Origin of the sequence: Mycobacterium sp. 1482292.6 (genome assembly GCF_001672995.1) — a bacterium.
GTDB lineage: Bacteria > Actinomycetota > Actinomycetes > Mycobacteriales > Mycobacteriaceae > Mycobacterium > Mycobacterium europaeum_A.
This window is the reverse complement of the sequence record NZ_LZKV01000215.1, coordinates 1-57,270: the sequence shown is the minus strand read 5'-3', so window position 1 is coordinate 57,270 and position 57,270 is coordinate 1. Positions and strand designations below refer to the sequence as shown.

At 67.9% G+C, this 57,270-nt stretch carries 54 protein-coding genes and 2 pseudogenes (1 of these 56 only partly in view); 17 read left to right on the top strand and 39 right to left on the bottom strand.

Annotated elements, in window-relative coordinates:
* The 4 genes in view from A5624_RS21905 to A5624_RS21890 are tightly spaced (at most 51 nt apart) and all read right to left on the bottom strand, a layout consistent with a single transcriptional unit that may run on beyond the window.
* A protein-coding gene (locus A5624_RS21905) for an endonuclease/exonuclease/phosphatase family protein (RefSeq protein WP_066870959.1) crosses the window boundary here: on the bottom strand, positions 1-401 show its 5' portion. 364 nt of this gene lie to the left of the window's left edge; 401 of the gene's 765 nt are visible here — the first part of the coding sequence; it begins with the start codon at positions 399-401; the stop codon falls past the left edge of the window.
* 51 nt (positions 402-452) lie between these two features.
* Complete coding sequence (locus A5624_RS21900; RefSeq protein ID WP_066870957.1) at positions 453-1,226, bottom strand: PIG-L deacetylase family protein; 774 nt, start codon at positions 1,224-1,226, stop codon at positions 453-455.
* Positions 1,223-2,176, bottom strand: coding sequence for an acyl-CoA dehydrogenase (locus A5624_RS21895; protein ID WP_066870947.1), 954 nt, complete (start codon positions 2,174-2,176; stop codon positions 1,223-1,225). The genes A5624_RS21900 and A5624_RS21895 overlap by 4 nt, the downstream gene beginning before the upstream one ends.
* Positions 2,173-2,799 (bottom strand): glycosyltransferase family 2 protein, encoded by a 627-nt coding sequence (locus A5624_RS21890; protein ID WP_156749120.1) that lies wholly within the window; start codon positions 2,797-2,799, stop codon positions 2,173-2,175. The genes A5624_RS21895 and A5624_RS21890 overlap by 4 nt, the downstream gene beginning before the upstream one ends.
* A 134-nt stretch (positions 2,800-2,933) precedes the next feature.
* On the opposite strand from A5624_RS21890, the gene A5624_RS21885 reads away from it, so the two are divergent.
* The gene (locus tag A5624_RS21885) at positions 2,934-3,512 is read left to right on the top strand and encodes a nucleotidyltransferase (protein WP_066870941.1); all 579 of its coding nucleotides are present in this window, start codon (positions 2,934-2,936) and stop codon (positions 3,510-3,512) included.
* Here A5624_RS21885 and A5624_RS21880 read toward each other — a convergent pair.
* A complete protein-coding gene (locus tag A5624_RS21880) occupies positions 3,506-3,763 on the bottom strand; it encodes a Rho termination factor (RefSeq protein WP_066870937.1) in 258 nt (85 codons plus the stop codon). The genes A5624_RS21885 and A5624_RS21880 overlap by 7 nt on opposite strands.
* Positions 3,764-3,978: 215 nt before the next feature.
* On the opposite strand from A5624_RS21880, the gene A5624_RS21875 reads away from it, so the two are divergent.
* Genes A5624_RS21875 through A5624_RS21865 form a run of 3 tightly spaced genes read left to right on the top strand, consistent with a single transcriptional unit; the run spans position 3,979 to position 7,639 of the window.
* Positions 3,979-4,992, top strand: a complete 1,014-nt coding sequence (locus A5624_RS21875; RefSeq protein ID WP_066870934.1) for a chemotaxis protein CheB — start codon at positions 3,979-3,981, stop codon at positions 4,990-4,992.
* Complete coding sequence (locus A5624_RS21870; RefSeq protein WP_066870930.1) at positions 4,989-5,747, top strand: STAS domain-containing protein; 759 nt, start codon at positions 4,989-4,991, stop codon at positions 5,745-5,747. Before A5624_RS21875 ends, A5624_RS21870 begins: the two co-directional genes overlap by 4 nt.
* Positions 5,748-5,797: 50 nt before the next feature.
* A complete protein-coding gene (locus tag A5624_RS21865) occupies positions 5,798-7,639 on the top strand; it encodes a CheR family methyltransferase (RefSeq protein WP_066870927.1) in 1,842 nt (613 codons plus the stop codon).
* Here the strand turns inward: A5624_RS21865 and A5624_RS21860 are convergent.
* Positions 7,636-8,547 (bottom strand): chemotaxis protein CheB, encoded by a 912-nt coding sequence (locus A5624_RS21860; RefSeq protein WP_066870925.1) that lies wholly within the window; start codon positions 8,545-8,547, stop codon positions 7,636-7,638. The genes A5624_RS21865 and A5624_RS21860 overlap by 4 nt on opposite strands.
* Before the next feature lie 187 nt (positions 8,548-8,734).
* Here A5624_RS21860 and A5624_RS21855 point away from each other — a divergent pair, with 187 nt between their 5' ends.
* Both A5624_RS21855 and A5624_RS21850 read left to right on the top strand, forming a co-directional pair.
* A complete protein-coding gene (locus tag A5624_RS21855; RefSeq protein WP_066870922.1) occupies positions 8,735-9,901 on the top strand; it encodes a glycosyltransferase in 1,167 nt (388 codons plus the stop codon).
* 42 nt (positions 9,902-9,943) lie between these two features.
* Positions 9,944-11,038 (top strand): helix-turn-helix domain-containing protein, encoded by a 1,095-nt coding sequence (locus A5624_RS21850; RefSeq protein ID WP_066870919.1) that lies wholly within the window; start codon positions 9,944-9,946, stop codon positions 11,036-11,038.
* Between the two features lie 17 nt (positions 11,039-11,055).
* On the opposite strand, the gene A5624_RS21845 is transcribed toward A5624_RS21850, so the two are convergent.
* Positions 11,056-12,441, bottom strand: a complete 1,386-nt coding sequence (locus tag A5624_RS21845; RefSeq protein WP_066870917.1) for an NAD(P)/FAD-dependent oxidoreductase — start codon at positions 12,439-12,441, stop codon at positions 11,056-11,058.
* 119 nt (positions 12,442-12,560) lie between these two features.
* Here A5624_RS21845 and A5624_RS21840 point away from each other — a divergent pair, with 119 nt between their 5' ends.
* Entirely contained in the window at positions 12,561-13,526 is a 966-nt protein-coding gene (locus tag A5624_RS21840) for an alpha/beta fold hydrolase (protein WP_066870914.1), read from the top strand.
* Here A5624_RS21840 and A5624_RS21835 read toward each other — a convergent pair.
* A complete protein-coding gene (locus tag A5624_RS21835; protein WP_066870911.1) occupies positions 13,521-14,867 on the bottom strand; it encodes a flavin monoamine oxidase family protein in 1,347 nt (448 codons plus the stop codon). The two genes, A5624_RS21840 and A5624_RS21835, sit on opposite strands and share 6 nt — an antisense overlap.
* Positions 14,868-15,093: 226 nt before the next feature.
* Here A5624_RS21835 and A5624_RS21830 point away from each other — a divergent pair, with 226 nt between their 5' ends.
* Positions 15,094-16,329, top strand: coding sequence for an MFS transporter (locus tag A5624_RS21830; protein ID WP_197505296.1), 1,236 nt, complete (start codon positions 15,094-15,096; stop codon positions 16,327-16,329).
* Positions 16,326-17,693: an LLM class flavin-dependent oxidoreductase gene (locus A5624_RS21825; RefSeq protein ID WP_066870907.1), complete on the top strand. Its 1,368-nt coding sequence runs from the start codon at positions 16,326-16,328 to the stop codon at positions 17,691-17,693. Before A5624_RS21830 ends, A5624_RS21825 begins: the two co-directional genes overlap by 4 nt.
* 15 nt (positions 17,694-17,708) lie before the next feature.
* Here A5624_RS21825 and A5624_RS21820 read toward each other — a convergent pair whose 3' ends face one another.
* Together A5624_RS21820 and A5624_RS21815 are read right to left on the bottom strand one after the other, a co-directional pair.
* Entirely contained in the window at positions 17,709-18,824 is a 1,116-nt protein-coding gene (locus A5624_RS21820; RefSeq protein ID WP_066870899.1) for a hypothetical protein, read from the bottom strand.
* On the bottom strand, positions 18,824-19,990 hold the full coding sequence (locus A5624_RS21815) for a phosphotransferase family protein (protein ID WP_066870896.1): 1,167 nt from the start codon (positions 19,988-19,990) through the stop codon (positions 18,824-18,826). The genes A5624_RS21820 and A5624_RS21815 overlap by 1 nt, the downstream gene beginning before the upstream one ends.
* Positions 19,991-20,036: 46 nt before the next feature.
* Between A5624_RS21815 and A5624_RS21810 the strand changes: the two genes are divergently transcribed.
* Together A5624_RS21810 and A5624_RS21805 are read left to right on the top strand one after the other, a co-directional pair.
* Positions 20,037-20,639 (top strand): TetR/AcrR family transcriptional regulator, encoded by a 603-nt coding sequence (locus A5624_RS21810; protein ID WP_066870894.1) that lies wholly within the window; start codon positions 20,037-20,039, stop codon positions 20,637-20,639.
* Entirely contained in the window at positions 20,636-21,523 is an 888-nt protein-coding gene (locus A5624_RS21805) for an SDR family NAD(P)-dependent oxidoreductase (RefSeq protein WP_066870891.1), read from the top strand. The genes A5624_RS21810 and A5624_RS21805 overlap by 4 nt, the downstream gene beginning before the upstream one ends.
* On the opposite strand, the gene A5624_RS21800 is transcribed toward A5624_RS21805, so the two are convergent.
* The gene (locus tag A5624_RS21800) at positions 21,520-22,905 is read right to left on the bottom strand and encodes an HNH endonuclease signature motif containing protein (protein WP_066871183.1); all 1,386 of its coding nucleotides are present in this window, start codon (positions 22,903-22,905) and stop codon (positions 21,520-21,522) included. The two genes, A5624_RS21805 and A5624_RS21800, sit on opposite strands and share 4 nt — an antisense overlap.
* A gap of 177 nt (positions 22,906-23,082) precedes the next feature.
* Here A5624_RS21800 and A5624_RS21795 point away from each other — a divergent pair, with 177 nt between their 5' ends.
* From A5624_RS21795 to A5624_RS21775, 5 genes are all read left to right on the top strand, one after another.
* Entirely contained in the window at positions 23,083-24,036 is a 954-nt protein-coding gene (locus A5624_RS21795) for a DUF4129 domain-containing protein (RefSeq protein ID WP_066870887.1), read from the top strand.
* A complete protein-coding gene (locus tag A5624_RS21790) occupies positions 24,033-24,515 on the top strand; it encodes a hypothetical protein (RefSeq protein WP_066870879.1) in 483 nt (160 codons plus the stop codon). The genes A5624_RS21795 and A5624_RS21790 overlap by 4 nt, the downstream gene beginning before the upstream one ends.
* A gap of 19 nt (positions 24,516-24,534) precedes the next feature.
* Entirely contained in the window at positions 24,535-25,512 is a 978-nt protein-coding gene (locus tag A5624_RS21785; protein ID WP_066870876.1) for a MoxR family ATPase, read from the top strand.
* Positions 25,513-25,519: 7 nt separating this feature from the next.
* Positions 25,520-26,776: a DUF58 domain-containing protein gene (locus tag A5624_RS21780; protein WP_066870874.1), complete on the top strand. Its 1,257-nt coding sequence runs from the start codon at positions 25,520-25,522 to the stop codon at positions 26,774-26,776.
* Between the two features lie 64 nt (positions 26,777-26,840).
* Positions 26,841-27,233, top strand: a complete 393-nt coding sequence (locus A5624_RS21775; RefSeq protein WP_232002306.1) for a hypothetical protein — start codon at positions 26,841-26,843, stop codon at positions 27,231-27,233.
* A gap of 10 nt (positions 27,234-27,243) precedes the next feature.
* Here the strand turns inward: A5624_RS21775 and nuoN are convergent, their stop codons facing one another.
* The 28 genes and pseudogenes from nuoN to A5624_RS21635 all read right to left on the bottom strand — a co-directional run.
* Positions 27,244-28,833, bottom strand: coding sequence for an NADH-quinone oxidoreductase subunit NuoN (nuoN, locus tag A5624_RS21770; protein ID WP_066870866.1), 1,590 nt, complete (start codon positions 28,831-28,833; stop codon positions 27,244-27,246).
* Positions 28,830-30,416 carry an NADH-quinone oxidoreductase subunit M gene (locus A5624_RS21765; RefSeq protein WP_197519007.1) on the bottom strand — a complete coding sequence of 529 codons (1,587 nt, stop codon included), beginning with the start codon at positions 30,414-30,416 and terminating at the stop codon, positions 28,830-28,832. The genes nuoN and A5624_RS21765 overlap by 4 nt, the downstream gene beginning before the upstream one ends.
* Before the next feature lie 72 nt (positions 30,417-30,488).
* Entirely contained in the window at positions 30,489-32,375 is a 1,887-nt protein-coding gene (nuoL, locus tag A5624_RS21760; RefSeq protein ID WP_066870860.1) for an NADH-quinone oxidoreductase subunit L, read from the bottom strand.
* 10 nt (positions 32,376-32,385) lie between these two features.
* Positions 32,386-32,685 carry an NADH-quinone oxidoreductase subunit NuoK gene (nuoK, locus tag A5624_RS21755; RefSeq protein WP_007772892.1) on the bottom strand — a complete coding sequence of 100 codons (300 nt, stop codon included), beginning with the start codon at positions 32,683-32,685 and terminating at the stop codon, positions 32,386-32,388.
* A complete protein-coding gene (locus tag A5624_RS21750; protein WP_197507976.1) occupies positions 32,682-33,470 on the bottom strand; it encodes an NADH-quinone oxidoreductase subunit J in 789 nt (262 codons plus the stop codon). Before A5624_RS21750 ends, nuoK begins: the two co-directional genes overlap by 4 nt.
* 26 nt (positions 33,471-33,496) lie before the next feature.
* Positions 33,497-34,042 carry an NADH-quinone oxidoreductase subunit NuoI gene (gene nuoI, locus A5624_RS21745; protein ID WP_066870854.1) on the bottom strand — a complete coding sequence of 182 codons (546 nt, stop codon included), beginning with the start codon at positions 34,040-34,042 and terminating at the stop codon, positions 33,497-33,499.
* Positions 34,035-35,306 (bottom strand): NADH-quinone oxidoreductase subunit NuoH, encoded by a 1,272-nt coding sequence (gene nuoH, locus A5624_RS21740; RefSeq protein ID WP_066871180.1) that lies wholly within the window; start codon positions 35,304-35,306, stop codon positions 34,035-34,037. The genes nuoI and nuoH overlap by 8 nt, the downstream gene beginning before the upstream one ends.
* A gap of 5 nt (positions 35,307-35,311) precedes the next feature.
* Entirely contained in the window at positions 35,312-37,726 is a 2,415-nt protein-coding gene (locus A5624_RS21735; RefSeq protein ID WP_066870851.1) for an NADH-quinone oxidoreductase subunit G, read from the bottom strand.
* A gap of 166 nt (positions 37,727-37,892) precedes the next feature.
* A complete protein-coding gene (gene nuoF / locus A5624_RS21730) occupies positions 37,893-39,233 on the bottom strand; it encodes an NADH-quinone oxidoreductase subunit NuoF (RefSeq protein WP_066870848.1) in 1,341 nt (446 codons plus the stop codon).
* Positions 39,230-39,988, bottom strand: coding sequence for an NADH-quinone oxidoreductase subunit NuoE (gene nuoE / locus A5624_RS21725; RefSeq protein WP_066870845.1), 759 nt, complete (start codon positions 39,986-39,988; stop codon positions 39,230-39,232). The genes nuoF and nuoE overlap by 4 nt, the downstream gene beginning before the upstream one ends.
* Positions 39,985-41,310 (bottom strand): NADH dehydrogenase (quinone) subunit D, encoded by a 1,326-nt coding sequence (nuoD, locus tag A5624_RS21720; protein ID WP_066870839.1) that lies wholly within the window; start codon positions 41,308-41,310, stop codon positions 39,985-39,987. Before nuoD ends, nuoE begins: the two co-directional genes overlap by 4 nt.
* The gene (locus A5624_RS21715) at positions 41,310-42,017 is read right to left on the bottom strand and encodes an NADH-quinone oxidoreductase subunit C (protein ID WP_066870836.1); all 708 of its coding nucleotides are present in this window, start codon (positions 42,015-42,017) and stop codon (positions 41,310-41,312) included. The genes nuoD and A5624_RS21715 overlap by 1 nt, the downstream gene beginning before the upstream one ends.
* Complete coding sequence (locus tag A5624_RS21710; protein ID WP_007772881.1) at positions 42,014-42,568, bottom strand: NADH-quinone oxidoreductase subunit B family protein; 555 nt, start codon at positions 42,566-42,568, stop codon at positions 42,014-42,016. Before A5624_RS21710 ends, A5624_RS21715 begins: the two co-directional genes overlap by 4 nt.
* Positions 42,569-42,576: 8 nt before the next feature.
* Positions 42,577-42,954, bottom strand: coding sequence for an NADH-quinone oxidoreductase subunit A (locus A5624_RS21705; protein WP_007772880.1), 378 nt, complete (start codon positions 42,952-42,954; stop codon positions 42,577-42,579).
* A 375-nt stretch (positions 42,955-43,329) separates the two neighbouring features.
* Positions 43,330-43,743: a response regulator gene (locus A5624_RS21700; RefSeq protein WP_066870833.1), complete on the bottom strand. Its 414-nt coding sequence runs from the start codon at positions 43,741-43,743 to the stop codon at positions 43,330-43,332.
* Between the two features lie 56 nt (positions 43,744-43,799).
* Positions 43,800-44,336, bottom strand: a complete 537-nt coding sequence (locus A5624_RS21695; protein ID WP_066871177.1) for a YceI family protein — start codon at positions 44,334-44,336, stop codon at positions 43,800-43,802.
* Positions 44,337-44,383: 47 nt separating this feature from the next.
* Positions 44,384-44,806 carry a nuclear transport factor 2 family protein gene (locus A5624_RS21690; protein WP_066870828.1) on the bottom strand — a complete coding sequence of 141 codons (423 nt, stop codon included), beginning with the start codon at positions 44,804-44,806 and terminating at the stop codon, positions 44,384-44,386.
* Positions 44,807-44,832: 26 nt separating this feature from the next.
* Positions 44,833-46,218, bottom strand: a complete 1,386-nt coding sequence (locus A5624_RS21685; protein WP_066870825.1) for a phosphotransferase family protein — start codon at positions 46,216-46,218, stop codon at positions 44,833-44,835.
* Positions 46,218-47,456, bottom strand: coding sequence for an acyl-CoA dehydrogenase family protein (locus A5624_RS21680; RefSeq protein WP_066870822.1), 1,239 nt, complete (start codon positions 47,454-47,456; stop codon positions 46,218-46,220). The genes A5624_RS21685 and A5624_RS21680 overlap by 1 nt, the downstream gene beginning before the upstream one ends.
* A gap of 24 nt (positions 47,457-47,480) precedes the next feature.
* Positions 47,481-48,104 carry a TetR/AcrR family transcriptional regulator gene (locus A5624_RS21675; RefSeq protein ID WP_066870820.1) on the bottom strand — a complete coding sequence of 208 codons (624 nt, stop codon included), beginning with the start codon at positions 48,102-48,104 and terminating at the stop codon, positions 47,481-47,483.
* A gap of 15 nt (positions 48,105-48,119) precedes the next feature.
* Positions 48,120-49,013: a hydroxymethylglutaryl-CoA lyase gene (locus tag A5624_RS21670; RefSeq protein ID WP_066870817.1), complete on the bottom strand. Its 894-nt coding sequence runs from the start codon at positions 49,011-49,013 to the stop codon at positions 48,120-48,122.
* A 52-nt stretch (positions 49,014-49,065) separates the two neighbouring features.
* On the bottom strand, positions 49,066-50,271 hold the full coding sequence (locus tag A5624_RS21665) for a CaiB/BaiF CoA-transferase family protein (RefSeq protein ID WP_066870815.1): 1,206 nt from the start codon (positions 50,269-50,271) through the stop codon (positions 49,066-49,068).
* Positions 50,268-51,455 (bottom strand): S9 family peptidase, encoded by a 1,188-nt coding sequence (locus A5624_RS21660; RefSeq protein ID WP_066870812.1) that lies wholly within the window; start codon positions 51,453-51,455, stop codon positions 50,268-50,270. The genes A5624_RS21665 and A5624_RS21660 overlap by 4 nt, the downstream gene beginning before the upstream one ends.
* A 51-nt stretch (positions 51,456-51,506) precedes the next feature.
* Positions 51,507-52,601, bottom strand: a complete 1,095-nt coding sequence (locus A5624_RS21655; protein ID WP_066870806.1) for a homogentisate 1,2-dioxygenase — start codon at positions 52,599-52,601, stop codon at positions 51,507-51,509.
* A gap of 171 nt (positions 52,602-52,772) precedes the next feature.
* On the bottom strand, positions 52,773-53,744 hold the full coding sequence (locus tag A5624_RS21650) for an NADPH:quinone oxidoreductase family protein (RefSeq protein WP_066870804.1): 972 nt from the start codon (positions 53,742-53,744) through the stop codon (positions 52,773-52,775).
* Positions 53,745-53,766: 22 nt separating this feature from the next.
* On the bottom strand, positions 53,767-54,765 hold the full coding sequence (locus A5624_RS21645; RefSeq protein ID WP_066870801.1) for an acryloyl-CoA reductase: 999 nt from the start codon (positions 54,763-54,765) through the stop codon (positions 53,767-53,769).
* A gap of 66 nt (positions 54,766-54,831) precedes the next feature.
* Positions 54,832-56,037, bottom strand: a complete 1,206-nt coding sequence (locus tag A5624_RS21640; RefSeq protein WP_066870799.1) for an acyl-CoA dehydrogenase family protein — start codon at positions 56,035-56,037, stop codon at positions 54,832-54,834.
* A 31-nt stretch (positions 56,038-56,068) separates the two neighbouring features.
* Positions 56,069-57,100: pseudogene (locus A5624_RS21635) on the bottom strand (acyl-CoA dehydrogenase family protein); the annotation flags it as partial.
* Between A5624_RS21635 and A5624_RS27695 the strand changes: the two are divergent.
* A pseudogene (locus A5624_RS27695) lies at positions 57,083-57,270 on the top strand (acyl-CoA dehydrogenase family protein); the annotation flags it as partial. The pseudogenes A5624_RS21635 and A5624_RS27695 sit on opposite strands and share 18 nt — an antisense overlap.

Below are 57,270 nucleotides of genomic sequence, written 5' to 3'. Positions count from 1 at the left end.
TCCTCGTCCACGACCATCACCCGGTTGGGACCGGGCAGGTACATGGGGAACCGCATGGGAATCCGCGGTAACCGCAGCACCTGCCAACTGGCCACCGGGTAGCGAGACAACAGCGCGATCCCATAGGCCGCGGTACCCGGCTGTTCGCGGCCGGTGGCGGCCATCCAGGTCGCCCCCGGTGTGCCGGAAATGGCCGCCACGAACCGGTGTTCGACCGCTCCCATGGCTTCGGCCGCCGCGGCGGTCAGGTCGGCGCGCTCGGACCGCGGCTGATCACAGTCGACCTCTTGCAGGCTCAGCACGTCGGGATCGAGGCGGCGCACGCACTCACGCAGCCGGTCAACCACCACGCGATCACCGACGGTGCGACCGTGCAGGATGTTGAAAGTCGCCACGCGCATAGGCCTTCAACTACCCACTTTCGCGGTCATGCAGTCACCGGGGCGACGCGGTCACCGGAATACGACTTCGCCCACCGTGAGCAGTCGCGAAAGCACGAAGCCCGGCAGTATGGGCGCTGATTCGCCTGCGCTGAAAGCGAATTGGCTGCGATAGCATTGCGCGGCGCGACGTTTGCGCTCCATCGCCCAGCCGGGCGTGCGCACCGAGTGGGCCCGGTCCCAGGGCACCGCCGTGTCGGCCGGAATCGCCCAGTGCCACATCCAGATCGGATATTCCAGCAGCGTGGCTCCGGTGCGCTCACACGCGGTCGCGGCCGCGCGCCCCACGGCTTCGTGATCGGGATGGCCGTCACCGCGCCAGGTGGCCGCACACCAGGTCGCGGGGCCGGCCGCTTGGAGGACCTCGGTCAGCGTCTCGGTGAGCTTGTCCTCGTGGTCTGTCAGCTCGCCGTCGGGCAAACCCAGCAACATCGGGGGAGGGACGTTCAAAAGGTTTGTTGCCCTGCGTGATTCGTATCGAAGGATGGTTTCCATGCGAAGACGCTCCGAGGCCGACGCTCCAGGGCGTGCGGCGCCGCCGTCGCTGGCGCAGACCACGTGAATTCGCGCCCCCGCCGCGGCCAGCTGGGTGATCATGGCACCCAAGCCCAGGGTTTCGTCATCGGGGTGCGGGGCCACCACGACCAGGTTCTTGCACTCCGTCAGATCCAGCGCCGGCAGGGGCCGCTCCTGAAACTCGGCCAGCCACAACGGCGCTGGAGTGCCGCTGTGCGTCAGCGGCTTGGCCGCAAACCTGGCGCAGTTGCCCGCCGGCAGGGTTTTCATGGGTCCCTCGTCGCCTGCTGGCCCGCCAGATGCCCGAGCTCGGCGAGGTCTCGCTCCGCGTGGCTTTGGCGGATGTAGATGCTCAGATCGGCGACCCGCTGCGCGTGCCGCCCATCCTGACACAGGGGGCCCGGGCCCAGCGCCCGCCCGGTGCGGGTGATGGCTTCGTCGACCGCGTGTTCCACCACCGTGCGCACCCTGCGGGCCAACAGCTGCGCGGTGCCGGCCCGGTCGAACGGGTCGTCGTCGATCTGGCTCGCCGCTGCGGTCAGAATCGCGTCACCGGCGGCGAGCGCGGCGTCCACGGCGCCCAGATGCGCCAGCGAATAAGCGTCGGCGGATTGGCTTGCGGCGCAACGGTACAGCGGGTCGGCGACCCGGCGCGCGCCGCCCAGCCAACAGGCGGCGACACCGATGGCGCCATGCCAGAAGCCGGGGCGGTCCAGGTAGGCCCCGGGGTCGCCCACGGCGACGGCCTGGGCATTGGTGAACTGAACCGGCCTGGTGTCACTGCCCGCCATACCGGCGTTCCACCACGTGCTCGGCAACGCTTTGACGGTCGGGTCGGTGGCGGTGACCGCGAACAGGCCGCGGGTGCCATCCGCCAGTCGCGCAGTCACCAGTGCGTGGGTGCAGAACCCCGCACCCGCGCACCACACCTTGGTGCCACTCAGGGTGAAGGCGCCGTCGACGTCGGTGGCCGTCAGCACGGCGTCGGGGGCTTCGGCCGCCCACACGCCCCACAGCTGACCCGGTTCGGGTGGCTTGCCGCCCAGCTCGTGAAGTATCGCCACCGCGTCGACGTGGGCTTCGGCGATCCTGGCCGCCACGATGTTCTCCTCGGCGAGGCGCGCCAGGCGTTGCCAGCGTTCGGCGGTGCGACCGGAGGCGGGAAGGGGTAACTCGAGTCGTCCGGACTCCAGCCAGTGCTCAACCAACCCCGCCGTCACGCGCAATCACCCGCCGCCGATCTCCCCAACGGCCTGAGGTGGGCGAATCCGTGCAGGGCCCGAGCCTCGGTCCGCGCCGGTGTGATCACAGACAGTTCGGTGTGTCGATGAATGCGGTGGCCCGCGGCTTCGAACCGCTCGACCAAGTCGGTCTTCTCACCGGTCGGCAGGGTACGAAAGCCACCGACATGCCAATACGCCCGCGCGTCGAAGCCCATGTCGCCGCCGACCAACTCGTGGTGGCTTTCCCGGTGTCCGGCGCCGGCCTCGTAGTACCGCACGACGCCCACGACCATCTCCGCGCCGGACTTCAGCTGATGGGTCAGCCAGCGCGGGTCGACTCGACCGTCGGCGTCGGTGGTGGCAAACCAGCAGTTGGCATCGTCGCTGAACAGGGAGCGCGCATAACCGAACCCGACGGCTCGGGCCGTGCCGGGATTGTGCACGTCTACCTTGAGGAAATGCACATCGGGGCCGTAGTCGCCGGCCAGTTCGTCGCTGCCGTCATCACAACCGTCGAGCACCACCACGATCTGCACCGGGATCGGCGCACACAGGGCGGCAGTCAGTACCGCGCGCAGACACGCAGGCAGCTTTGCTCGTTCGTTGTGGACGGGGATCACGACGGCTGCACCGTCATATGCGCATGGCACGGCGGTTGACATAACCCCAAGATTTCCCGATTAGCCGCAAGTTAAACGGCTTCAGCGACCGCCCCAGGTTGCCTCGCCCGTTCGCCGGGTATGACCTAAACACCATGGCCGCCACCGACACCCACACCGACGGATCCGCCTGCGCCACGCCGTTGCGAGATGCGCTGCGGGGCGCCGCCTCGGCGCTCAAGGAGAAGGGGCCACCCTTCGCCTTGGCCGGCAGTTATGCGCTATGGGCTTACGGCGCACCGGAACCCAGTCACGACGTGGACCTGGTGGTGAGCGAGACCGACGTGGACGCCGCCGTCACCGCTTTGGCCGACGCCGGATTCGCCATCGAACGCCCGCCGGAGGACTGGTTGTTCAAGGCCCGCACCGCTGGCGTACTCGTGGATATCCTGCATCGCATCAATGGCGTGCCCGTGGACGCCGACACGCTGAACAGGGCCGAACAACGCGACGTGCTGGCGATCCGCATGCCGGTGTTGCCTCCCACCATGGTGCTGGTCCAACAGCTGCGCTCGCTGGGCGAGCACCACTGCGACTTCGCCAAATTGCTGCCCGCGGTCCGCGCGGTGCGCGAACGTCTGGACTGGGAAGCCATTCGGGCGCAGACCGTCGACAACGACTACGCGGTCGCGTTTCTGGTACTGGTCGACCGACTCGGCCTGACGGGTCAGTGATTCCGCAGCTTGGCGACCAGTTTGTCCTTGCTCAGGCTCGAATAGCCGGACATGCCAAGCTCTTTGGCGCGCTTCTTGAGCTCCGGCACGGTCCAGTCCTGGTAAGACCCCGACTTGCCGCCCTTGCGGGAGACCTTCGACTTGCCCTGGCCGGCGGCGGCGTTCGAGATGCGCGCGGCCTTCTCCTTGGAGTCGCCCTTCTTGCGCAAGTCCTGATACATCTTTTCGTTCTTGATCGAGGAACGCGGCATGATTCATCCTCCTGTCCACAGACATCTTCGTCAGTAGTGCCCGCCTCGGCCGGTTCAAAAACCTGCGCAGGCCGGCACCGGGTCCGTGCGCCGTTCCCAGCAGCGGTGCCGCGCCAGGGCGGCGGCGAAGTCCTCGACGAACCGGTCGGGCAGCTCGTCGGCGGCCGCTATTCAGCGGCCGGCCGATTACCTACCATCGATAGGGGTAGTCGAAAGTGGTGGTTCAGACGGCTGAGGTCGGCGCCCTGCAAGGCGTGGTGGCGATCGGCGCATCGGCCGGCGGCGTGGAAGCGCTGTCCAACCTCGCCGCCGGCCTCTCGCCGGACGTGCCGTACGCGTATCTGATGGTGCTTCATGTGCCCGCGGGTGCGCCCAGCATCCTCGCCCGCATCATCGACCGCAGCGGTCCGCTGCCGGCGGTAGCTGCCCAAGACGGCGCAGCGCTGGAGCCCGGCCGCATCTACGTCGGTGTGCCGGACCGCCATCTGCTGGTCGCCGATCATCGCGTGCTGCTGACCCAGGGGCCGACCGAGAACGGCCACCGCCCGGCGATCAATGCCTTGTTTCGCTCGGTGGCATTGAACTTCGGGCCCCGCGCGATCGGCGTGTTGCTCTCCGGCGTGCTCGACGACGGCGTGCTGGGACTGGGCGCCATCCGTTCGCGCGGCGGAACCACCATCGGCCAGTCACCCGAGGACGCGTTGTTCCCGGCGATGCCGACCAACGCCGTTGATGCCGGCGTGGTGGATCGGCAGTCGCCGGCGGCCGGCATCGGCGCGGTCCTCAAAGAGCTGTCGCACCGAGAGATAGAGGATTCCGACATGGAGCGCGACTCCGCGATGGAGCTCGAGAACCGCATCGCCATGATGTCGCGGTTCGCGACCGATTTGGATACCGAGAAACTGGGATCACCGTCGGGCTACACCTGCCCCGACTGCAATGGCTCGCTGGTTTCCGTCAGCGAGGGCAATTTCCGCTGCCAGGTGGGCCACGCGTGGACGGCCGAGGCCCTGCTGGGCGCGCGGGACACCGAACTCGAGGGGGCGATGTGGATCGCGGTGCGCAGCCTGCAGGAAAAGGCCAGGCTGGCCCGGGGCATGGCCGCCAAAGCTGGAACCGAGCTGCTCGTGCGGCGCTACACGGCGATTGCGGAGGAGACCGAGCGCGCGCTGACCCTGCTCAGCGACCGGCTCTCGACCACCGCCCAGCAAGAGGGTGAAGCTGGATGACCGGCGACCGACCGACTGTCCGGATCGAGCGGGAGACGTCTCAAGACCTGCCGATCCTGACCGTGGCGGGGGTACTCGACAGCTCGACCTATCGGACCATCCGTGACGCGGTCATCAAGGCCGCGATCGACGAACCCCGCGCGGTGATTGTCGACATCAACGGCCTGCATGCGCCATCGGCCTCCGCGTGGACGGTGTTCACCAGCGCTCGCTGGCACGTCAGCGTCTGGCCCGATGTGCCGATCCTGCTGGTTGCTTCCGCCCCGCAGGTGCGGCGCGCGATGAGCTCGGCCGGGGTGACCCGGTATGTGCCGATACATGCCACCCGCGAGATCGCCCTGGACGCCGTGGCGAGTCAGTCCCTGCGGGTGCGACGCCGGGCCCGCGCCAGCCTGGCACGAAACATCAGCAGCCTCGAGGTTGCGCGCAGTGTGATCGGCGAATGGCTCACCCAGTGGGACATCGGCGAGGTGATCCCGGTCGCTGCCACGCTGGCCACCGTCTTCGTCGAAAACGTTCTCGACCACACGCGGAGTGCACCGGTGTTGATCGTCGAGAGCTACCAAGACACCGTCACGGTCGCCGTGGAGGACAACAGTTCTCGCCTGCCCGGGCGGCACGAAGACGCCGCCCTCGGCGCCGACATCGTCTCTGGGCTGGCCATCGTCGCCGCGTTGTGCCGGGCGTGGGGCGCGACCCCGACGTCGTCGGGCAAAACCGTGTGGGCTTTGATCGGTCAGGAAAACCAGTTCTGACCGCGAGTAGTGTTCATGTCCTTCGGTAAATCGTTATCGACGGGACGTGCATGGAATCCACGACTGACGAGGCTTTCGAAGCCCTGTTGCGGTATATGCGGGATTCGCGCGGATTCGACTTCACCGGCTACAAGCGCACCTCACTGATGCGGCGCGTCCGGCACCGGATGGACCAGGCGGGCTACGCCGCGTTCGACGACTACCTCGATTTCCTGCAGGCCAGTTCCGATGAATTCACCGCGCTGTTCAACACCATCCTGATCAACGTCACTTCGTTCTTCCGTGACCCCGATGCGTGGGAGTTCATCAGCGCCGAGGTCATACCGCGGTTGCTGGCCGAGCGCGGCCCCGCCGATCCGATTCGGGTGTGGAGTGCCGGCTGCGCCTCGGGGCAGGAGGCCTATACGCTGGCCATGCTCTTCGCCGAGGCATTAGGACCGGACGGGTTCCGGGAACGGGTCAAGATCTACGCCACCGATGTCGACGAGGACGCGCTCAGCGAGGCGCGGGCCGCCTCCTACGACGCCAAGGCGGTCGAATCCGTACCGCCGGATCTGTTGGGGCGCTATTTCGAACAGCTCAACGGCCGCTACGCTTTTCACAAGGACCTGCGGCGCGCGGTGATCTTCGGCCGCAACGACTTGGTCAAGGACGCGCCGATCTCGCGCGTGGATCTGCTGGTGTGCCGCAACAGCCTGATGTATCTCAACGCGGAGACGCAACGAAACGTGTTGGGCCGTCTGCATTTCGCCCTCTCCCCGCAGGGCACGCTGTTTCTCGGGCACGCCGAGATGTTGCTCAGCCACGGAGAAAGATTCACTCCGGTGAACCTCAAACACCGGATCTTTCGCAAGGTGGCCGGAACTCACGGCGGAGTGGATCGCTACGATCCCAATGCGGCGTTCTACGAGCGCAACGTGGACCTGCCGGGGTTGACGACGGTGCGCGACTTGGCATTTCGCGCCAGTCCGGTGGCCCAGATCGTGGTCACCGGCGAGGACACCGTCGCCATGATCAACCAGCAGGCCGAGACCATCTTCGGGCTCTCGGCCCGCGACATCGGCCGGCTGCTGCGCGATCTCGAGGTGTCCTACCGTCCGGTGGAGCTTCGTGCATATCTGGAGCAGGCCAAGGTGGAGCGGCGCTCGGCGCGGATCCAGGACGTCAAGTGGCAGCGGCCGGGTGCCGAAACGGTGTGGTTCGAGATCCACGTCAACCCCCTCGTCGACGCCGAGAACGGCTTGCTCGGGGTGTCGATCGTGTTCTTCGACGTCACCGCGACGCGCGCGCTGCTGGACAAGGTCGTCCAAACCAATCGGCAACTCGAGGCGGCTTACGAAGAGCTGCAATCCACTAACGAGGAACTCGAGACCACCAACGAGGAATTGCAATCCACGGTCGAGGAACTCGAGACCACCAACGAGGAACTGCAGTCGACCAACGAAGAACTCGAGACCATGAACGAGGAGCTGCAGTCCACCAACGACGAACTGCACACCATCAACGAGATGTTGCGCGAGCGCAGCCTGGAATTGGACGAAGCCAAGCATTTCCAGGATTCGCTGATCGACTCGGTTCGGATGGGCATGGTGGTGGTCGACCGGGAAATGAAGGTGATCCTGTGGAACCGCGGCTGTGAGGAGCTCTGGGGGCTGCGGGCCGACGAAGCGACGGGGTCAAGGCTGACCAACCTGGACATCGGCCTGCCGCTTGATGCCGTGCGGCCCTTGATCGGCAACGCTTTTGTCGACCCGGAGAGCCCCGGTCACGTGGTGGTGGACGCCGTCAACCGGCGTGGCCGTCCGGCCACGGTGCGCATCACGTGCACGTCGTTCCGCTCCAGCGAGGGGACGGTTGGCGGGGCGCTGCTGCTGATGGAGGTTGTCGGTTAGTTACCCGTGATCTGGTGGTGCGACAACCGATTCGGCCACCGGACGGATGCTTCCTCGGCGGCCTGATGAGCTAGTTGCGCGCGGGACCGTGATTCCTGGGCCCTGCGTCGAGCCAAGGCAACCGTCTCCTGCGTGGCGCCCAATCCCACCGTTAGCTCCCGCCGCCTGCGTTGCAGTTCTGCCGCCCGCCGTCGGGCGAGCTCGCCCCGGGCCGCCGCAGTGTTGCTGCCAAACTTCGGGGGTAAGCCGTCGAGAACGCCGTAGGTGGTGGCAATGGCCGCGCCGACGTCCATAGCCTGGGGTGCCGGTGATTTCCGCTGTTGGGGTAGCGGTGCCCCACCGACGATGCCGACCAAGACCTGCCCGATTTCGTCGATGTCCAACACCAGGTCGGCGCCGGCGCGCGCGGCGGCTAGCGGCATCGACGGGTACTGCGCCGTCGCCGGACTTTCGGCGATGACGATGGCACCGGCATCCTTCATCGCGACGGTGCCCGCCGCCCCGTCGTGTCCCGACCCCGACAGCACCACGGCAACGCTCCTCGGTCCGTACGAACTGGCCATGGACGTCAGCAGCACGTCCGACCCCTGGGTCCCGTGGTTGACCCCGCTGTGCAGCCGGAAGTGGGCATCGACGGTGACTTCCAACAGCATTCCCGGCGGGCAGACCGCCACCTGTCCCGGTGTGAGGGCCTGTCCCTGGCGCGCCCAGCCGACCGGACAATCCGTCAGTCGGCCCAGGATGGTGGGCAGGACGCTGGTGTGGCCCCCCAGGTGTTGTTGCACGACGACGGCGGCCGGAAAGTCCGGGGGCAGATCGCGCAAGACCGTCGACAGGGCTTCCAGGCCACCCGCCGACGCCAGCAGCGCCACCAGCTCAACGGCGGTGCCGTGCCCGTGAGTCTGCATCCCTCAAGTCTCCACCTTGCCGACCCACGCCGCAGTCCCGGGCGATCCCGGTTTAGCGCTTACCTCTAGTCCACGTGGCGAACCTCGGGCCTGCAGGCGAAGAGGCCGTCGCAGCCGTTTCGCGATTTCCGCGCAGGGTATGCCATCTGGTGTTGGCAGAAGGACGGTGGCGCGGAGGGAATAGCAGTTGAGGGTGGCAATTGTCAGTGGCGACGACGTCGTCGGGGAGGACCCGGAGCAGCTATGCGCCGCGCTGGCGGCCCAGGGCCACAACGCCACTATCTGCCTGCGACGAGCCAGCCGGCGTTCCGCGCAAGTGGCCGCCGAGGCCAATTACCACCGCATCTCGGTTCCCGTCGGTCCCCGCAAGGCGGCATCACCGGTTGACGTGCTGCCCGATGTGGGGGAGTGGGCGGCCACTTTGGACCGAATCTGGTCGACCGAGCCTCCAGACGTCGTGCACGCCTACGGCTGGCTGGGCGGCTTGGCCGCCCAGCTGGCCGCGCGCCGTCGACACATCCCGACCGTGCAGACCTTTTTGGGGTTGGCCGCGACATCGCGTGGCCACGCCGGGGCGGAACGGAACGAACGGGAGCGCGTGGAACCGCTCCTGGCGCGCAGCGCTACCTGGGTGACGGGTGAGAGCAGCGTCGACGCCGATGCGCTGACCCGACTGCGTCACCGCCGGGCCAGGGTGTCCACTTTGACGTGCGGTGTTGACGCCGAGCGCTACAGTCCGACTGGTCCGGCAGTATCGCGTAACGGGCTGCAACGTATCCTGCTGGTGGCGCCAAATCCGTTGTGGTGCAATGGTCTCGATATCGCAATCCGTGCGCTGCCCAAGGTGCGCGGCGCCGAATTGCTGATCGTCGAAAATGACGCCAATAGCAGCGGCCACGACGATGCACGTGCGCAGCTGCAACGTCTCGCGTCGGAGCTGGGTGTGGACGACCGGGTGCGCTTCGCCGGCCGGGTCGCCGATGCCGAACTGCCCAAGTTCATCCGGTCCGCCGACATGGTGGCATGCACGCCCCGTCAACCGCCCCGGGCCACCGCCGTGTTGCAGGCCATGTCCAGCGGGGTGGCGGTGGTCGCGGCCAGCGTGGGTGTGCTGGCCGACGTCGTGCTCGACGACATCACCGGTCTGGTGGTGCCGCCGGAGAATCCCGTCGCGTTGGCCGCGGCGGCGAGAAGGCTTCTCGGCCAGCGCTTTCAGTCTAAGAGCATGGGTTCGTCGGGCCGTAGCCGCGCCGTATCGCGGTTCGCGTGGCCGCGAATTGCGCTCGACACACTGAATATTTACGAAACCGTCGGGCCGCAGGACCGGATCGCTGCACCATCGACGGCGCGATGAGGCAATGATGCGAGGCCCGAACGCAAAGCATCCAGGCCGGCCATGACCACCGTGACGAGTGAGGCCGGCCGCAAACCCGCGAAGCCGGCAGTGGGGCTCGTCGGGGAATCGGACGAGGGGCCCGGGTCCGGTTATTGTCCCGCACGTCCGGTGCTCGGCCGTGAGTCCGAACCGGCGTTCCGCCCAGCCGCTGTGCAATACAAGCAGTTTCGCACTGTCGACGCACAGGCCGCGCGGCGGTTCTTCGCCGGCGCGTATCAACCGGGCTGGCGCATCTCCGGGCTCACCACTCACGCCGCGATGTCACATCGGCGCAGTGATGCCGGTCTGTTGACGGTCGATGAGGTGATGATCCAGGGTCGTTCGACCCTCGAGATCCCGGCATCCGACACCATCGTGGTGGTCCAGCCGCGTGCGGGATCGTTGAGCGTCGCGGGCGGTCCGCTGGCGACCACGGACTTCCCCATTCTCGTCGCGCATGGCATGTCGTGCGTATTGCACTGCAATAGCGCGCGTTTCGACGTGATCAAGGTCGAGGCGGAAGCGTTGCAGAGAGTCGCCGCGGACTGGCATTCGTCGCTGGGGCAGCAGACCCGGTTCTTGAATTGGCGCCCGCGCTCCCGTGCGGCCGTGCGGGCATGGCACCGAGCCCTGGACTATGTGGTGGCGACGTTGACTTCCGCCGACACCGCCGCGCAGCCGCGGATCGCGGCGGGTATGGCCAACCTGGTGGCCGGTGCGCTGCTCGAGTGCTACCCGTCCAACCTCACCGAACACGACCCGGCCAGCGATCTCGCCCTGCCCGAAACCCTCAAGGAGGCAGTGTCTTTCATCCACCGCCACACCGCCGAAGACATCGGCATCAACGAGGTCGCGGCGGCGGTGCACCTGACCCCCAGGGCGGTGCAGTACCTCTTTCGGCGACAGCTCGACACGACTCCGACCGAATACATGCGCCGCGTCCGGCTCAGCCGCGCCCATCAAGAGCTGATGACAGCGACGACCCCCGCCTCGACCGTTACCGAGATCGCCCAGCGGTGGGGCTTCGCGCACACCGGTCGATTCGCGGTGCTCTATCGGCAGACCTATGGCCAAAGCCCGCACACCACGCTGAGGCAGCAGGCCGCATCCTCCTGACGGCCAAGCCGGCCGGGTCAACCGTTCAGTCGATGCAGGAGCTGATCGGCGGCATAGCGCCCGCTGGCTTGGGCGCCCGCGGCGGTGGCCGGATTGTCGACGCCCACCGCCTCACCCGCCAGGTAAAGCCGGTCACCGATCGGTTGCTGTAGCCGGCGCCGGTCGTCGAGGCCGGAGCCGGGCGGGTGAAACGAATAGGCGCCGAGGGCGTACGGGTCGACGGTCCAGTTCGAGGTCCGGACCTCGGTCAGCGAGATGTTGTCGCCGAAGAGCCGGCGGGCCACGGGCAGCGCGCTGGCCAGCACGTCCCCGGGCGCGCGCGACTCCACGAATCGCCCGCGCTCGCCGCCGTTGAGCGCCAACACGATTGGGCCCGCATCACCGGGCAGGGTGAACCACTGTGACCACAGCCCGCCTTCGGGCCCGAGGTACTGGTAAAAAGCGTTGTCTACCTTCCACGTTCGCTGGTCCACGCGAAAGAAGCTCTTGGACAATGCGCCGAAGCCCAGGGCGGTCACGGCCCGGGCGTGCGCGTCGGGCAGCGGCGGATCGAAGGCGATCGCACCGGATTTCAGCACGCCGAGGGGAACGGTGACGATCGCGGCCGGACCCCGAAACGACTTGTCTTTGGCCCGCACGATGACTGCGTCATCGCGTTGCACGATCGCGGTGACCGGCGTGTTGAGTTCGATGGTCAGCCCCTCGGCAAGCGAATTGGGCAGGGCGTCATAGCCGTTGATGATGACGTCCTGGTCGCCGCCGGCGTAATCACCCTTGTCGAAGGTGGCGGCCGAAAGCTGATTCGCGTCGGCGGCGTATTCGTCCTCGATCTCGGTGGTCAGATAGAAGGCCAGCTGGGCGCGGTCGGATGCGGACAGCCGTGCGCCGTCGGCGGCGGCTTGCACCGCGGCGCCCAGGCTTGTCGCGTCGCGCAGACCGCGCGCCCGTTCGACAAACGATCGCCAGGTTGCGCTCTGGTAATCCAGCGGCTGTAGCGCGGGATCGACCGCGAGCCTGACCCACCCGTAATAGTCGGTGCTTACCAGTTGCGATCGCGCCCGGCGGGCCAGCTCGGTCAGCGGGTTGTCCGTCGTGCCGTGGATCCACGAGGCGCCCAGCTCCAGGGGCGTGCCCCAGCCGCGGTCGGTGCAGACCCGGCCACCGATGCGGTCGCGGGCTTCGATGACGCGAACCGGGCGCCCGGCGTCGGCAAGGCTGCGGGCGGCCGACAAACCCGCCATCCCGGCGCCGACGACGAGGATCGAGGTGGTGTCCGGCGCCGGCCGAGCGGACGGGCGGCCCGTGGCGGGTGTCGGTTGGTTCGGTGCGCACCCGGCGGCCAGCGCGCCACCGGCCACGCCGGTCGCGGCCGCGAAGAATGCCCGGCGCGACAACCCCGACACGAGTCTAAGCGTCTCATAAGAATCGTTTGCCGGATTTACCAAAAGCGAACCGAACTTAGGGATAAAATCGTCCCATCCTTAGCTGCGGCAACGGCGCCGCGTTGGAGGGGGGAGCGGTGATGAGTGCTCGACGATCGGCCCGCCCGGTTGACCCGTTCCCCGACCGGCTGCCGCCCAGTGAGACCGTCACGGTCCGGGCGGCCGACGGCACCCGGTTGCACGCGGAGGTGTTCGGGCCGCCCGACGGTTATCCGATCGTCTTGACGCACGGCATCACCTGCGCCATCCGGGCGTGGGCGTATCAGATCGCCGACCTGTCCCACGACTACCGGGTGATCGCCTTCGATCATCGAGGCCACGGCCGCAGTGGCGTGCCGCGAGCCAACAATTACAGCATCAAACACCTTGCCTCCGACCTGGATTCGGTGCTGGATGCGACCTTGGCGCCGCACGAACGCGCCGTGGTGGCCGGCCACTCGATGGGCGGCATCACCATCGCGGCGTGGTCGGAGCGCTACCGCCACAAGGTTCCCCGGCGCGCGGACGCGGTCGCGCTGATCAACACCACCACCGGCGATCTGATCCGCAAGGTGCAGCTGTTGCCGGTGCCCTACGGGTTGTCGCCGGCCCGGGTTCTGGCCGGCCGCACCCTGATCAATGCGTTCGGTGGATTCGCGGTGCCCGGTCCCGCCCGCATCCCGAGCCGCTATGTGGTGGCGATGCTGGCCACCGGACGAGACGCCGATCCGGGCATCGCCAGGCTCGTCTACGAGCTCTTCGAGAACACCTCACCGGCCGGACGGGCGGGGTGCGCGAGGGCGCTGGTCGCGTCTCTCGGGTCGCGCTATCTCGACCTGGACGGATTGACCGTCCCGACGTTGGTCATCGGCAGCGAACGCGACCGGCTCACCCCGATCAGCCAGTCCCGCAGGATCGCGCGCAGCGTGCCCAACCTGATCGACCTGGTCGAACTGCCCGGCGGGCACTGCTCGATGCTCGAACACCCCCGCGAGGTGAACCGCCAGCTGCGCGCGCTCGCCGAAACGGCGATGCGCAACGCGGCCACCCGCCGGATCAGCTCATAGCAGCGCGGTGATCTCCGCGGCCGCGCGCTGCCCGGAGCGAATCGCCCCGTCGAGGAAACCGGTCCACTCGTCGGCGGTTTCGGTGCCGGCCCAGTGGATCGGCCCGACCGGTTCGCGCAGCCACGGCCCGAACCGGGTCCACGATCCCGGCGGCACCGCGGCGGTGGGGCCGCCCGGCGCGAATTCCTCTGCGCCCCAACGGTGATCGACGTAGTCCAGGGGCTTGAGCGCGTCGTCTCCGAAAAGCGTTGCAAAGCAGCGCAACGCGTCGCGGCGACGCTGATCGCTGGGTAGCGAGTCGAACGAGCGGGCGTCGACGAAACCCATCAGGATGCCCGGTCCGTCCGGGTGCGGACTGACGTCGAACGTGATGAAGACCGGGCCCTCGTCGGACAGCGCCTGCCCGGAAAACCCGTTGGTCCGCCAAAACGGCGTGGAGTAGGCGGCGTAGGCCTTGCTGAGCCGGCCCTGCGGCCAGTGCCGGGCGAGTTGCTCGTACTCGGCGGGCAGCGGGGGAGTGAACTCGATGGAGGCGCGGTGAGCCGGCGGGATGGCGACGATGACGAACCCGGCCTCGGTCTCGCCGAGGTCGGTGGTGACGGTGACGCCCGCGCCGTGCCGCTCGATCCGCCGCACCGGGGCGTTGAGCACCACCCGGGTGCCCAGTTCGGCGGCCGCCGCCTCGGCGATCTGTTGCGTGCCACCGGGGAAGCGGTCCTGTTGGGCGCCGTCCTCGACGTCGAGCAGCCGGTCCAGCCCGCCGGCCGCGTGCGCGTAGCGGGCGGCGTGCAGCATCGACACGTCGTCGGGTTCGCATCCCCAGGTCACCCGCGCCACGATCGCCAGCAGGTCGTGCGAGGAAGCCGTCGCACGCACCGAGCGCAACCAGCCGCCGAGCGACAGGCCGTCGAGTTCACGCGCGCGGCGGGCGTCCCACGGCGCCGCCAGCGGGACGCTGCGCGCGATCCTGTCGAATTGCCAGCGCAGCCGGCCGATATCCAGCAGGCCGGTCAGCGAAAGCTTGGGGATGGTGCCGTGATACGCGTGCGTCCACCCGCGCCAATGGATCAGGTTCTTGCCGTCGTGATGCGTCGGGGTGGTCGGGACGTCGAGTTCGGCGGCCATCGCCAGTACGGCGTCCTGGGTCGGCCCGACGAACGTGCCGCCTAGATCGGCCGGCAATCCGGCGACGCTGCCGGTCAGGGACCGTCCGCCGACGCGGTCGCGGCCCTCGAAAACCGCCACATCGTGGCCTTGCCGTGCCAGCTCGCGCGCCGCGGCGAGTCCGGCGAAGCCCGCACCGACGACGACAACGTCGACAATGCGCGGCGGATTCGACACGCGGTCTAGTGAACCGCATTTCTGCGCATTTCATGGCAATTTCTTGCAAGCTGGTCGCCGGCGTTTGGCTCACGGCGATGGCAAACATATGCCTAGCTCGCTATGTTAATTACGCTGCCACCACGTGCTTTCCGAAAGCCCCGTCACCAGTTCTGCCGCCAGTCCTGCCAGTTCAGCCGTGGTCGCCGGCACCGCGCCGAACCTGCGCACCGTGGCCCTGGGCAGCATGATCGGCACCACCATCGAGTGGTATGACTTCTACCTGTACGCGACCGCGTCGGCGTTGGTCTTCAAACCGCTTTTCTTCCCGAATATCTCATCGACCGCGGGGACACTGGCCTCGTTCGCGACCTACGCCGCCGGATTCGGGGCCCGGCCCCTCGGTGCGGTGCTGTCGGGGCACTTCGGCGACCGGTTGGGCCGCAAGGCGGTTCTGGTGGGCGCGTTGGTGGTGATGGGTCTGGTCACCACCGCGATCGGAGCGCTGCCGACCTATGCCGCGGCCGGGCTGCTGGCGCCGGCGCTGCTGGCGACCCTGCGGGTGGTGCAGGGCCTGGCCGTGGGGGCCGAATGGGGTGGCGCCGCCGTGCTCTCGGTGGAGCACGCACCGCCCGATCGTCGCGGATTGTTCGGCAGCTTCACCCAGTTGGGCTCGCCGGCCGGCATGCTGTTGGCGACCTCGGTGTTCTTCCTCGCGCGCAAGGTCACCGGGCCGGCCTTCCTCACCTACGGGTGGCGAATCCCGTTCCTGCTCAGCGTTTTTCTGGTCGGCATCGGCCTGTTCGTCCGGCTAAAGCTGACCGATGCGGAAATCTTCGAGCGGCTCAAGCGGCGCGACGAGCTGGCCCGGCTGCCGATAGTGGAGGTGCTGCGCACGGACTCGCGCAACGTGGTCATCACCACGGGACTGCGGCTGTCGCAGATCGGGCTTTTCGTCTTGTTGACGACGTATTCGCTCAGCTATCTTCAGGATTCATTCGGCAAGGGCAGCGCGGTGGGTCTGATCGCGGTGCTGGTCTCCTCGGCGCTCGGGTTGCTCAGCACGCCGGGCTGGGCGCTGCTATCGGACCGGGTGGGGCGGCGGCCACCGTATCTGTTCGGCGCGCTGGCCGGGGTCGTGGCCCTGGCGTTGTTCTTCCTGGCCGCCGGCAGCGGGTCGGCGCTATGGGTCGTGCTGGCAATCGTGTTCGGCGTCAACGTTGTTCATGACGCGATGTATGGTCCGCAGGCGGCCTGGTTCGCCGAACTCTTCGGCACCCGGGTCCGCTATAGCGGCGCGTCGCTGGGTTATCAGATCGGTGCCGTACTGTCGGGAGGGTTCGCGCCGTTGATCGCCGCGTCGTTGTTGGTGGTCGGCGGTGGCCGGCCGTGGCTGATCGTGGCGTACTTCGCGGTGCTGGCGGCGATCACGATTGCCGCCGCGTACGCGGCGCGCGAGACGCGTGAGGATGACATCGGGTGAGTGCGCCGCGCAGGATCTTTCTCAACGCCTTCGACATGGCTTGTGTCGGGCATCAGTCCGCGGGGTTGTGGCGGCATCCCGACGATCAGGGCTACCGGTACCGGGAGCTGGGCTATTGGACCGAGCTGGCCCGCATCCTGGAGACCGGCGGATTCGACGCGTTGTTTCTCGCCGACGTGCTCGGGGTCTACGACGTGTACGGCGGCTCGCGCGACGCTGCGGTCGTCGACGCCGCCCAGTTTCCGGTCAACGACCCCACGGCCGCGGTCTCGGCGATGGCGGCGGTGACCGAGGGCCTCGGCTTCGGGATCACCCTGTCGCTGACCTACGAGCAGCCCTACGCGCTGGCCCGCCGGCTCTCGACGCTGGACCACCTGACCGGCGGCCGGGTGGCGTGGAACATCGTCACGTCCTATTTGGACAGCGCCGCAAGGAATTTGGGCCTGGACGCCCAGATCCCGCACGACCAGCGTTACGAGATCGCCGACGAGTACCTCGAGGTCTGCTACAAGCTGTGGGAGGGGTCGTGGGAGGCCGACGCCGTGGTGCGCGACCCGCAGCGAGGCGTCTTCACCGACCCGGCCAAGGTGCACGACATCGAGCACAAGGGCCGTTACTTCTCGGTGCCCGGTCCGTTCCTGTGCGAGCCGTCGCCACAACGCACCCCGGTGCTGTTTCAGGCGGGCGCGTCGGCGCGGGGCGTGCGGTTCGCGGCGGCCCACGCCGAGGCGGTCTTCGTCTCGGGCCCGACGCCGCAGATCGTTCGCGGTCCGGTGCGCGCGTTGCGGACCGCCGCCGCCGAGCTGGGCCGCGACCCACGCTCGATCAAGGTGTTCACCATGGTGACCCCGGTGGTCGCCGAGACCCACGACGAGGCCGTCGCCAAGCTGGCTGAATACCGGCGGTACGTCAGCCCCGCCGCAGCGCTGGCGTTGTTCGGCGGCTGGACCGGGGTCGACCTGGCCGAACTCGACCCCGGCGAACCGCTGAAATACGTAGAGACCGACGCCAACCGCTCGGCGCTGGCCTCGTTCACCACCGCCGCGCCGGAACGCGCCTGGACGGTGGGCGAGCTGGCCGACGAGATCGGGATCGGCGGCCGCGGCCCGGTGCTGGTGGGTTCGCCGACCGAGGTGGCCGACGAACTCGAGCGGTGGGTCACCGAGGCCGACGTCGACGGGTTCAACCTGGCTTACGTGACGACCCCGGGCACCTTCGTCGATTTCGCGAAGTTCGTTGTCCCCGAGCTGCGTCGGCGGGGACGCGTCCCCGAGCGGCCGCCGCGTTCCACGCTGCGCCAGCGGCTCGGCGCCGGGGGGCCGCTGCTGCCCGACGACCACCCGGGCGCGGCCTACCGCCGCTGAATCACCGCCGCTGACCTAGGGCGCGACCGTCAGCCAATCCTTGAACCCGGACGGGTCGTGGCGGCCCAGCGCGCCGTGCTCGTAGAGGCCCCAACCCTCGACCGGCTCGCCGTCGCCGTCGCGGCAGACCGCGCGGCCGACGTGGTCGATCACGCCGAACCCCGCGCGGCCGACGATGGCCGGGTCGGTCATGTCGTACGTCAGCCGCTCGGCGAACTTTTCGCCCTTCCAGGTGCCGTGGATCCAGTCGGAGTCGCCGCCGTAGCCGCCGCCGACGTGAATGGGCACCGGCAGCTTGGACTCGACGTCGAAGTGGACCGGGGTCCCGTCCCGGGTGGTGGCGTCGATCGTCGCTCCGGTCGGGATGCGGGTCCCGGAGCGGTAGTGGATCTTGACTCGGGGCCAGCCCAGCTGCTCGACGCGCCCGTCGCGCCAAATGCGGGTGCAGTCGTTGAGCGAGCGGAACCCGTTGGGCTCTTCCTGGATGATGAGCACGATGGCGAAATCGTCGAATGCCATGGGTACGTAGAGCCACCACATCCCCTCGAAGGGCGGGTCGGCGGGCCGGCCCGCGGGCTCGGCCTCGCCGATCGGTCGGATGCCCCAGGACCGGTCGCGACTGCCCAGCCAGGTGTCGGGGTCGACGGTGATCTGCTCGCCGTCGATGACGATGTGCCCGCTCCAGCTGCCCAGCTGCGCGAAGCGCTGCGCGTCCAGGGTGACCCGGTTGCCCGAGCGCAGGATGTGCGGTTGTTCCTGCACGACGTCGAACAGGCCATTCCACGTGAGATCGGCTGCGATGCCTTCGGTTTCGTCGAGCACGAGGCGCAGCTTGCGCAGCGGTTCGATGACCTCGACGCGGTAGCCGTTGACGTGCTGGTTGAGCCGGTCTTGATCGATGGCGTCCGAAACATGAACGGCGGTCTGGGTATCCCCGCGCCGGATGAGCAGGAACGCGTCCTTGACCCCGAGGTTGGGGTAGTAGCCGATGCCGCTGATCACGAAGATGTTGCCGGTGCGGTCGTGGGCGTTGAAGTAGGAGCGGTCGTAGAAGTTGCGGTCCGAGGAGCCCGGCCAGGCGATCGGCTGGGGGATCTGATGTACCGGGAACTCGTCGAGCGGTCCGAGCATTATTGGTCCTCTCCGATTGGGCCCTCGCCGATCAACCCCTCACCGATTAGCCTGCGCATCAATCCGGCGTGATAGAACAGTGATTCGACGTCGTCGGGCTTTTCGGTCTCGCCGAAGTGCACCCGCCGGGCGCCGGTGCGCATGAACACGCACGCCCACATCACGCCGGAGTACACGTAGAACCAGTGCAGGTCGCCGACTTCGACTCCGGCCAGCCGCGCGTAGGTGGCGCGCACGTCCTCCTCGCGCATCACCCCGGGTAGCCCGGGCAGGGTGGCTAGGCCGGCCAGCTCCTGAAAGACCATGTGCGCGAAGATCATCCACGCCACGTCCAGCTCGCGCGGACCCAACGTCACCATCTCCCAGTCCAGCACCGCCACCGGCCGGAAATCGTGGTACAGCACGTTGCCGACCCGGGCGTCACCCCACAGCAGCACCGGCTCGGCGGCGGCCGCCGCGGCCGGCCAGTTGGCCTCCAGCCAGTCGAAGGTCCGCTCCAGTAGCGGTGATCGCCCGATGTCGGGTACCGCGAAGTCATACCAGGACCGCACCCAGTTGAAGTGCTTGCGCAGCGCGGTGTCGCCGGATTGCCCCTCGGTGAGGAAGCCAAATGTGCTCTGCGCGTTCGGGATCGAGTGCAACGTGGCCAGGACGCCGACGGTGGCGTCCTGCAGTTCGCGCTGCCGCTCGGCGGGCGCGTCGGCAAACCAGTTGCCGCCGAAGGTGTACGGCATGACGTCGGGCGGCACCTCGCCCTCGACGTAGTCCATCACGAAAAACGGTGTGCCCAGGACGTCGCCGGTGTTCTCCAGCCAGCGCACCCGGGGCACGGGCACGTCGGTGAGCTCACCCACTTTGCGGATGACGTCGAATTGGTGGTCGAGCCGGTAGGTCGGGAAGACCTGCACATCCTCGGCGGTGGGGGCCACCCGCGCCACCAGCTTCTGTTCGGTCGGCCGGCCGTCCTGTTGCCAGCGGGTGGTCAGGATGATCGTTTCCGACGACATGCCCGTCGAATCCACGCCGCTTTCCACGGTCACCTCGGGATTTGCGGCGTCCGGCAGTACGGTGGAGAGCCAGCGTGACATGACCGTCGGCAATGTGCTGACGTCGCGGCTGGAGCGTTGCAGCCGGTCGACGTTGTCGACCGCCGGTTCTGTTGCCATAAGGTGCCTCCTTCGTTGAGGCAATTACGATACGGTAGGTAGCGTTATGAAAGCAGACCCGTCCGGCCTTGACAAGGCCTCCGGCGCCGGCCGCCCGCGCGATCCGCGTATCGACTCCGCGATCCTTTCGGCGACCGCGGAACTGCTTGTCCAAACGGGCTATTCCAACATCAGCCTGGCCGCGGTCGCCGAGCGCGCCGGCACCACGAAATCCGCGCTGTACCGCCGGTGGTCGAGCAAGGCCGAGCTGGTGCACGAGGCCGCGTTCCCGACGGCCCCGACCGCCCTGGAGTCGCCGGCCGGGGACATCGCCGCCGACATGCGGATGATGATCGAGGCCACCCGCGACGTGTTCACCACCCCGGTGGTGCGTGCCGCGTTGCCCGGTCTGGTTGCCGACATGACGGCCGACCCGGCGCTCAACGCGCGGGTGATGTCGCGGTTCGTGGATTTGTTCACCGCGGTGCGGGTGCGGCTGCGGGAGGCGGTTGACCGGGGCGAAGCCCATCCCGATGTGGATCCCGATCGGTTGATCGAGTTGATTGGGGGAGCGACGATGCTGCGGATGCTGCTGCGTCCGGAAGAGGAGCTCGACGAGGCGTGGGTGGAGCAGACCACCGCCATCGTCGTACACGGGGTGCGGCGGTGACGGGGCGGCTTGCGGGTCGCGCCGCGATCGTCACCGGCGGCAGCCGCGGTCTGGGCCGGGCCATCGCGCTGGCCCTGGCCGCCGAGGGTGCCGCGGTGGCGGTCGCCGGGCGTACCGAAGAAGTCTGGGACGACCGGCTGCCGGGAACCATCGGCGAGACCGTCGCCGACATCGAGGCAGCCGGCGGGCGGGCCCTGCCGGTCCGGGCGGACCTGACCGACCGTGAGCAGGTTGCCCGGCTGGTGCAGTCGGCGCGAGAGGCGTTGGGTCCCATCGGGATTCTGGTCAACAATGCGGCCTTCACCGCGCCCGGGCGACCGCCGAAGCCGGGCGCGCAACCGCGTGACGGCACCGCCAAGCCGTCGGCTGCCGCCAAGCCGTCGGGTGCCGTCAAGCCAGGCTGGCCGGGATTCGTCAGCACGCCCCTGCACGCGTATCGCCGGCACTTCGACATCGCCGTCTTCGCGGCCTACGAGCTGATGCAGATGGTGTGCCCCGACATGATCGAGGCGGGTGGCGGCTCGCTCATCAACATCACCTCGGTCGCGTCGCGACTGCCGGGCGATGGGCCGTACGCCGACCGCAGCGGTGGCGTGCTGCCCGGGTATGGCGGATCCAAGGCCGCGCTCGAGCACCTGACCCAGTGCGCCGCATTCGATCTGACCGACCACAACATCGCGGTTAATGCGCTGTCGCCGTCCAAACCGATCCTCACCCCGGGGCTCGCCTACTATGCCCGCAGCTTTGATGACACCGCGTCGGAGGATGAATTCGCCCGTGCGGCAGTCGAATTGGCCCTAGTCGATCCCGGGAAGGTCACCGGCCGCACCATCGGTCACCTTCAGGTCCTCGACGGCAGTTTCCGGCCTTTCACGCCTGCCTAGACCGGCTGGCCTTCGGGCGGGTCGGGATCCCCGCGTAGCAGCTCGTCGGGATGGTGCGCATGATTGACCTCGGGCGGCCCCTTGCCGTCGGTCCAGGCGAGTCGGCCGTTGCCGGCCACCGCGGTGCGCCATTCGCCGCGCCCCACCGCGCCGTGGTCGGATCCGCAGGCGAAGAACAGGTTGTCGGCGTCCGTGCGTCCGCCCTCTGCCCATTCGTGGGCGTGGTGAATTTCGCAATGATAGCCGGGTTCGAGGCAATTGGGGTGGGTGCAGCCTCGGTCACGGGCGTAGCAGACGAGCCGTTGGTCCGCGGATGCGATGCGTTTTTGACGCCCTAGATACAACGGCCGGCCGGTGTGCTCGTCGAACACCGCAAGATAGTGAATCGCCTTGGCGGCCATGCGAATCAAATCCGGCATGGGCAATCGTGAACCGCCGCCGGTGTGCGCCGGCGCGGGCATCGGGATCGACGAGTCGACCGCGGCGTGCGCGGCTCGGTCGAGTTCGGCCAGCGTGGTCGTGGCGATCACGGTGACGGGCAGCCCGCGGTGCGCCCTGAGACCGCCGGAGGCGAGGGCGATTTCGAGGCCAAGCTTGAGGGCGTCGTGGCCGCGTTGGGCCGGGGTGCGATCATCGCGCGTCTCGGGATCGCTGTCGGGGGTCTGATGGCGCCCGGGCCGCACCGCCGCTTCGAGGGCTTCGAAGTAGGCCCTGGCCTCGGGATCCAGTAGGCCGGAGAGTCGGGACATTCCGTCGGGCCCCTGCGGGCCGAGGTACACGCCACGGCGGCGGGCGCGATCGACGTCGGTGAAGCGGCCGTCGGGATTGAGATAGTCGGCAATCCGGTGGCCCAGCTTGGTGACCACGGCGGCGTCGAGCTTGGTCGCGTGCCGTACCAGCGTGCGCTCGGCATCCGCCACATCACACGGCGATACGCAGGAGGGCAAGGTGTCCACGGCGGCGCAGACGGCGCGGATGTGGTCCTCACCCACCGCGCCGGCGGCCACCGCCTCCGCCAACGCCGGCAGTTCGGGTTCCAGGGGCGCGCCGGTCAGCGAATGGCGCGGCTGGAGACGCGCAGCGAGCCGAAAGCGGCGCGCGACTTCCTTGGGAGTGATGCGTAGCCGCGCCCACAGCGTGCCGCGCACCGCCGGAACGCACTCTGACCCGTCCGGCGGCTCGGCGATTTCGCCGAAAGTCCGGTACATCAGGCCGCGATTGGCGCGGTCCTGAGCCTCCAGGCGCTCGGCGACGTCGACCCGAAAGGCATTGCCGACCGCGTCCGACGGGGTCTGGCGCAGCACCTCGTGGGCAGCATCGATCGCGTCGAGCGCCGAGCAGATGCGCTCTCGCGCCAGTTCCGCGTTCACCAGAGGACCCACACAGCCCACGGTATCGAACACAAGTTCGAAGAGGCACCGCCCACGCACCATCTGTGGATGAACCGCCGACTGTGGATAAGCGGCGACGCCGGTCCTGGCCCTGGGGCCGCTTGACGTGCAAGTATGAGAAAAGTCAGTGCCGCGACGGCGGCAGGCAACCAATCGAGTGGTGTGCCAATGCCTGGTATAGACAAGCCGACAGGGCGAGTCGTTGCCCTGATCGTCCTGCTGCTCGTGGTCGCGGCCGCCCTGCGCGGCTACCTTCCGGCTCGTCACGATGCGGTGCGCAACGAGTCGGGCGGTCGCGCGGCGCTGGCCTTCGTGGTAGCGGCCCTGGCCGTGACGCTGGCGCTGATCGCGATCGCCGTCGTCGCGCGGTTGCGTGACCCCCGCGCTCCCGCGCCGACCGCAGGGGCACTGTCCGAGATGCTCGGCACCGGCCGGGGGCGGCCGAGCTGGCGCGTGTTGCTGATCGGACTCGCCGTGATCGCGGCCTGGCTCGTGGTCGTGATGCTGCTGGCCCGCTTCCTGGGCCACGGCGTCGCGCCGGCCCCGTCACCACCCGATACCGGTGCGGCGCCGCCGACGAACCCGTCCGCGCCGCCGCCGCAGCAGCAGCCTCAACACCGTCCCCGCGACGGCTCGCAGAACTTGCTCGGGATCCTGCTTGCCTGCACGGTCGCGATGTTGGTGTTGTTCGTCGGCGGTACGGTCGCCACGGCGCGACGGCGCTGGCGTCCGACCGCACCCGTCGTCGCCGACGAACCGGCGGAGCCGCCGGCGCCGGCGGCGCGTTCGGAGTCGCTGGCGCGGGCCGCCGAACGCGGTCTGGCCGAGATGACGGACCTGAGCCGCGAACCGCGCGAGGCGATCATCGCCTGCTATGCCGCGATGGAACGCGAACTCGCACATGTTCCCGGCGCGGCCCCCCGGGAATTCGACACTCCCACCGAGGTGCTGGCCCGCGCGGTCGAGCACCACGCCCTGCACGCCGACAACGCCGTCCAATTGGTGAACCTGTTCGCCGAGGCGCGGTTCAGCCCCCATGTGATGAACGAGGGCCACCGCGACATCGCGGTAGGCGTCCTCCGGTTGGTCCTCGACGAGCTGGGTTCGCGGAGTGCCGCATGAAAAAGATTACGACCCTTGGCGTTTGCCTCATCGTCGGCATCGAACTGTTGGCGCTGACGCAGCAGGATCGACGCTGGGTGTTGGCGGCGTCCGGTGTGGGGCTGGCGCTGGTGCTGCTCACTCTGCGTCGCGCATTGGCGCGGGGGCCCGATGCCGACACGGAGGCCGACGCCGACGATCTCGGGGATTCGTTGCGCCGCTGGCTTGCCACCACCGAGACGACGATCCGGTGGTCGGAGTCGACACGGGCCGACTGGGACAGGCATCTACGCCCGATGCTCGCCCGCCGGTACGAGATGACAACTGGCCAAAGGCGATCCAAGGACTCCGGGGCGTATCACGCAACCGGACGCATGCTGTTCGGTGTGGAACTGTGGGAATGGGTCAATCCCAACAACGTGGTGCGCGGCGGTGACCGCCAACCCGGTCCGGGCCGTGCGGCGCTGCAAGAGATTCTGCAAAAGCTGGAGCAGGTATGACAGGAGGCGCGATCCCACCATGACGCTGCCGGCCGCCACCACGACCGCCCACTGTGAAGCGATTCTCGACGAGATAGAACGCGTGGTGGTGGGGAAACGATCCGCGCTGCGGCTCATCCTCACCACGGTCCTGGCGCGCGGCCACATCCTCATCGAAGACCTGCCCGGCCTGGGCAAGACGCTGATCGCGAGATCGTTTGCCGCAGCGTTGGGTCTGCAATTCACCCGGGTGCAGTTCACGCCCGACCTGTTACCCGCCGACCTGCTCGGCTCGACGATCTATGACATGCAGTCCGGCCGCTTCGCGTTCCGACCCGGCCCCATCTTCACCAACTTGTTGCTGGCCGACGAGATCAATCGCACGCCGCCGAAAACCCAGGCGGCGCTGCTGGAGGCGATGGCCGAAGGGCAGGTGAGCATCGACGGCGAAACACACCAGCTGCCACAGCCTTTCATCGTCCTGGCCACCGACAATCCGATCGAGTACGAGGGCACGTATCCGCTGCCCGAGGCGCAACTCGACCGGTTCGCGATCCGGCTGGAACTGCGGTATCTCAACGAGCGCGACGAGACGTCGATGCTGCGCCGCCGCCTCGAACGCGGTTCGGCCGAACCGACGGTCAACCAGGTGGTGGACGCCCACGACCTGCTGGCAATGCGCGAATCGGTCGAGCAGGTAACCGTGCATGAAGACGTCCTGCATTATGTGGTGTCACTGGCCAACGCCACCCGGCACCATCCGCAGGTCGCCGTCGGGGCCAGCCCCCGCGCCGAACTCGATCTGGTCCAGCTCGCCCGCGCCCGCGCGCTGCTGCTCGGCCGCGATTACGTCATCCCCGAGGACGTGAAGGCGCTCGCCATCGCCGCGGTCTCGCACCGGATCACCCTGCGTCCGGAGATGTGGGTACGAAAAATCCAGGGTGCCGACGTCATCGCAGAGCTGTTGCACCGCCTACCGGTGCCCCGCACCGGCGCCGGCGCCGGCGAGACCGGATGAGGCCAGCATGACCCGCAGCACTGCGGTCGAGTTCCGCTGGCGTGCATCGGAATTGGCCCGAGCGATCGCCACCTGCGCGGGATTCGCGATGGCCGCCGCCGTGATAAGCGGCCGGTGGCAGCTGATCGCCTTCGCGGCGCCGCTGCTGGGCGTGTTGTGCTCGATCAGCTGGCAGCGCCCGGTGCCGACGGTTCGGGTGCACGGCGATCCCGACACCCAGCGTTGCTTCGAGAGCGAGCAGGCACGCATCAGGGTTTGGGTGACGGACGACGCGGCTTCGGCCGTGCGGCTCACGGTTCCCGACATCGCGGGCATGGAACTCGACATCACGGAAACCGATGGGAGCCAAGCGAAAACGGTCACGGCGACCGCGCGGCGCTGGGGCCGGTATTCGATTGAGGTTCGCGTCGACGTGATCGCCCGCGGTGGGCTGCTCACCGGGACGGCGGTCGTCGGGGCCGCCGAGGTGATCGTGTTCCCGCTGACACCGCCGCAACAGACGCCCATCCCGCAGACCGAGCTGCTCGACCGGTTGGGTGCCCACCTGACCCGCCACATCGGTCCGGGTGTGGAATATGCCGACATTCGTCTCTACGTGCCCGGCGACCAACTGCGGGCGGTGAATTGGCCGGTGAGCGCGCGCCGGGGTCAACTGCACGTGACGCAGCGGTTGACCGACCGCGCCGCCGACGTGGTGGTGCTGATCGACGGCTACCGGCAGCCGGCCGGGCCGGCGACCGAGGCCACCGAACGCGTCGTTCGCGGCGCGGCGCAGGTGGTGCAAACCGCACTGCGCCATGGTGACCGGGCCGGCATCGTCGCCCTCGGGGGCAACCAGCCGCGTTGGCTGGGAGCCGACATCGGGCAGCGCCAGTTCTATCGGGTGCTCGACACCGTCCTTCGCGCCGGTGACCGGTTCGAACACACCACCGGCACGTTGGCGCCACGCGCGGCGGTTCCCGCCGGGGCGATCGTCATCGCGTTCTCCACGCTGCTCGACACCGAATTCGCCTTGGCCCTGATCAATCTGCGCAAGCGGGGCCATGTCGTGCTGGCCGTCGACGTTCTGGACACGTCGCCGTTCGAAGACGAACAGGACCCCCTGGTGGATCGGATGTGGGCCTTGCAGCGCTCCGCGATGTATCGCGACATGGCCACCATCGGCGTCGATATCGTGTCGTGGCCCGGCGATAGCGGTTTGGAGCAGTCGATGGGTGTGCTGCCCGATCGGCGACGGCGGGTGCGGGGGAGGCTTCGTGGCTGACGGCGGCGCCGGGACACTGGCGCGGGCGGGGGCGCCCGCGTTCGCGACGGCCTTCGGCCTGCTCATGGTGGGGCTGGCCGCCGACGGCTGGCAGGAATCCGCGATCGCCGGATGGGTGGCCGCACTCGTCGCGGTCGCGGTCGGCATCGTATTGCGCCGGGCCGCAACGGTTGCCGTGCTGTTGGCGGCCATTACCGTCCTGCTGTCCAGCCCGCCGGTGATATTCGTCGCGCTGTCCGGTCTGTGCGCCGCCGCCTACCTGGTGTGCCGCCATGCGGCCGGCACCACCGCGCTCGTGGTGCTGGACAGCTGGCCGACCGCGCTTGGCGCCGTGGGGTTTACGGTCGCCGGGTTGGTTGCGACGTCGTTTCCGCTGCAGCTGCCGTGGCTGCCGTTGGTCGCCCCGCTGGCGGCGTTGCTGACCTACCTGCTGGCCGTCCGGCCGTTCATGAACTGACCGCGCTGCGTCAGTGCAGCAACTCGGCGGCCTGGTCGGCCAGATCCAGCAGCGGCTGCGGGAAGATGCCCAACACCACGGTGATCGCGGCGCACACCGCGATCGCGGCCTTGCTCAAGATGCCCGGCGCCACCACGTGCGGCGTGTCCTCGGTCGCCTCCGTGAAGAACATCGACACGATCACCCGCACGTAGAAGTAGGCGGCCACCCCGCTCGCGACCACACCGACGATCACCAGGGGCACGGCACCGCCCTGGGCGGCGGCCTTGAACACGGCGAGCTTGCTGACGAATCCGCTCGTCAGGGGGATGCCGGCGAAGGCCAACAGGAACATCGAAAACATCACGCCCACAATGGGGGAGCGCTGCCCGAGCCCCGCCCAGTGCGAGAGCGTGGCGTCCTCGACCCCGTCGGCGTCGCGGATCAGGCCGACGATGGCGAACGCGCCGACGGTGCTGAAGCTGTAGGCCAGCAGGTAGAACAGCGTGGCGGACAGGCCCGTGTGGTTGTCGGCGATGACGCCGGTGAGGATGAATCCGACGTGGGCGACCGACGAGTAGGCCAGCATCCGTTTGACGTCGGTCTGGTTCACCGCGGTGATGGTGCCCACCGCCATGGTCAGGATGGAGATGGCCCACAGCACCGGGCGCCACTGATCGTGCAGCGGCGGCAGCGCCACGTAGATAACCCGCAGCAGCGCACCGAAAGCCGCCACCTTGGTGGCGGCCGCCATGAACCCGGTGATGGGGGTGGGCGCGCCCTGGTACACGTCGGGAATCCACGAATGGAACGGAACGGCACCGACCTTGAACAGCAGACCGACCGACAGCAGCGCCACACCGACCAGCGCCATCGACGTATCGCCCTGCGCGGCAAGCGCGTCGCGGATTCCGGTCAGCAGCAAGGTGCCGGTCGCGCCGTACAGCAGCGCCACGCCGTAGAGGAAGAACGCCGACGAAAACGCGCCCAGCAGAAAGTACTTCATCGCGGCTTCCTGCGACAGCAGGCGGCGATGACGGGCCAGGCCGCACATCAGGTACAACGGCAACGACAGCACTTCCAGCGCAACGAACATGGTCAACAGGTCGTTGGAGGCGGGGAAAACCATCATGCCGCCGACCGACAGCAGCGCCAGCGGGAACAGCTCCGTCTGGGCGGCTCCGGCCCGCTCGGCCTCCCGTTCGGCGTCACTGTCGGGCACCGCCGACGCCTGCGGGGTAAAGGAGTCCAGGCCACCCGAACCGGCCCTGCCGACGCCTACGGAGACCTTGTTGCCGGCCCTGGCCTGGGTGCGTTCGGCGATGAAGATGATGGCCAGCACCGCGACCAGCAGGATGGTGCCCTGCAGATACAGCGTCGGGCGGTCAATGGCCATGGCGCCCAACACCGCGACGCGCCCGGAGCTTGGAATCGAGCGGCTCACGGCGATCACCGCGACGAACGCCGCGATCACGCCGCCGAGCGCAAGCGTTACCTGCGCCGTGTAGCGAATTCGCCTGGGCAGGAACGCCTCTGCGAGGACGGCCACCACGGCGACGCCGAACACGATGAGCGTCGGGCACAGCAAAAAGTACTGGATGCTCGGGGTTGGGAGGGTCATCGCGGTCCTTCGGCGGTCCGGGGTAGGTCGGCCGGTCTGGGTGTCGCCACCGGGACGGTCGGCTTGGGGTCGTGCTGGCCGATGGTGGTCATGGTGTTCTCGACGGCGGGATTGATGATGTCGAGAACTGGCTTGGGATAGATGCCGAGCACCAGCAGCAGCGCGATCAACGGCGCGACGACGATCAATTCGCGGGCGCGCAGATCGCCGATCTTCTCATTACCGCTGACGACCGGCCCGGTCATCACCCGCTGGTAGAGCCACAACATGTAGACCGCCGATAACACCAGCGCGGTGACCCCGAACGCGGCGGCCAGCCAGTACCGATTGAAAGTTCCCAGCAGGACCAGGAATTCGCTGATGAAGGGCGCCAACCCGGGCAGTGACAGGGTGGCCATGGCCGACACCAGGAAGGTGCCCGCCAGGATGGGCGCCACCTTCTGCACGCCGCCGTAGTCGGCGATCGCGCGGCTGCCGTGCCTCGATATCAGGAAGCCGGCGATGAGGAACACCGCCGCCGTGGACAGACCGTGGTTGAGCATGTACAGCGTCGACCCGCTCTGCCCCTGGCTGGTCATCACGAAGATACCCAGGATGATGAACCCGAAGTGCGAGATCGAGGTGTAGGCGATCAGCCGCATGATGTCGGTCTGGCCGATGGCGACGATCGCGCCGTAGATCACCCCGATGACCGCCAGCACCACGATCAGTGGCCGGAAATACGTTGAGGCGCCGGGGAACAGCTGCAGGCAGTACCGCAGCATGCCGAAGGTGCCGACCTTGTCCATCACCGCCATCATCAGCACCGCGGTCGCCGGGGTGGCCTCGACCGCGGCGTCGGGCAGCCAGCGGTGGAACGGCCAGAGCGGGGCCTTGATCGCGAACGCGAACATGAAGCCCAAGAACAACGCCTTGAACACCGCGGAGTCCGCGCCGTAGCGGCCGGAGGCGACGCCGGCCACGATCTCACGGAAGTCGAAGGTGCCCGAACCGTGCTGGGAGGTCACCACATACAGCCCGATCACCGCGGCCAGCATGATCAGCCCGCCGAACAGGTTGTACAACAAGAACTTCACGGCCGCGCGCGAGCGCCCGGCTCCGCCGCCGAAGCCCCCGATCAGGAAGTACATCGGGATGAGCATGGCCTCGAAGAAGACGTAGAACAGCAGTACGTCCAGCGCGACGACCGAGATCAGCACCATGGATTCGATGGCCAGCGTGAGAGCGACGTACGCGTGTACACCGCGCGGGTTGCCTTCGCCCCCGTCGTTCCAGCCGGCCACCTGTAGCACCGGAATCAGCACCGCGGTCAGCAGCACCAGCACCACCGCAATGCCGTCGACGCCCAGCGTGTAGCCGGCCCCGAACGCCGGAATCCACTGGTGCTTCTCGACGAATTGATACGGCGCGCCACCGGATTTGAACCCGACGGTGACGACGATCGCCACGGCCAGGGTCGCGACGCCGAAGACCAGACCCGTCCACTTGGCGAGCTGCCGCAGCCCGGGCGGCATGAGGATGATCAGCACGGAGCCGGCCAGCGGCACCAGCCACAGCACGCTCAGCCACGGAACGTTATTCACCAGCGCCGCTCCTCGTCATCGCTTCGTCCCCCGCAAGCGGGAGGTGCCCCCGCTGCATCGTCGCCGGCGCGGTCACCACAACCGCACCGCCAGGATCAGCGCGACCACCAGCACGGCGCCCGTCAGCATCGACAATGCGTAGTTGCGGGCGAAGCCGGTTTGCAGCCCCCGCAGCCGATTTGAGGTCGAACTCACCAGCGCTGCCAGCCCGTTGACCGAGCCGTCGACACCCGCGTTGTCCACGTCGACGAGTGCCTTGGTCAGTTGTGCGCCGGGGCGCATGAACACCTCTTCGTTGACGGCATCGCCGTAGAAGTCGTTGCGGACCGCGGTAGTCAGGGCCGAGACCGAAAGCGGAGCCACCCGCGGGATCGGTGCCTTCGCATACAACCGGTAGGCCACCGCGATGCCGATGATCACGACGCCCAGCGCCAGCGCGGAGCTGACCCAGACCGGGTATGCGTGGGTGACCTCCTCGTGCTTTCCGACGACCGGCTCGAGCCAGCGCTGCAGGGTGCCACCCACCGCCAGCAGGCCACCGGAGAACACCGAGCCGACGGCGAGCAGGATCATCGGCCACGTCATCAGGCCGGGCGCCTCGTGGGGGTGGGCGCCCGGACCCCAGCGCTTCTTGCCGAAGAAGGTCATCAGCATCACGCGCGTCATGTAGAACGCGGTGACGCCGGCGCCCAGTAGCGCGGCGCCGCCCAGCACATACCCCTGCGTGCCACCGGAGGCCAGCGCCGCCTCGATGATGGCGTCCTTGGAGAAGTAGCCCGCGAAGGGCGGCACGCCGATGATCGCCAGGTAGCCCAGGCCGAAGGTGACGAACGTGATGGGCAGTGCCGCACGTAGACCGCCGTAGCGGCGCATGTCCTGTTCTTCGTGCATCGCGTGGATCACCGCGCCGGAGCCGAGGAACAAGCCGGCCTTGAAGAAGCCGTGGGTGAGCAGGTGCATGATCGCGAAGGCGTAGCCGGCCGGGCCGAGGCCGGCCGCCAGCACCATGTAGCCGATCTGGCTCATCGTCGACGCCGCCAGCGCCCGCTTGATGTCGTCCTTGGCGCACCCGATGAACGCCCCGAGTAGCAGCGTGACCGCGCCCACGATGACCACGGCCAGTCGCGCATCGGGCGACAGGTTGTACAGCGGGTTGGACCGCACGATCAGATACACCCCGGCGGTCACCATGGTGGCGGCGTGGATCAGCGCGGAGACCGGGGTGGGACCCTCCATGGCGTCACCGAGCCAGGCCTGCAGCGGAACTTGGGCGGATTTGGCGCACGCGCCCAGCAGCAACAGCAATCCCATGGCGGTCAGCGCGCCCCGACTGGCCGCCGGTGCGCCGGCGAAGACCCCGGCGTAGGACAGCGTGCCGAAAGTGCTGAACATCAAGAACATTCCCAGGGCCAGCCCGGCGTCGCCGACCCGGTTCATCACGAACGCCTTCTTGGCGGCGGTGGCCGCCGTCGGCTTGTGATACCAGAACCCGATCAGCAGGTAGGAGGCCAGGCCGACGCCTTCCCAACCGACGTAGAGCACCACGTAGTTGTCTGCGACGACCAACAGCAGCATCGACGCCAGGAACAGGTTGAGGTAGCCGAAAAACCTGCGGCGGTCGATGTCTTCGGCCATGTAGGCCACCGAATAGATGTGGATCAATGACCCGACGCCGGAGATCAACAGAACGAAACACACCGACAGCTGGTCGATTTGGAGTCCGAGATCCACCTGGAGCTGCCCGACGGGGATCCAGCTGAACACCTTCTGGTGGATGACGCGGTCATCGGCGGCGCGGCCGAGCAGCTCGCTCAGCAGGCTCAGGCCCACCCCGAAGGCCGCGAGGGCGGTGGCGCAGCCCAGCCAATGCCCCCACCGGTCGGTGCGTCGCCCGCCGAAGAGCAGGATCGCGGCGCCCGCCAATGGCAGCGCCACCAGCAACCAGGTGTATTGAGTCATGTTGGCGTCTTCAGCCTTTGAGTAGATTCGCGTCGTCGACGGACGCCGATTTGCGGGTACGGAAGATGGTCATGATGATGGCCAGGCCGATGACCACTTCGCAGGCTGCGACCACCATCGTGAAGAACGCGATCATCTGCCCGTCCAGGTGGCCGTGCATCCGCGCGAACGTGACGAACGCGAGGTTGACCGCGTTGAGCATCAGCTCCACGCACATGAACATCACAATGGCGTTGCGGCGCAACAACACCCCGGAGGCGCCGATGGTGAACAGCAGCGCCGAAAGATATAGGTAATTGGCCGGATTCACGACGTACCGCCTTGGGAGAGACTCGGGCTCGGCTCGGTGGACGGAGTCTTCTTGCCGTCGGCGCCGCGGCTTTGCAGTATCGGCGACACCGAAAGCTTCGAGTACGAGCCGTCCGGCAACAACGCGGCCACGTCCACCGCGTTGTGGCGGGCGTAGACGCCGGGGTTCGGCATCGGCGTGGGGTGTCCGCCCGGCCGGAAGCGTTCCTGGGAGAGCTCGCGCTGGGTCTTGCGGCGCTCGAAGCGTTCGCGGTGCGCCAGCACCATCGCCCCGACGGCCGCGGTGATCAGCAGCGCGCTGGTCAGCTCGAACGCCCACAGGTACCGCGAAAAGATCAGCGCCGCCAGCCCTTCCACGTTGCCGTTGGCGTTGGCGGTGGTCAGGCCGGCGAAACCGCCGGTGGCCACGTTGCCGATCACGGCGATGAGCAGGATGCCGAACCCGATACCGGCCGCCACCCCGGCGACGCGCTGACCGCGCAGCGTCTCCTGGAGCGATTCCGCGGAATCCACACCGATGAGCATCAGCACGAACAGGAACAGCATCATCACCGCGCCGGTGTAGACCACGACCTGCACCACACCCAAGAACAGCGCGTCCTGGATCATGTAGAAGATCGCCAGGATGATCATGGTCATCGCCAAGAACATCGCCGAATACACGGCGTTGACGGCGGTGACCACCCCGATCGCGCCGAGCACGGCCAGCACGCCCAGCACCCAGAAGGCGACCGCTTCGCCGGTGGAGGTTCGGACGATGGTGTCGTGGGCAAAACTGGACGCCACGACGACTGCGTGGCCGGTCAATCCGGTCACCGGGAGTCTCCGGCCTGCTCGATCTCTCGCAACCCGTGCGCGGTCACATTGCCCTGGTAGTAATCCTTGTCGGTGGCGCCGGCGGTCCTCGGGTGGGGCGGCGCGAGCATGTCCTGCAGCAGCGGCGCCAGCAGCCGGTCCTTCTCGTAGATCAGGTCGGCGCGGTTGTCGTCGGCCATCTCGTAGTCATTGGTCATCGTCAGCGCCCGGGTCGGGCAGGCCTCGATGCACAGGCCGCAGCCGATGCAGCGCAGATAGTTGATCTGGTAGACCCGGCCATAGCGTTCGCCGGGCGAATACCTGAGTTCCTCGGTGTTGTCCGCGCCCTCGACGTAGATCGCGTCGGCCGGGCAGGCCCAGGCGCACAGTTCGCACCCGATGCACTTCTCCAGCCCGTCGGGGTAGCGGTTGAGCTGGTGGCGGCCGTGATAGCGCGGCTTGACGGGGCCCGGTTTCTCCGGATACTCCTCGGTGACATTCTTTTTGAACATCGATCCGAACGTCACGCCGAATCCGGCCACGGCGTCCAAAAACTTAGCCACGTGCTTCCTCCTTGCTCGCAGCCGCCAAAGACTTCTGGGTTTTCGCCGGCAGCGGCGGTGTCGGGAATACCGGCGCGGGGATCGCTGCGGCCGGGAGCTTCTTCGCCTCGCGGCGCAGCTGTTTCTCCAGCGCGCGAATACCCGGCGCGCTGAACGGCTTTCGCAGCAACAGCACGAGCGCCGTGGCGAACACGATGCTGCTGGCCACCAGTATCGGGGTCCAGTGCGCGTAGCCCTGGTTCTGCAGCGTGCGGATCACAGCGGCGATTAGCACCCAGACCAGCGAGGCCGGGATCAGCAGCTTCCAGCCCAGCCCCATGAACTGGTCATAGCGCAGCCGGGGCAGCGAGGCCCGCAGCCAGAAGTAGACGAACAGGAAGGTCCACATCTTCGCGGTGAACCACAGCACCGGCCACCATCCGGTGTTGGCGCCCGCCCACATGTTCAGCGGCCACGGCGCGTGCCAGCCACCGAAGAACAGGACAGTGGCCAGCGACGAGACCGTCATCATGTTGACGTACTCGGCCAGCATGAACATCGCGAACTTCAGCGACGAGTATTCCGTGTGGAATCCCGCGACCAGCTCGCCCTCGGCCTCGGGCAAATCGAAAGGCGCCCGGTTGGTTTCACCGACCATCGAGATGAGGTAGATCACGAACGACGGCAGCAGCAGGAACACGTACCAGACCCGGTCCTGCGCGGCGACGATCTGCGACGTCGACATGGAGCCCGCGTAGAGGAAGACCGCCGCGAACGACAGCCCCATCGCCACCTCGTAGGAGATCACCTGGGCGGTGGAGCGCACCCCGCCCAGCAGCGGGTAGGTGGACCCGGAAGCCCAACCGCCCAGGACGATTCCGTACACGCCGATCGCCGACAGGCCGAGGATGAACAGCACGGCGACCGGCAGGTCGGTCAGCTGCAACGGCGTGCGGTGGCCGAACACCGACACCACCGGACCGAACGGGATGAACGCGAAGGCGGTGAACGCCGGGATCGTGGAGATGACCGGCGCCGCGAAGTAGACGAACTTGTCGACGCCACCCGGGGTGATGGTTTCCTTGAGCGCCAACTTGATTCCGTCGGCCAGGCTCTGCAGTACCCCCCACGGGCCCGCCCGGTTGGGGCCGGGTCGCAGCTGCATCCAGCCCAGGATTTTGCGTTCGAGCAGGATCGCCACCAGAACGTTCAGCATGAGGAACACGAAGATCGCCAGTGCCTTGCCGAGCACCAACCACCAGGTGTCGTGCCCGAATGCGGTCAACCCGGTCATGAGCCCACTCCGATCTTGACTGTGCTGCCGACCGACACGCCGAGTCGGCGGTGCACCGCCGAGCCGGGCGAGTTCACCGGCAGCCACACCACCCGGTCGGGCATGTCGGTGATCACCAGCGGCAGGCTGATGGATCCGTGCGACGTGCTGACCGTGACCGCGTCGCCGTCGGCGGCGCCGATCTCGGCGGCCGTATCGGCCGACAGCCGGGCGAAGGGCTTGCGCGCGGTGCCCGCCAGATGCGGCTCGCCGTCCTGCATGCGGCCGTTGTCCAGCAACGCCCGCCAGCCGGCCAGTACCGCCTCACCGGCGCCGGGCTGGGCGGGTTGCGGGGCGGCGACGTCCGGGTTCGCGGCACGCTTGCCGTCCCAATTTCGCAGCGCTGCAAGCTCTTCGCGGGCCGTCTCGACGCTGGACATCCCGAGGTAGACGCCCAGCTCGTCGGCCAGCGTGTCGAGCACCTGGTGGTCGGATTGCCTGGCGTCCTGAGTCGTCCGCAGCGCGGCCTCGAACGGCCGGAAGCGGCCCTCCCAGTTGACGAATGCGCCGGCCTTCTGCGTCACCGGCGCGACGGGGAAGACGACGTCGGCGCGTTCGGTGACGGCGCTGTGCCGCAGCTCCAGGCTGACGACGAAGCCGACACCGTCCAGCGCCGCCAGTACCGCGGCCGGATCGGCGAAGTCGTCGGGCTCGACACCGCCGACCAGCAGCGCGCCCAGCGTTCCGTCGGTGGCGGCGGTCAGGATCGCGTCGGCGTCACGCCCCCTGCCGGACGGCAATTCGGACACGTGCCATGCCTGGGCGATCTGCGCCCGGGCGGTCTCGTCGTCGACCGGGCGGCCTCCGGGCAGCAGCCCGGGCAGCGCACCGGCCTCCAGCGCGCCCCGCTCCCCGGCGCGCCGCGGCACCCAGGCAAGGCGGGCGCCGGTGGTGTCGGCGAGCCGGGCCGCGGCCGACAACCCGCCCGGCACCGAGGCAAGCCGTTCGCCGACCATGATGACCGCGCCCGGGGTGGAGAGCAGGTCGCCCACCTCGCCGGTGGCCAACCCGTCCAGCGCCGTAGCTTCGGCACCCGGAACGGTTTTGATCAGCCGCCCGGACATCTTGGTCAGCGCGCGGGTGGCGAACGGCGCGATCGCGTAGACCGGCAACCCGTGCTTGCGGGCCGCCTTGCGCAACCGCAGGAACACGATGGGTGACTCGTCTTCGGGCTCGAAGCCGGCCAGCACGACGACCGGCGCCGATTCCAGATCGGCGTAGCTGACGGTGATCGGTTTGCCCGCGATCCGGGCGGCCAGGAAGTCGGCCTCCTCGGCCGAACTTGGGCGGGCGCGAAAGTCGATATCGTTGGTGTCCAACACGATTCGCGCGAACTTGGAGTAGGCGTAGGCGTCCTCCAAGGTTGCCCTGCCGCCGACGAGCACCCCGGTGCGGCCACGCGCGGCCTCGAGGCCCCTGGTCGCGACGGCGATCGCGTGCGACCACGAGGCCGGTTGCAGCGAGCCGTCGGCGTCGCGGATCAGGGGAGTGGTGAGCACGTCGGGCTGCGTTGCGTAGGTGAACGCCCACCGGCCCTTGTCGCAGTTCCACTCCTCGTTGACTTCGGGATCGTCACCGGCCAGCCGGCGCAGCACCTTGCCGCGGCGGTGGTCGGTGCGCTGGGCGCATCCGGAAGCGCAGTGCTCGCAGACGCTGGGGCTGGACACCAAGTCGAAGGGCCGGGCCCGGAACCGATACGAGCTTCCGGTCAGCGCGCCCACCGGGCAGATTTGCACGGTGTTGCCCGAGAAATAGGACTCGAACGGTTCGTTGGCGTAGATGCCGACCTGCTGCAGGGCGCCCCGTTCCTGCATGTCGATGAAGATGTCGCCGGCGATCTGCTCGGAGAACCGCGTGCAGCGCGCGCACAGGATGCAGCGCTCGCGGTCCAGCAGAACCTGCGAGGAGATGTTGATCGGCTTGGCGAAGGTGCGTTTGACGTCGGTGAAGCGAGAATCGCTGCGGCCGTTGGACATTGCCTGATTCTGTAGCGGGCACTCGCCGCCCTTGTCGCACATCGGGCAGTCCAGCGGGTGGTTGATCAGCAGCAGCTCCATCACGCCGTGCTGGGCCTTGTCGGCGGCCTCCGACGTCAGCTGGGTGCGCACCACCATGTCGTCGGTGGCGACCGTGGTGCACGAGGCCATCGGCTTGCGCTGGCCCTCGACCTCGACCAGGCACTGCCGGCACGCGCCGACCGGTTCCAGCAGCGGGTGGTCGCAGAACCGCGGGATCTGGATGCCCATCAACTCGGCGGCCCGGATCACCAAAGTTCCCTTGGGGACGCTGATCTCGTTGCCGTCGATGGTCAGCGTCACCATGTCCGGCGGACGGACCTCGTCACCGGTCTCGGTCTTGGCCGCACTAGTCATGAGCGCCGCTCCTCTTCATCGCTTCGCTCTGCATCGTCGCCATCGCGGGTCATGAGCGCCGCTCCTCTTCATCGCTTCGCTCTGCATCGTCGCCGTCGCGGGTCATGAGCGCCGTTCCTCTTCATCGCTTCGCTCTGCATCGTCGCCGTCGCGGATCATCCGGGCCTCAAGCCTTTCCGTTCGGCGTCAGCATGGAGTCTCGGGGGTCGAAGGGGCATCCGCCGCCCTCGACGTGCGCGACGTACTCGTCACGGAAGAACTTGATCGACGACATCACCGGGCTGGCGGCACCATCACCCAAGGCGCAGAACGACTTTCCGAGAATGGTGTCGGAGATGTCGAGCAGCTTGCCAATGTCGTCGCTGGTGCCCTTGCCGGTTTCCAGCCGCTCGTAGATCTGGTCCAGCCAGAACGTGCCCTCGCGGCACGGCGTGCATTTTCCGCAGGATTCGTGCTTGTAGAAGTACGTCCAGCGCCGCACGGCGCGAACCACGCAGGTGGTCTCGTCGAAGATCTCGAGCGCCTTGGTGCCCAGCATCGAGCCGACCCCGCCGACGCCCTCGTAGTCCAGCGGCACGTCGAGGTGCTCGTCGGTCAGCAGTGGGGTCGACGAGCCGCCGGGTGTCCAGAACTTCAGCCGGTGCCCGGCGCGCACGCCGCCGGCGTAGGCGAGCAACTCCCGCAACGTGATTCCCAGCGGGGCCTCGTACTGGCCGGGGCGGGTGACGTGACCGGACAGCGAATACAGCGTGAAGCCCGGGGACTTCTCGCTGCCCATCGAACGGAACCAGTCCACGCCGTTGCCGATGATCGACGGCACGCTGGCGATGGTCTCGACGTTGTTGATCACGGTGGGGCAGCCGTACAGCCCGGCGACGGCGGGAAACGGCGGGCGCAGCCGCGGCTGGCCGCGACGGCCCTCCAGGGAGTCCAGCAGCGCGGTTTCCTCACCGCAGATGTAGGCGCCGGCGCCGGCGTGCACCACCAGTTCGAGGTCGAAGCCGGAGCCGTTGATGTCGCGGCCCAGGTAGCCCGCGGCGTAGGCCTCGGCCACCGCGTTCTGCAGGCGGCGCAGCACCGGCAGCACCTCCCCGCGCACGTAGATGAACGCGTGGCTGGCCCGGATCGCGTAGGCGGCGATGATGACACCCTCGACGAGGACGTGCGGTGTCGCCAGCATCAGCGGAATGTCTTTGCACGTCCCGGGTTCCGACTCGTCGGCGTTGACGACCAAGTAATGCGGTTTGGCCGCCGCCCCGGTGTCGCCCTGCGGGATGAACGACCACTTCGTGCCCGTCGAGAAGCCCGCGCCGCCGCGCCCGCGCAGCCCGGAGTCCTTTACCAGCCCGATCACCTCGTCGGGCTCCATCGCCAGGGCCTTCTTCATCGCCTCGTATCCACCGTGGCGGTGATAGGTCTGCAGGGTCCAGGACTCGGGATCGTCCCAGAAGCGGCTGATGACCGGAGTGAGCGGCGTCGCCTGCGAGGTGTCCGAAGTCGTTGTCATTGCTGGCCTTCCGGCGCGCCGGGCGCCTCCATGCCGAGTTCCTTGGCTACCTTCAGGCCGGCTAGGGTCGCGGCACCGGCGCCGCCCTGGCCTTGGTCGGGACGCTCGTCGGGTAGGCCGGCCAGGATGCGCGAAGTTTCGCGGAAGACGCACAGCGGCGCTCCGCGAGTGGGCTGCTTGGGCTCGCCGGCGCGCAGCGAGTCGACGAGTTCGCGCGCCGAGTCCGGCGCCTGGTTGTCGAAGAATTCCCAGTTGACCATCACCACCGGCGCGTAATCGCAGGCGGCGTTGCACTCGATGTGTTGCAAGGTGACCGACCCGTCGGCGGTGGTCTCATCGTTGCCGACGCCCAGGTGTTCTTTCAGGGCGTCGAAGATGGCGTCGCCACCCATGATGGCGCACAACGTGTTTGTGCAGACACCGACGAGATAATCGCCGGTGGGACCCCGGCGATACATGGTGTAAAAGCTGGCCACCGCGGACACTTCCGCCCCCGTGAGACCCAGTTGCTCACCGCAGAACTCCAGCCCCGCCGGCGTCAGGTAGGAATCCTCCGCCTGCACCAGGTGCAGCAGCGGCAGCAGCGCCGAGCGCTTGTTGGGGTAGCGCCCCATGATCTCCTTGGCGTCGACCTCCAGCCGCGCCCGCACCTCGGGTGGATACGTCTTGGGCGCTCCCTCGACGACGAACGCGTTGGGCTCGTCGGGCGGTGGGCCGAGCCGGATGAAGACCGGCTGTCCCTGCGGCCCGGTCACCGATCCACCCCGCCCATGACCGGGTCGATGCTGGCGACCGCGGTGATCAGATCGGCGACCATGCCGCCTTCGCACATCGCCGCCACCGACTGCAGATTAGTGAAGGAGGGGTCTCGATAGTGCACCCGATAGGGCCGGGTGCCGCCGTCACTGACCATGTGCACGCCCAGCTCCCCGCGCGGCGACTCGACTGCCGTGTAGACCTGGCCCGCGGGAACCCTGATGCCCTCGGTGACCAGTTTGAAGTGGTGGATCAGCGCTTCCATCGAGCCGCCCATGATCTTGGCGATGTGCTCCTGCGAGTTGCCCATGCCGTCGGGGCCCACCTTCAGGTCGGCCGGCCAGGCGATCTTGCGGTCCTCGACCATGGTCGGGCCGGGCTTCAGCTTGTCCAGACACTGCTCGACGATCTTGATCGACTCCCACATCTCGTTGACGCGAATCATGTAGCGCCCGTAAGCATCACACGTGTCTTCGGTGATCACGTCGAATTCGTAGTTTTCATATCCGCAGTACGGCTCGCTCTTGCGCAGATCGTGGGGCAGCCCGGTGGCACGCAGAATGGGTCCGGTGATGCCCAGCGCGATGCACCCGGTCAGATCCAAATAACCGACGTCCTGGGTGCGGGCCTTCCAGATGGCGTTCTCGTTGAGCAGACCGCTCATTTCGCGCAGCACCTGCTTGAGCCCCTTGAGGCCCTCGACGATCTCGGTCTCCGCGTTGGGCGGCAAGTCCTGTGCCACACCACCGGGCCGGACGTAGGCGCTGTTCATCCGCAGGCCGGTGATCGATTCGAACAGGGTCAGCACGATCTCGCGCCCCCGGAAGCCGACGAACATCGGGGTCATGGCACCCAGCTCCATGCCGCCGGTGGCCAAGGCCACCAGATGCGACGAGATCCGGTTGAGCTCCATCATCATCACCCGGATGACGTTGACCCGCTCCGGTATCTGGTCGGTGATGCCGAGCAGCTTCTCCACGCCCAGGCAGTAGGCCGTCTCGTTGAAAAACGGTGCGAGGTAATCCATCCGGGTCACGAACGTGACGCCTTGGGTCCAGTAGCGGTATTCGAGGTTCTTTTCGATGCCGGTGTGCAGATACCCGATGCCGCAACGGGCGTCGGTCACCGTCTCGCCCTCGATCTCGAGGATCAGCCGCAGCACCCCGTGGGTGGACGGATGCTGGGGGCCCATGTTGACGATGATGCGTTCGCCGGGGTCGGCGCCGCGGGCGGCTTCGACGACCTTGTCCCAGTCCTGACCGCCGGCGACCACGAACTTCTCGCCGGCGCCGTCGTGCGTCGCTTCGGTGGTAGTGCTCATCAGTTGTACGCTCTCCGCTCGTCGGGCGGGGGTATTTGTGCGCCTTTGTATTCGACGGGAATCCCGCCGAGGGGGTAGTCCTTGCGCTGGGGGTGTCCGTGCCAGTCGTCGGGCATCTCGATGCGGGTCAACGACGGATGTCCGTCGAAGATGATGCCGAAGAAGTCGTAGGTCTCCCGCTCGTGCCAGTCGGTGGTCGGATAGATCCCGAACAGCGAGGGGATGTGCGGATCACTATCGGGCGCAGACACTTCCAGGCGGACACGCCGGTTGTGCGTGATCGACTGCAGCGGGTACACCGCGTGCAGTTCGCGACCCGTCTCGTGCGGGTAATGCACCCCGCTGACGCCCAGGCACATTTCGAAGCGCAGTTGGGGGTCGTCCCGCAGCCGATGAGCGACCTGCACCAGCGCGTCGCGGCGGACGTGCAGGGTGAGCTCGTCGCGGTACACCACGACTTTCTCGATGGCGTCGGTGAATTCGACGTTGTCCTGGTTCAACGCCGCGGCCAGGCCGTCGACCACCTCGTCGAAATAACCGCCGTAGGGCCGCGGGCTGCTGCCCGGCAGCACCACCTCGCGCACCAGCCGTCCGTAACCGGACGTGTCGCCCGTGCCCTTGGCGCCGAACATGCCGCGGCGCACGTCGATTACCTCTTCGTCGGCGCCGCTGATCGCTTGCTTGGGATCTTGGTCCGGCGTGCTCATCGCAGCAGTCCGCGCATCTCGATCGTGGGCCGCGCCGACAGCGCCGCCTGCTCGGCCTCGGCGATGGCGGTCTCCCGGTTGACGCCCAGCGGCATCTCCTGAATCTTCTCGTGCAGCTTCAGGATTGCGTACAGCAGCATCTCCGGTCGCGGTGGGCAGCCGGGCAGGTAGATGTCCACCGGAACGACGTGGTCGACGCCCTGCACCACCGCGTAGTTGTTGAACATTCCGCCGGACGACGCGCAGACGCCCATGGCCAGCACCCATTTCGGTTCAGCCATCTGGTCATAGATCTGCCGCAGGACGGGGGCCATCTTCTGGCTGACCCGCCCGGCGACGATCATCAGATCGGCCTGGCGTGGGGTGGCCGAGAAGCGCTCCATGCCGAACCGGGCGATGTCGAATCGTGGCCCGGCCGTTGCCATCATCTCGATGGCGCAGCAGGCCAACCCGAATGTCGCCGGCCACAGTGAGTTCTTGCGGACGTAGCCCGCAACCTTCTCGACTGTGGACAGCAGGATCCCGCCGGGCAGCTGTTCCTCAAGACCCACGTCTTACCTCAATCCCACGTCAGGCCGCCGCGGCGCCACACGTAGGCGTAGGCCACGAAAACCGTCAGCATGAAAATCACCATTTCGACCAGAGCGAAAGTGCCCAGCGCGTCATAGCTGACAGCCCAGGGATACAGGAACACGATTTCGATGTCGAAGACGATGAAGAGCATCGCGGTGAGGTAGTACTTCACCGGAAAGCGCTGCCCGGCCGTCGCATGCGGGCCGCTCACCGATGTCTCGGTGGGTTCGATTCCACACTCGTAGGCCGACATCTTCGACTTGTTGAACCGTGACGGGCCGGCCAGGCTCGCGATCGCCACCGAGCCCACGGCAAAGGCGGTGGCGATGGCGCCTAGCACCAGGATGGGTATGTAGACGTTCAACTCGCTCCATGATCCGTCGTACGAGCCGCCTGCAGCGGCCAGGCGGTAACCGGGCTGCTGTGACGAACTGGGTCGCAAGCCCGCCACAGTGATTTACAACATAGCGTCGCGGCGTGCAGTGCGCTTGTCCGGGGTGGGCATTTTGCAGTATTGGCGGTGCCACGCAGCGCTGTGCTGCGCAAACTCGATAGCCGGTGAAACCAACGCCCGTCGCCGGACGCGATCCGCCACATCGGCTAGGCGGGGAGCACCAGCAAAGGCGCTGCTGCGCCGATCGCTGCGGCGCTAAAGATCAACGGCGTCGCCAGGGCGGACAGGCCCGCATTCGGTGGCGCGAAAACAGTGGTCGCAGCAAAGCCGCGACGCGGACTGGAGTCAGCTAACCGGTGCCCGCAGCAGGTTGAGCACCGTGCGTCCCAGCACGATCGGGTCGATGGGGTGGGGCACCGCGCCCTCGGCGCGCGACCAGGAGGCCAACCACGCGTCGTCGGGCCGCCCGGTCAGCACGACCAGGGGCGGGCAGTTCTCGAGTTCGTCTTTGAGCTGCTTTGCGATTCCCATCCCGCCGGTCGGAGTGGCCTCGCCGTCCAGGATGGCCAAGTCGATGCCGCCCTTGTCCATCGTCGCCACCACCATCGGCCCGGTCGCCACCTCGACATAGCTGAGCTCGGGCAGATCGGGGTGCAGCTGCTTGCCCAGCGCCCGCATCACCCGTTCGCGGGTTTGGACGTTGCTGCTGTAGACGAGGATCCGCAGGGCGACGCTGGACTGGGGGGTGGAGTCGGGCACGGTGCAGATGCTACTGGTGTCGCACCCGGTTGGGCGGGAGTGCCCGCAGAAATCCTTTACTGCGATGCCCGCACGAAGATGGCGTCCGCGGCGACGGTTGCCGTGGAGCTCATCATGCCGAGGCGGTTCCAACCCAGGTCGAACCGGTCGCGATCGAGCTTGGTTTCGCCGGTGATTCGGATCGAGCCGTCCTCCAGCTCGGAGATCGTGACCGGCAGCGTCACCTCCTCGGTGACGCCCTTGATGGTGAAGGTCGCCCGAAGGTCGGCGGCCTTGCCCTTCGTCGGGTGCACCGCGGTCACCACGACGCTGATCTCAGCGAAGCGGTCGACGTCGAAGAAGTCGGCCGAGCGCAGGTGTGTGTCTCGACGGCCGATGCCGGTGTCCAGTGAGGCGGTCCGGATGTCGACGCGGCCGAAAACCGCTCCGTTGCCGCTCAGTTGGCCGTCGCCGGTGAAGTCGGTGAAGCGGCCCTTGACGTTCAGCAGGCCCCACATGTTGCGGATCTTGAACGTGATGGCCGAGCGATCCCGCACCAGGTTCCACGCGCCGGCCATGTCGGGATCGTGAAGCAGTGTCTCCAAAGTCGTCATCGTCACCCCAAGTGTCGTCACCCGCAAGTGTCGTGGCGAATCTAGCGCTAGTTCAGCAACGGCGCGATCCCTGCGGGATCGAAATATTCGTCGATGCGCTCGATCAGGCCGTCGGTGCCCACCCTGATCACGATGCAGACCCGCAGCGAGATCGACTGTCCGGCATGCCCGGTGGCGTGCAAGATGTGCTGCTGGACGAAGCCCCGCGCGGATCCCTGCGAAGAATCCGCGAAGACCTGCCGGTCGAGGATTTCGTAGCGACGCTGCGTGGTGGCGCCGATGAACCACTCGATGACCCGCATCGCGCGGGCCTTGTCGTCCGCTGTGAGTGGGCCGCGGCGCGAGCCGACGCGCCATACCGCGATGTCGTCGCTCCACATCGCGTCGACCGCGTCGACGTCGCCGCGTTCGATCGCCGTGAACAGGCGGTTGGCCGCATCGATGACCGTCTCGGCGCTGGAAGCGGGCATGCCTGGCTCCTCTGTCGCTCGCGGGGCTATTCGCTGTCGTATCCGGGGTGCGCGACGGCCAATCGGCGTCGTACCAGGGTGCGCAGGCACGCGGTGACCCGGTCCGCTTGGTCGTCCAACTCGCCGGAGCGTATCGCGGCGGCCAGCTGTTCTTCGTCGGCGAAGCCCAGGTCGGCCAGTGCCGCGCGGGATTGGGCCGCGCTGTCGTCGAGCAGTTCGCGTTCGACGATGCGCAGCGCGTTGGCGGCGACGCGGGCGTGGAAGTTGACCTGCCCCTCGGTCGCCCCGCGCACGTCGTTCTCCAGGAATTCGGCGACCGCGGCGACGAGTTCGGCGGCCCGCGGGCGGCCGAACGGGCCGGTCACGGCTGCGCCCGGCCCCGATCGCCCGCCTCCTCCTCGCGCCACCGCGCGGCGCGCATCGTCGGCGGGCGCGAGCAGGTTGAGCAGGTCCCACTCGGTCTCGCACACCCGGCGGCCGATGGTGGCCAACTCGACCGAGCGACGTTGCCCGCTCAGGTGCCGCTCGGCCTGGAAGCGGCAGATGACGCCCCAGCGCAGGGTGGCCAGCACCAGCCACCAGTGAAACGCCACCCGGTCGACGGTAGTCGCGCTGGCCTGCTCGTAGGCCCGTAGGAAGCTTTCGATGCTGCCCAAGCCGCCGGCGCCGAGGCCGGCCGGAGCGCCGAATCGCCAGGCCCGGATGCAGAACCAGGCCAGGTCTTCGTAGGCCTCCCCGACGTGCACGAGTTCCCAGTCCAGCACCGCGGCAAGGTTTGACCCGTCGACGATCAGGTTGCCCATCCGAAAATCGCCGTGTACCAACACCGCCGGCGACGGTGGGGGACGGTGAGCGGTCAGCCAGCGAAACCCCCACTCGAAGGTTGCGGTGGTGTCGCCCATGTCGTCGAGACGTTGCCGCCATTCGGCGAGTTGATCCTCGTGGGTCAGATCCGGGACGTCTGGGTCGGCGCGGTGAATGGCGGCCGCCGCTTGCGCGCACTGCTGCAGCAATTGCGCGCGGGCCGCCTGCCCGTCGGCGCGCTCCAGCTGACGCTGGATGCGCCGCACGATGGTCTCGCCCTTGATCTCGTCACAGATCAGGAACGGATTGCCCAGTGCGGCGGGCGAATTGTCGGCGATCAACACGTGGGGGACCGGCGCGCCGGCGGCGCGTGCGGCGGCCTGCGTCCTGGCTTCCAGCTCCATCCCGGCATGCACATCGTCGGGTGGGCCGGTGCGCAGAATCAGTGCGCGACGCTGCGCGCCGGTGACGGCCTCGAACGCCCAGGTGGTCCTGCTGGCGCCACCGGTCAACGCCCGCAGATTCACGACCGCGGTGTCGGCGCCAAGGGCCGCCGAGAGCACCCCGGCCAGTTTGGTGCCCAGCTCCGCTGACTCGACGCTGTCCATCACTTCTTGCCGAATTTGAACAGCCGCTGCGCCACCCGGCGGATTTGTATTTCCTCGGCGCCTTCGGTGATCCGGTAGCGACGGTGGTGGCGGTAGATGTGTTCGAACGGCTCGTGGCGGCTGTAGCCGAGGCCGCCGAAGATCTGCATGGCGCGGTCGGCGGCGTCGCACACCAGGCGGTTGGCGCGGTAGTTCGCCATCGACACCTTGTCCGAGACCTCCATGTGGTGGTCGCGGTCGAGATGCCAGGCGGCGTAGTGCACCAGCAGCCGCACCATCTGCGCTTCGGTCGCCAACTCGGCCAGCGGCCACTGGACCGCTTGGTTGGCCGACAGCGGCTTGCCGAACACCGTTCGGGCGCCGGCGTATTCGGCGGCCCGGTCGATGCAGTATTGCGCCGCGCCCAGGCTGCTGGCAGCTTGCCGAATTCGATTCTCGTGCAAGAAGGTTTGGGCGACTTCCAGTCCGCGGTCCACCTCACCGAGCACCGCATCGGCGGGAATCCGCACATCGGTGAGCTCGACCTCGCCGTGGTCGGTCGGCATGTTGAACGTCCACCAGTAGTAGGGGACGTTGAATCCGGGGGTGTCCGTCGGCACCAGAAACGCGGTGATGCCCCGGGCGCTGCCGGGCTCACCGGAGGTGCGGGCGAAGACCAGGTCGTGGGTCGCGCGGTGGACCCCCGTGTTGAACCGCTTGGAGCCGTTGATCACCCAGCTGTCGCCGTCGCGTTCGGCGTGCGTTTCCAGCCAGGTGGCATCCGAACCGTGCTTGGGTTCGGTCAGCCCGAAGGCCATGGACCGCTCCCCGGTGATCAACGCCTCCGACCACACCTTGCGCTGCTCGTCGGTGCCGAACCGCTCCATCATGATCACCTGCGGGAAGTTGCCGACAATCGACGACTCGTTCTGCAGGTCGTTGTGCAGGCCAAGGCCCTTGTGCGCCAGGTGCTCCCGGATGATCGCCATGTCGACGTTGCTGCCGTCGCGGCCGCCCAGCGAGGCGGGCAGTCCGTAGCGCAGCCAGCCTGCCTTATCGGCTCGTCGGCGCATCTCGGAGAGCAGGTCCTCCCACTCGCGCGTCGGGATCCCGTCGTTGTCCCAGTCGGTGCGCGCATGCTCGCGGCGCTGGTCGAAGTACTGGATGTTCTCACGTTCCAGCGGCTTGATCTCGGTCTCGATGAACTCGTCCATCTCGGCGAGCACGCCCGGGAGGTGTTCTGGCAGGGTGAAATCCACGGTTATCTCCTCGCGGTTCTCGCGTTACGCACCATAGAGAGTCTTCTTCCACACCGTCGACAGCGTGGCGATCGCGTCCTCGTCGCTGATCTCCATGCCGAGACCCGACTGCCCGACGAAGACGGTGGTGAAGTTCTCGAACAACAGCGCGATGGCCGCCGCCGTGTGTTGCGGGTTGAGCTCGGCGCCGTAGCCCTGCTCCTGCGCACGCCACACCGATGCCGCCACGATGTCCACGCCGAAGCGGCGAAACTCGTTCTGCACGGCCGCAAACCGCTGCTGGGTGGCGGCCAGCTGGGCGACCGCGATCATGATGCCGATGTTCTGTTTGAACATGTTCCAGTAGCCGGTGACCACCGAGGTGAAGAAGGCGTCGTCGTCGGGCGAGTCCGGCAGGTGAACGCTCAGCCCCGACGGCGTCACCACCTCGTGCAGGAACGACTCCGCGAGTCCGGCCAGCAGGTCTTCCTTGTCGGCGAAGTATCGGTAGAAGACCGCCGGTGATTTGCCCGCGGCCGAGGTGATGTCGGCCAGGGTGGTGCCGTGAAAGCCCCGTTCGGCAAACAGTTTACGGGCGGCCTGTTCGATGGCCTGCCTGGTCTGGCGACCTTTGGCGGTCAGCTCGCGGGCTGCCTCCGGGGCGGACATTCAGTTCCCCCGCACTTACTGTCGCTTTCGGTCGCCGGCCCGCAACAGGGCGCTCGGCAGGTCGTGTCCGACCAGCGATTTCGCCACGTCGGCGGCGGCGATGGCGGCGTGCAGGTCGACGTCGACGTCGATGCCGCTGTCGCCCAACAGGTACACCAGATCCTCGGTGGCGATGTTGCCGGTGGCGCCCGGCGCGAAGGGGCAGCCGCCCAGCCCGCCGACCGAGGAGTCCAGCCGGGTCACCCCGGAGTTGACCGCGGCGTAGGCGCTGGCCAGCCCGGAGCCGCGGGTGTTGTGGAAGTGTCCGCCCAGCGGCAGGTCGCCGATCACCGGACGTAGTTGCGCGATAAGCGAACTCACCCGGCCCGGGGTGGTGGTGCCGATGGTGTCGGCGATGGACAGGCGGTCGGCGCCGCGCTCGCGGGCGGCCGCCGCGATCTCGAGCACCCGCTGGGACGGGGTGGGGCCTTCGAAGGGTGAGTCCCAGGCGGTGGCGATGACGACTTCGACGGTGACATTGCTGCCATGGGCGATGGCGACGATCTCGTCGATCGCCTCGGTGGCCTCGGCGCTGCTGCGTCCGACGTTGGCCTTGCTGAAGGTGTCGTCGGCGGCCACCACGTATTCGATGGAGCGCAACCCGGCGGCGACGGCCCGCTTGGCGCCGTTGGGACTGGCCACCAGGGCCGAGAATTCGATGTCGGGATAGTCGTGCAGATGGGCGGCCAACTCGGCGGCATCGGCCATCGACGGCACCTTCGTCGGGGAGACGAACGCAGTGACCTCGACCTCGCGGACCCCGGTCGCCGCCACCGCGGCCAGCAGTTCCAGCTTGGCCGACAACGGGATTGGCGTTTCGATCTGCAGACCGTCGCGCAGGGCCACCTCGCGGATGTCGACGTGAGTCATCGGCGCAGCTCCTCCTCATCGCTCCGCTCTGCATCGTCGCCGGCGCGGGCGGTCATAGCACCTCCTCGGAGCGCAGCTCCGCGAGCTCCTCGGCCGTCTTGCCCAGCAACCCGATGAAGACGTCGTCATTGTGCTGGCCCGGACGGGCTGGCCCGGCGTGGCGCAGGCGGCCGGGCGATTCCGAGAGCACCGGCACGATGCCCGGGCCCAGCACGTTGCGCTGCAGCCGCTCGTCGTAGTGCTCGATCAACATGTCGCGGGCGCGCAGCTGCGGGTCGTTGACCACCTCGGCGACGGTGTTGATCGGACCGGCGATCACCCCTGCGGCGGACAGGGTTTCGATGATGTCAGCGGGCCGGCGTTGCGCCGCCCAGGCGCCGATGATGTTGTCGAGTTCGTCCTGGTTGCGGCCACGCGCGACGTGGGTGGCGAACCGGTCGTCGGTGGCCAGCTCCGGGCGGCACATCGCCTTGCACAGCCGGGCGAACACGGTGTCCTGGTTGGCGGCGATCACCACCCACGAACCGTCGGCGCTGCGGTAGATGTTCGAGGGCGCGATGCCGTCGAGCCGGGTGCCCGACGGTCCACGCACCACTCCGCCGACATCATAGTCGGGAATGGTGGATTCCTGTACGGCCAAACATGATTCGGTCAATGCGACGTCGACCACCTGGCCGCGCCCGGTGACACTGCGCCGGTACAGCGCGGCCAGCGCGCCCTGCGCGCCGAACATGCCGGCCAGGCTGTCACCGAGCGAGAGCGCCAGGCGGGGCGGCGGCCCGCCGGGGAAACCGTTGAGGTGCCGCAGTCCGCTGGCCGCTTCGGCGACCGAGGCGTAGCCGGCCTTGGTGGCATCGGGTCCGGTCTGCCCGTAGCCCGACACCCGCACCAGGATGATCCCCGGATTGCGCTCGCTGAGGACGTCGTAGCCCAGGCTCCATTTTTCCAGCGTGCCGGGGCGAAAGTTCTCCACCACGATGTCGGATTTCTCGACAAGGTCGCAGAACAGCTCGCGCCCGCGGGGGTGGCGCAAGTCCAGGGTGATCGCCTTCTTGTTGCGCGCGTGCACCGTCCAGAAGACGTGTTGGCCGTCGAGTTCGGCCTGGCCCCAGGTGCGTAGCGGGTCCGGGGCTTTGGGCAGTTCCACCTTGATCACGTCGGCGCCCATGTCGGCGAGAAGTCGCCCGGCGAAGGGACCGGCGATCAGGGTGCCCAGTTCGAGCACCCGAATGCCGTCCAGGGGGCCGGTCACCGTCATTCGGCGCTCGCGAAGTCGTGCCGCACCAGCCAGTCGGTGACGATGGTGACGGCGGCCCGCAGCGCGTCGCGCTGGTCGGGTCCGGCGTAATAGTGTGTGGCGCCGGGGATTTCGTGCATTTCCTTGTCCTCATGTCCGATCGCCTGGAACAGCCGCCGGGTATGGCTGGGCGTGCAGGCGTCATCCGCAAGATTACCGATCACCAGCGCCGGGATCGCGATATCGGGCCCGCAGGCCACCGCGTCGCCGCGCGCGTCGTCATAGCTCCACTGCGACAGCCAGCCGCGCAGGGTGCAGAACCGGGCCAGTCCGACGGGGCTCATGTTCACCACCTGAGGATCCCCCAGATAGCAGGTGCCCGGGGCGCGTTCGTTGGGATCGACGGTCGGGTCCAGCCAGCGCGGGTCCGCCATGGTGCCGTGCACGACGAAGCCGAACTCGTCGTCGGGCCGCCCGGCTGCAGCCAGCTCGGCCAGCTTGTCCCTGACCCATGCGGTGATGCGGCGGTTGCGGTCGATCTGCGCCTGCCGGTAGCGATCCAGAAATTCTTGGCTGTAAGGCGGCTGATTGGGGTTGTCGGGGTTGTACAGGTCCAGTTCGGGATCGCGCTTGGTGGGGTCGGATTCGTCGAGGATGGATGCGTCCAGCCATTCGGTCAGCGTGCCGTGCCGGCTGATGTGCGCGGCGAGCAGCATGATGCCGTCGGCGGCGGGCAGGTCGAGTCTGGTGAGGTTGGGGCCGTCGCCGGTCGGGCTGGACGTGATGGTCGGATTCTGCGCCTGCTGCTGATAGAACACCGACAGCGACCCGCCGCCACTCCATCCGGCCAGCACCACCTTGGCGTAGCCCAGCCGCTTTTTGGCGTCCTTGATGCACTCGCCGAGATCCTCGACCACCTTCTCCATCAGCAGCGCCGAGTCGGTGCCGCGGAAGCGGCTGTTGCAATAGATGACGTGATGGCCGGCGCGGGCCAGCGCGTTGATCATCGGCAGGTAGGCCCCGCCGCCGATGGGATGCATGAACACCAGCACGGTGTCCGACGGCCTGTCCTTCGGCTTGAGCAGGTAACTCTCCAACACGGTGATCTCGGCCAGGCCGCCGTAGACGTCGCGGACCCCGGAATTGTTATGAAACGCAACGAGATAGGGGATCCGGTCGTACTCGTGTTTCACAGCCGTTTTCATTGACGCCGCTCCTCATCACTTCGTTCTGCATCGTCGCCGGCGTGCCTCATGTCAGTGTTGTCCTAGGTCGTGGGCCAGTACTTCGGCCGACGGGGTCAGCCGCCGCCGGGTGTCGATGGCGATCACCTGCCAGTCGACGCGGGAGTAGTCGTCGAATTTGCGCCGCGCCCGTTCTCGGGCCTTTTCGGGTGCGCCGTGGTGAACCCCTTGTGGCGCATGCGAAATCAAGCCCGGCGGCATCGGGATGCCGTACAGCGAGCCGCCGTGGAAGAAGGCGATCTCGTCGTAGTCGACGTTGCGGTGATACCACGGGGTGCGTTCGGTGCCCGGAATCCCCTCGGCGGGCTTGGGCAGGAAGTTCATCACGTAGACGCCGGTGGCCTGCATGAAAAGGTGCACGGTCGGCGGCAGGTGCACGCTGTCGGAGGTGATCACGTTGTAGTCGGCGATGTTGAAGGTGAACGCGAAGTTGTCGCCACGCCAGCCCTCGACGTCCAGCGGATTGTGTTGGTAGAACAGCGTTGTCGGGCCGCCCTCATGGATGAGCCGGACCTCGAACTCGCCGTCGGTTGCGTCAGGGTCGGCCGGTGCCGGCTCCGGGATGACGACCTGCGACGGGTCGAACGGGAAGTGGCGGCCCAGCGCGCCCGGCGGCGGCACCCGGAACTCGTCGGTGGCCTCGATCATCAGCATGGTCGTCGCGCTGTCGGGGAGCTGGCGCCAGGTGCAGGACTTCGGGATGTACAGCCAGTCACCCTCCCGGTAGCGCAGCGGGCCGAATTCGGTCTCGGCCAGGCCGCTGCCCCGGTGAACGAAGCACAGCAGGTCGCCGTCGACATGACGGACGAAGAACGGCATCGGCTCGAGACGTCGGCTCAACAGGATTCGACAGTCGTCGTTGCTGAACATCAGCAGCGGCCCACCGCCGGCTTCGGTGGCGTCGCTGGGCTTGAGCTCGCTGGACAGCACGTCGATGGGCCGCAGCGGCCCGACCGACCGATAGGCGGTGGGATCGTGGCGCCGGTAGAGATTGGCGGTGCGGCCGGTGAATCCGCCCCGGCCCAACTCGTCGTCCTTGAGGCCGTCGAGGTCGGCATGCAGGCGGCGCGGTGTTCGGCCTTTTCGCAGGTGCACAAAAGATTCCACGGACGGCTCCTCCGACGGGGGACCAGCTCGCTGCCGATCAGGAGTGCAAAACTGAAAGTGACATTACTTTCTCTTTTTGGGCGACACAAGTGCCGTGGCGCGAGCCACAACGCCACTGACGGTCGACCCACCTGTGCCGAAACCGCCGTGGCCAATGACCAGATGCGGCGCCTAACTGCGGACGCGCAGCACGACCTTTCCCTTGGCGCTGCGGTTCTCCAGGGAGGCGACCGCGGTGGCGGCCTGCTCCAGCGGGTAGGCCACCGGCTCGGGCGGGGCCAACTCCCCGGAGGTGAGCAACCGTTCGAGTCCGGCCCATTGCTCGGCCAGCGCGCCCGGATGCGTCCCGGCCCACGCGCCCCAGCCCACGCCGACCACGTCAACGTTGTTGAGTAGCAACCGATTTACCTTCACTGTGGGAATCTCACCGCCGGTGAACCCGACCACCAGCAGCCGCCCGCCGGGGGCCAGCGACCGCAGCGAATCGGTGAATCGGTCGCCGCCGACCGGGTCGACGACGATGTCGACGCCACGTCCGTGGGTCAACTCCTTGACCGCGTCCTTGAAACCGTCGGCCAGCACCACATCCGTCGCGCCGGCCGCCGTGGCGATGTCGGCCTTGTCCTGCGTGCTGACCACGGCGATGGTGCGTGACGCGCCCAGCGCCGGCGCCAGCCGCAGCGCCGAAGTTCCGATGCCGCCGGCCGCGCCGTGCACCAGAACCGTCTCGCCACGCTGCAGCCGACCCCGCACGGTCAGCGCGAAGTACACCGTCAAGTCGTTGAACAGCAGGCCGGCGCCCGCCTCGAAGCTCACATTGTCGGGCAGCTTGAACACCCGATCCGGAGCCAACACCGCGACCTCGGCCATGCCGCCGGACAGCATCGTCAGCCCGACGACCCGGTCGCCGGCGCTCACGTTCGCGCCCTCGGGTGCCGACCGGACCACGCCGGCGATCTCGGCGCCGAGCACGAACGGCAACTCCGGGCGGTACTGGTAGAGGCCGCGGGTGAGCAGGGCGTCCGGGAAGGCCACCCCGGCGGCGTGCACGTCGACGACGACCCCGTCGCCCGACGGTTCGTCGATGTCGGTCAGCTCGACCGCGTCCGGACCATCGAGTCGAGTCACCTGTACCGCGCGCATGCCACCAGAGCCTACTGGCCGCTCAGAAGCCGCCGGCCACCCGCACTACGGCCCGGCCGGAGAACTTGCCGGCGCGCACCTGGTCGATCACGCCGACGACATCTTTCACGTCGACGTCGCTGACCAGCGCGTCCAGGTGGCGTGGCCGCAACGAGTCGCCGAGCCGGGCCCACAATTCGCGGCGCGCGCCGATCGGCATCAGCACCGAGTCCATGCCCAGCAGTGCGACGCCACGCAGGATGAAGGGCAACACCGTGGTGTGCAGCGCCGGACCGCCGGTGAGGCCGCTGGCCGCCACGGCGCCGCCGTAGTCGACGGTGCTGAGCACGTCGGCCAGCGTCGCGCCGCCCACGCAGTCGACCCCGCCCGCCCAGCGTGCCTTGCCGAGCGGCCGCGGCTTGGCGTCGGGGTCGGCGGGCAGCCGCCCGATAACCTCCACCGCGCCAAGGTTTTTCAGCCGGCCGGCGGCCTCGGCCTTACCGGTGGAGGCGACCACCTGGTAGCCGGCGGTCGCCAGCAGGTCGACGCTGACCGAGCCGACTCCGCCGGTGGCCCCGGTGACGACGATGGGACCGGCGTCGGGCGCGATGCCCCAGTCGATCAGGGCCTGCACGCTCATCGCGGCGGTGAAGCCCGCGGTCCCGATCGCGGCGCCCTCGTGTGGACTCAACGCGCCGAGCGCGACCACCTGGTCGGCCGGCAACCGCGCATATTCGGCGTAGCCGCCGTGGTGGCCGGTGCCGATCGCGTACCCGTGGGCCAGCACCTGGTCACCGACCGCGAAGTCGGCCGACGTCGACTCCACCACCTCGCCGGTCAGGTCGATGCCCGGCACCACCGGGTAGTCGCGCACCACACCGCCTCCCGGCGTCAGCGCCAGGGCGTCTTTGTAGTTGACGCTGGAATACAGGACCCGGACGGTCACTTCGCCGGGCGGCAGATCATCCGGGCGAAGGGTTTCGACCGACGCGGTTATCCGGTCGCCATCTTGACGCGCCACGAGCGCGTGAAAAGTGTCCATGCCTTGACCTAACCTCACCGCAGAGCAAAGCGACACTGCCCGATTCCGCCGAGTGGCGTACCTGAGTTACTTGAGCTCGGACGAAGACAGTCCCAGCAGCCGGCGAGCGACCACCAACTGCTGGATCTGCTGCGTGCCCTCGAAGATGTCCAAGATCTTCGAGTCGCGCGCCCATTTCTCCAGCAGCGTCTGCTCGGAATAGCCTGTGGTGCCTGCCAATTCGACGGTCTTGAGCGTGACGTCGGTGGCCATCCGGCCGGCCTTCGCCTTGCTCATCGACGCTTCTTTGGAGTTGGGGATCTTGTTGTCGGCCTGCCATGCCGCCCGCAGCGACAGCAGGTAGGCGGCCTCCCAGTCGGCTTCCATCCGGATGAACTCGGCCGCGGCGGCGCTCTGGACGTGCGAGGGCTTGTCGTAGGAGATCTCGACACCGGCCTCGGTGAGGATCTTGCGAATCTCCTCCAAGGCGGCGCGGCCGACGCCGACGGCCATGGCCGCGACGATGGGCCGGGTGTTGTCGAAGGTCTCCATTACCCCGGAAAAGCCCTTGCCCACCTCGATTTCGGGGTTGCCGAGCAAGTTTTCCTTCGGGATGCGGGCGTTGTCGAACCGGATGACCGCGGTGTCGGAACCCTTGATCCCGAGCTTGTGCTCGAGCCGTTCGACCGTGACACCGGGATGCTCACGCGGCACGACGAACGACTTGATCGCCGCGCGGCCCTGCGCCTTGTCGAGCGTCGCCCACACCACGATGTGGGTGGCGCGCGAGCCGGCCGTGACGAAGATTTTCTCGCCGTTGATCACGTATTCGTCGCCGTCCAGGGTGGCGGTGGTCGACACCGCCGCGGAGTCCGAGCCGAAGCCGGGTTCGGTGATGGCCATCGCCGCCCACACCTTGCCCAGTCGTTGCAGCTGTTCCTCGTTTGCGACGGCGGAGATCGCGGCGTTGCCCAGGCCCTGGTAGGGGACCGACAGCATCATCGCGAGATCGCCCCAGCTGGCTTCCAGGGTTTGCAGCAGCGCCGCCATGTTGGCGCCGTTGTGGTTCTTGTCGCGTTCTTCGTCCTCGCCGCCCAGCGCGTTGGCTCCGGCGAATTCGATTGACTCCGAGGCCCCTTCGAACAGGCTGAACAGGGTGTCGAGCTCGACGGGGTACGCGTGCTCTTTGAGGTCGTACTTGCGGGCGATCGGCCGCATCAACTCGGCGGCGCCCTGATGGGTCTTGGTCGTCACCGCTTGCATCTTGCGGGGAAGTTCCAGATTGATTGCCATGATTGAACTTTCACTCGAATGGGTTAACGACTTAGATGACGACGACGCCCTCGGCCACACCGATGGCCCGCAGGTCGCGGTACCAGCGTTCGACGGGGTGCTCTTTCGTGTAGCCGTGGCCGCCCAGCAGCTGGACGCCGTCCAGGCCGATCTGCATGCCCTTGTCCGCGCCGAGCCGCTTGGCCAGCGCCGCCTCGCGGACGAACGGCAGGCCTTGCTCGGCGCGCGCCGCGCCGCGCCAGGTGATCAGCCGCAGACCGTCCAATTCGATGGCGATGTTGGCGCACATGAAGGCCACCGCTTGCCGGTGGGCGATCGGCTCACCGAAGGCGTGGCGCTCCTTGACGTACGGGACGACGTAGTCGAGCACCGCGTGCGAGGTGCCGACGGTCAGCGCCGCCCAGCCGAGCCGGGACAGCGCGATCGCCTCGGAGTAGTCCTCGTCGGTGGCCTCGTCCTCGCCGAGCCGGGCGCTGCGCGGCACCGTCACCCCGGAGAGTTCGACGTGGCCCAGTGCCGCCGCGCGAATCCCCATACTCGGATCCGGTTTTACGCTAAGGCCTTTGGTTGAGGATTCGACGATGAACAGGGCCGGCTTGCCATCCAGCTGCGCGCCGACGATGAAGAGCTCGGCATCGGCCGCGGCCGGCACCAACGACTTCACCCCGTCGAGACGGTATCCGCTCGGGGTGCGCACCGCGGTGGTCTTGAGCCGGGTGGGGTCGAAGAGCGGTTGTGGCTCGGCGATGGCCACGCAGGCCTGCGGCACGTTCTCGCCGGCGAACTCGGGCAGGTAGGTGGCCTGCTGATCGGCGCTGCCCCAATGGGTCAGCGCGGAGGCCACGCCTCCCGGCGCCAGCAGCGGCAGCGCCAGGCCCATGTCGCCGTAGGCCAGCGCCTCGGCAACCAGCACGTTGGTCACGCTGGACCGGTGCGCGGCGATGCCGTCGAAGTCCTCGGGGATGTTGATCGCGGTGATGCCCAGCTCGGCGGCCTTGGCGATCAACTCGGGCGGGTAGGTGGCCGCCTCGTCGGCGTCGTGTGCGGCGGGCCGACCCGGCTCAAGTCCAGCGGCAAGGACTACTTCGATCTGACGCCGGACGACGAACAGAAGATGATCGTCGAGACCCTCGACGAGTTCGCCGAGGAAGTGCTGCGGCCCGCCGCACACGACGCCGACGAGGCGGCCACCTACCCGCCCGAGTTGATCGCCAAGGCCGCCGAGCTGGGCAT

Coding starts and splice junctions, on each gene's coding strand:
- A5624_RS21900 (WP_066870957.1), bottom strand. CDS start 1,226: ATGAAAACCCTGCCGGCGGGCAACTGCGCCAGGTTTGCGGCCAAGCCG.
- A5624_RS21885 (WP_066870941.1), top strand. CDS start 2,934: ATGGCCGCCACCGACACCCACACCGACGGATCCGCCTGCGCCACGCCG.
- A5624_RS21880 (WP_066870937.1), bottom strand. CDS start 3,763: ATGCCGCGTTCCTCGATCAAGAACGAAAAGATGTATCAGGACTTGCGC.
- A5624_RS21870 (WP_066870930.1), top strand. CDS start 4,989: ATGACCGGCGACCGACCGACTGTCCGGATCGAGCGGGAGACGTCTCAA.
- A5624_RS21865 (WP_066870927.1), top strand. CDS start 5,798: ATGGAATCCACGACTGACGAGGCTTTCGAAGCCCTGTTGCGGTATATG.
- A5624_RS21860 (WP_066870925.1), bottom strand. CDS start 8,547: ATGCAGACTCACGGGCACGGCACCGCCGTTGAGCTGGTGGCGCTGCTG.
- A5624_RS21850 (WP_066870919.1), top strand. CDS start 9,944: ATGACCACCGTGACGAGTGAGGCCGGCCGCAAACCCGCGAAGCCGGCA.
- A5624_RS21840 (WP_066870914.1), top strand. CDS start 12,561: ATGAGTGCTCGACGATCGGCCCGCCCGGTTGACCCGTTCCCCGACCGG.
- A5624_RS21830 (WP_197505296.1), top strand. CDS start 15,094: ATGATCGGCACCACCATCGAGTGGTATGACTTCTACCTGTACGCGACC.
- A5624_RS21820 (WP_066870899.1), bottom strand. CDS start 18,824: ATGCTCGGACCGCTCGACGAGTTCCCGGTACATCAGATCCCCCAGCCG.
- A5624_RS21815 (WP_066870896.1), bottom strand. CDS start 19,990: ATGGCAACAGAACCGGCGGTCGACAACGTCGACCGGCTGCAACGCTCC.
- A5624_RS21810 (WP_066870894.1), top strand. CDS start 20,037: ATGAAAGCAGACCCGTCCGGCCTTGACAAGGCCTCCGGCGCCGGCCGC.
- A5624_RS21795 (WP_066870887.1), top strand. CDS start 23,083: ATGCCTGGTATAGACAAGCCGACAGGGCGAGTCGTTGCCCTGATCGTC.
- A5624_RS21790 (WP_066870879.1), top strand. CDS start 24,033: ATGAAAAAGATTACGACCCTTGGCGTTTGCCTCATCGTCGGCATCGAA.
- A5624_RS21785 (WP_066870876.1), top strand. CDS start 24,535: ATGACGCTGCCGGCCGCCACCACGACCGCCCACTGTGAAGCGATTCTC.
- A5624_RS21780 (WP_066870874.1), top strand. CDS start 25,520: ATGACCCGCAGCACTGCGGTCGAGTTCCGCTGGCGTGCATCGGAATTG.
- A5624_RS21775 (WP_232002306.1), top strand. CDS start 26,841: ATGGTGGGGCTGGCCGCCGACGGCTGGCAGGAATCCGCGATCGCCGGA.
- nuoN (WP_066870866.1), bottom strand. CDS start 28,833: ATGACCCTCCCAACCCCGAGCATCCAGTACTTTTTGCTGTGCCCGACG.
- nuoL (WP_066870860.1), bottom strand. CDS start 32,375: ATGACTCAATACACCTGGTTGCTGGTGGCGCTGCCATTGGCGGGCGCC.
- A5624_RS21735 (WP_066870851.1), bottom strand. CDS start 37,726: ATGACTAGTGCGGCCAAGACCGAGACCGGTGACGAGGTCCGTCCGCCG.
- nuoF (WP_066870848.1), bottom strand. CDS start 39,233: ATGACAACGACTTCGGACACCTCGCAGGCGACGCCGCTCACTCCGGTC.
- nuoD (WP_066870839.1), bottom strand. CDS start 41,310: ATGAGCACTACCACCGAAGCGACGCACGACGGCGCCGGCGAGAAGTTC.
- A5624_RS21715 (WP_066870836.1), bottom strand. CDS start 42,017: ATGAGCACGCCGGACCAAGATCCCAAGCAAGCGATCAGCGGCGCCGAC.
- A5624_RS21695 (WP_066871177.1), bottom strand. CDS start 44,336: ATGACGACTTTGGAGACACTGCTTCACGATCCCGACATGGCCGGCGCG.
- A5624_RS21690 (WP_066870828.1), bottom strand. CDS start 44,806: ATGCCCGCTTCCAGCGCCGAGACGGTCATCGATGCGGCCAACCGCCTG.
- A5624_RS21685 (WP_066870825.1), bottom strand. CDS start 46,218: ATGGACAGCGTCGAGTCAGCGGAGCTGGGCACCAAACTGGCCGGGGTG.
- A5624_RS21675 (WP_066870820.1), bottom strand. CDS start 48,104: ATGTCCGCCCCGGAGGCAGCCCGCGAGCTGACCGCCAAAGGTCGCCAG.
- A5624_RS21670 (WP_066870817.1), bottom strand. CDS start 49,013: ATGACTCACGTCGACATCCGCGAGGTGGCCCTGCGCGACGGTCTGCAG.
- A5624_RS21665 (WP_066870815.1), bottom strand. CDS start 50,271: ATGACGGTGACCGGCCCCCTGGACGGCATTCGGGTGCTCGAACTGGGC.
- A5624_RS21660 (WP_066870812.1), bottom strand. CDS start 51,455: ATGAAAACGGCTGTGAAACACGAGTACGACCGGATCCCCTATCTCGTT.
- A5624_RS21650 (WP_066870804.1), bottom strand. CDS start 53,744: ATGCGCGCGGTACAGGTGACTCGACTCGATGGTCCGGACGCGGTCGAG.
- A5624_RS21645 (WP_066870801.1), bottom strand. CDS start 54,765: ATGGACACTTTTCACGCGCTCGTGGCGCGTCAAGATGGCGACCGGATA.
- A5624_RS21640 (WP_066870799.1), bottom strand. CDS start 56,037: ATGGCAATCAATCTGGAACTTCCCCGCAAGATGCAAGCGGTGACGACC.